The organism is Martinezella lusitana (assembly GCF_014207095.1).
Classification (GTDB): Bacteria; Pseudomonadota; Alphaproteobacteria; order Rhizobiales; family Rhizobiaceae; genus Rhizobium; species Rhizobium lusitanum_B.
Genome location: NZ_JACHBG010000001.1, coordinates 226035 through 280439, shown reverse-complemented (window position 1 = coordinate 280439; position 54405 = coordinate 226035). Strand labels below are relative to the sequence as shown.

Genomic DNA, 54405 nt, shown 5'->3' with positions numbered 1-54405 from the left:
CTGGAACTTTCCCTTGAGGGTTTTTCCGGTGGAGAGCCCTCCTTCTGCGAAGCTGTGAGGCGTGCCGCCGCGGCCGTGCATGGCGACTTTTTGTTCGATCTCCCAGCCACAGGATTGATCGCCGATTGCCGCCGGCTGGCGGTCATCAGAATTCCGGAAGGGAACACCACGATGCGCACCCTTTTTGCAGCGCTCGACGAAGACGGTGCAGAAATTCGCCTCCTGGAACCGGACGAGGAAACCGAGCATCTGCTGCGGTTCGCCGACGCCTTCGTCAACCTGGTGCAGCGGCTGCCCGAAAAGCCGAAGGAAGCTGCTCAATAGTCGTTTCGGCCTGCGGCGACGATAAGCCTTTCGCGCCATGCGGCGTAGCGCTATAATTCCAGTCTGCAAAGTTGCATTCAGGATACTAAGTCATGCGTCTCGTCGCTTCCATTTTCGCGCTCCTCGCAGTCGCTTTCGTGCTCTCCTCTTGCCAAACTGCCGAGGAAATACGAGCGGCCGATGAAGCGAGATGCGGTGGCTACGGCTTCAAACGCGGCTCGGAGAATTTCGCCAATTGCCTGATGAATCAGGATCTCAGTCGGCGAGCCGATCAGCGTGCGTTCATGGAAAGCAACGATGATTTCTTCTGGGGGCCGACGGTCGTGGTCGGCGGCCCGGGCTACTACCATCATCGCGGTTATTGGCGCCGCTGAACGAAGCGCGGCCCGATAGAACGCCTCCCGGAATCGCAAAGCGCGTCAGACTCTTGCCTTGATCGCCGCCTGCGCTGCAGCCAGCCGTGCGATCGGCACGCGGAAGGGCGAGCAGGACACGTAGTCCAGCCCGATGTCTTCGCAGAAGTGGATCGAGGCGGGATCGCCGCCATGCTCGCCGCAAATGCCGAGCTTCATGTCGTTGCGCGTGCGGCGGCCGCGCTCGGCCGCGATGCGGATCAACTCCCCTACCCCATCGAAATCGAGGGATATGAACGGGTCGTGCTCGATGATGCCTTTGCGCTGATAGGTCGGTATGAAAGCGGCCGCATCGTCACGCGATATGCCGAAGGTGGTTTGCGTCAGGTCGTTGGTGCCAAAGGAGAAGAATTCGGCGGCCTCGGCGATGATATGGGCGCGCAATGCAGCGCGAGGCAGCTCGATCATCGTGCCGACGAGATAGTCGATCTTCATCTTCGCTTCGGTCATGACGGCACGCGCCACCTCATCGATCCGGGCCTTGACGTAATCCAGCTCTGAACGCAGACCGACGAGCGGCACCATGATCTCAGGCACGACAGCGGCGCCCGTCTCGCGCGCCGCCAGAACCGCCGCCTCGAAGATCGCGCGTGCCTGCATCTCGACGATCTCCGGATAGGAAATCGCCAGCCGGCAGCCGCGATGGCCAAGCATCGGGTTGAACTCGTGCAGGGCGTCGACGCGCTGGCGCAGTATGGCCGGCTCCATGCCCATGCTGCCGGCAACCTCGGCGATCTCCTCGTCCGTCTTCGGCAGGAACTCGTGCAAGGGCGGATCGAGCAGGCGGATGGTGACCGGCAGGCCATGCATGATCGTGAACAGCGCGGTGAAGTCGAGCCGCTGCATCGGCATGAGTTTGGCAAGAGCCGTGCGACGACCCGCCTCGTCTTCGGCAAGGATCATCTCGCGCATCACGTGGATGCGGTCGCCCTCGAAAAACATGTGTTCGGTGCGGCAAAGCCCGATGCCCTCGGCGCCGAAGGAGCGCGCTGCTCGCGCATCGGCCGGCGTATCCGCGTTGGTGCGCACCGTCATGCGGCGGGAGCGGTCGGCCCAGACCATGATACGTCCGAAATCGCCTGACAGTTCAGGCTGAATCATCGGCACCTCGCCTTTCAGCACCTGGCCGGTCGAGCCATCGATGGTGATGATATCGCCCCTGGTCAGGATGACGCCGATGCCGATCAGCTTTTCGTTGCGCATGTCGATGCGCATCGTGCCGGCGCCGACGACACAGGGGATGCCCATGCCGCGCGCGACGACGGCGGCGTGGCTGGTCATGCCGCCACGCGTGGTCAGGATCGCCTCGGCCGCATGCATGCCGTGAATGTCTTCCGGGCTGGTTTCGATGCGCACAAGGATGGCCTTGCGGCCTTCCTCTTCAGCGACAATGGCCTCCTCGGCGGTGAAGACGATTTCGCCTGTGGCGGCACCCGGCGAAGCAGGAAGGCCAGAGCCGATGACCTCGCGGCGAACGCGCGGGTCGATGGTGGGGTGCAGCAGCTGATCGAGCGTCATCGGGTCGATGCGGGCTACTGCTTCGTCTTCCGTGATCAGCCCTTCGTCCACCATATCGACAGCAATCTTCATCGCCGCCTTGGTGGTGCGCTTGCCGGAGCGCGTCTGCAGCATCCAGAGCCTGCCACGCTCGATCGTGAATTCCAGATCCTGAACGTCGCGATAATGCGCTTCCAATTGCGAGCAGATGCTGCGGAACTCCGCGAACGCCTCAGGCATCAGCTTTTCCATCGACGGCCGTTCGTAGCCGGAGGCGATGCGGGCGACTTCAGTGATGCTCTGCGGCGTACGAATGCCCGCGACGACGTCCTCACCCTGCGCATTGACGAGGAATTCGCCGTAAAGTTCCTTCTCTCCCGTCGACGGGTTGCGCGTGAAGGCGACACCCGTCGCGGACGAATTGCCGAGATTGCCGAAGACCATCGCCTGGATATTGACGGCGGTGCCCCAGGCCTCTGGAATATTGTGCAGGTGACGATAAGTGACGGCGCGCGCGTTCATCCAGCTCGAAAATACGGCGGAGACGGCGCCCCAGAGCTGCACTTCCGGATCCTGCGGAAAGGCTTGGCCCAGCTCTTCCTCGATCACGGTCTTGTAGATCGAGACGACATGCTGCCATTCGACGGCGGTGAGATCGGTATCGAACTCATGGCCGAACCTGGCCTTCTCGTCTTCCAGAATGCCTTCGAAGACCTCGTTATCGAGACCCATGACCACATCGGCGTACATCTGGATAAAGCGGCGGTAGCTATCCCAGGCGAAGCGCGCGTCGCCGGCATCGTGGCCGAGCGCCTGCACCGTTGTGTCATTGAGGCCGAGGTTGAGAACCGTGTCCATCATGCCGGGCATCGAAGCACGGCCGCCTGAGCGGACGGAAACCAGCAGCGGTCGCTCGATGTCGCCGAACTTGCGCCCGGTAACGGCCTCCATCTGCTTCAGGCCTTGCATAACCTGCGGCTTCAGCTCGTCGGGAACTTTGCGACCATTTTTGTAATAGGAGGTGCAGGCGTCACAGACAATCGTCAGCCCCGGGGGAACCGGCAGGCCAAGGTTGCACATCTCGGCAAGATTCGCGCCCTTGCCGCCGAGCCTCTCAAAGTCTCCAGCACCACCCTCGGCCTTGCCGTCGCCGAATGTATAGACCCACTTCGTCATTGTCTCGTCCAACTCCCGAGGCTGAACTTAATTCATTGAGCGACAAATGAAAATCGGCAAATACGGCAAAATGTTGCGCCGCACAAAAAATACAGACAAATCGGCAGATTTCTCTTCATCGCCGATCGATTCGGAGTTAGCTATCGCTGATGCAATTTTTAAGGGCACTATTCAAAAAGCCAACAAATGCGCCTGCAACCGATTCGATCCCGTCCTATCGGATCTATACGCGCGAGTTCGATAAAATCCTCAAGGCCAGCCAGCTAGACGAGGTCCTGGGACCAATCTCAATTGAGCACGCCACAACGTTAGACGCGGCATGGCAACGATATCAAGGCGCGCTCCTTGATTGGCGTATGGAATGCAGTCTCGCCGCCCTAGAGGCTTCGCGGCTCGTGCGGATTCAAACCACGGAGCAGATGCGCGCCGACACTGTGGTTTCAATCCTAGTCGACCACTCCGGCTCGATGAGAGGGCAATCGATATTGCTGGCGGCAGCGACAATAGATGTCGCTACTGATTTTCTGGTGCACCTCGGCTGCAAGGTGGAAGTTCTCGGTTTTACAACAACTTCTTGGAAGGGCGGACAATCGCGAAAACACTGGCTTTCCGAACGCCCGCGACGAGCTAAGCCCGGACGACTCTGCGACCTTCTCCATATCATTTACCGGGCAGCAGATAGCAATTTTCCCCATGCTGGATACCTTAAGCCGATGCTGAGACCAGATTTGCTGAAGGAGAATGTTGATGGCGAAGCGCTACAATGGGCCGCAAAGCGATTATATGCGCGGCCTGAAACACGTAAGCTACTGTTGGTTATTTCCGACGGTGCCCCTGTAGATGATTCCACACTTAACGAAAATGACCCTCTTTTCTTATCAAGACATCTAACCGAAGTCATTGGAACCATTGAAACAGAGTCCGTTATCCAACTGGCTGCCATAGGCATAAACTATAGCGTGAATCGCTATTATCGTACCGCCGAAGAAATCGAACTTCCTCAAGATCTAGGTGTGTCTACGCTTCATTTTCTGCAGCGCTTGCTGCTGAACAACGAACCTCAGAAATCAGACTAAGCCAGCGTTTCCCGCCGCGCTAGGATCTTGTCGATCCTCATGCCATCGAGATCGATGATCTCGAAATGCCAGCCGTCAAAAGTGAAACTCTCGCCCACTTCGGGCAGATGACCGAGCTGGTAGAGCGCGAAGCCCGCGAGCGTGTGGAAATTCATGTCTTCCTCGCCCTCGCGCAGGCCGAGCCTCGCAAACGCGTCATAGACCGGCATCATGCCTTCCATCAGCAGCGAGCCGTCGGCGCGCTCGACGACATCGGGCGCTTCGTTCTCCATATCGGGGAGATCACCGGCAATCGCCTCCAATAGGTCTGTCTGCGTGACGATGCCTTCCAGACTGCCATATTCGTCGATGACCATGGCGAGGCGAACGGGCGCGCGCTTGAAATTTTCAAGCACCTTGAAGACGGCTGTGGACTCGTGGACAACCAAGGGCTGGCGGATGACGGCCATCGGGTTCAGCGGTTCGCCGTTCAAAAGCTGGTCGAGAAGATCCTTCTTCAGGATCATGCCGATCGGCTCGTCGATCGAGCCGCGCGCGACCAGAAGCTGCTCGAAGCGGCTTTCGCGAATGGTCTTGTGCATTTCCTCCACCGTATCATCGGCATCGATCCAATCGACCTCCAGCCGCGGCGTCATGATGTTGGAGACATCGCGGTTGCCGATATTGAAGACGCGTTCGACCAGATCCTGTTGTGCCTGTTCGAGCAGGCCGGCTTCCTGGCTTTCGGCGATCAAGAGTTTGATCTCGGCAGGCGAATGCAGCGAGCCTTCACCGGCGCCAGGCCGCAGCCCGAAAAGCCGCAGCACGAGATTGCCAAGGCCGTTGAGCACGGTGATGGCCGGGCGCAGCAGGAAGAGAAACAGGCCGAGCGGCCGCACCACGCCCAGGGCCGTACCTTCGCTGCGCTGCAAGGCGAGGCTCTTCGGCGCGAGTTCGCCGAGCACGATATGGAGAGCGGTGATGATGATGAAGGAAATAGCGACGGCGATCGCATGAGAGCTGGCCGCGGCCCATGCTCCGGGTAAGAAATCGAGAAGCGGCTCGAGAAGATGGGCAAGAGCGGGCTCGCCGACCCAGCCGAGAGCGAGCGAGGAGATCGTGATGCCAAGCTGTGTGGCCGCCAGATTGGCGTCGAGATTGTCGACCGCCTTCTGCAACGACTTGGCGTTCATCCGCCCTTCGGCAACAAGCTCCGCCACGCGGCTGCGGCGAACGGACACCAGAGAAAACTCAGCCGCAACGAAAAAGCCGTTGGCGGCAACGAGCAGCAGTACGGCAAGTATTCCGAGGAAATCGAAAATACCGCCACCAGATCCAGACATACTTCCCTTCCGGGCGGATTAGCGCCACATGTTGTTGATCGAGAACGAAACTATCACGCTTTCCGGCTGTGCGGCAGCCGAAGCGGCAATTTCTTGTTTATATCAGAACAGTTTTCTTTCCTGCCGGAAAGCTCTCAGGCGATTTCGCGCAACCGCTCGGCCGTCTGCAGGTCGACGGAGACAAGCTGCGACACGCCCTGTTCGGCCATGGTCACACCGAAGAGGCGATCCATGCGGGCCATGGTGATAGGATTGTGGGTGATGACGACGAACCGCGTCTCGGTCGAAGCGGCCATTTCATCCATCAGGTTGCAATAGCGTTCGACATTGTGGTCGTCCAGCGGCGCGTCCACTTCGTCGAGAACGCAGATCGGTGCGGGATTGGTGAGAAACACCGCAAAGATCAGCGCCATGGCCGTCAACGCCTGCTCGCCGCCGGAAAGCAGCGTCATGGTCTGCGGCTTCTTGCCTGGCGGGCGGGCGAGGATTTCGAGACCGGCCTCAAGTGGGTCGTCCGACTCGATGAGCTGCAGCTCGGCCGTGCCGCCGCCGAATAGGTGCGTGAACAGCCGTTGGAACTGCGCGTTGACGATGTCGAAGGCAACGATCAGGCGTTCGCGGCCCTCGCGATTGAGGCTCTGGATCGCGCCGCGCAGCTTGCGGATGGCATCGATGACGTCGTCGCGCTCCTTGATCAGCGCCTGCAGCCGCTCCGTCAGCTCCTTGCTTTCTTCTTCGGCACGCAGGTTAACGGCGCCAAGGCGCTCGCGCTCCATCTTCAGCCGCTCCAACTCGCGCTCGACCTCGCGCAGGTCCGGTATATTCTGCGATGCCGAAAGGCCGGTCAGGCGCATCGCCTCATGCGGCTCGACGTTCAGCGCCTGCCGGATGCGCAGCTCGCTTTCCTGCCGCCGTTCCCGTGCAGAGACCAGACGTTCCTCGACACGGCCGCGTTTTTCGCGGCTTTCGGCAAGTTCGGAAAGCGCCGTCGCCGCATGACGATCGGCTTCGCGCTGAACGACCTCGGCTTCGGCAAGACGGTCAGCCGCCAAGCGGCGGGCGTCATCGGCCTTCTGCAGCTCGTTCATCAACGAGCGCCGCTTATCGTCGAATTCATCCGGCGCCAGGTCAAGCTCGGAAGCTTCGTCGCGCGCTTCCTCTTCGCGGTCGCGCAGGGTCTGGATGTGCTCTTCGGCGCTGGCCGCGCGCTGGCGCCAGGTGTCGCGCTCCTGGCGGATGGCCAGAACGCGACGCTGCCGCGCCTCGTTTTCCCGGTTCAGGCCCTCGTGGCGGGCGCGAGCTTCAGCGAGAGAGCCACGATCCGTCGCGACCTCCGCCTGCTGATCGCGCAGCTTCAGATCGACGGCGGAAAGATCCGGAGCGTCCTCCAGCTCGATGCGGGCATTTTCGTCCTGCACCGCCACATCTTCCAGCTGTTCCCGCAGCCCGCTGACCGCCTCGGCGATCACATCACGGCGGCGGATAAGATCGCCGGAAGCCCGTTCGGCAGCGGCCAAAGCATCCCGCGCTTCGGAAAGACGACGAGCCGCAAGACGGCTTGCATCGCGGGCGGTTGCCAAACGGCTCTCCTCGCCCCGAATGGCATCCGCGGCCGCCGAAAGCCGCTCCTCGGCTTCAACGAGCACATCGCGCGCGAGTTCGGCCTCGGCTTCCAGCTCGGAGAGGCGATTCTTCTGGGCGAGCCGCAGGGCAGCCGCGCTCGGGGCATCGGCACCGGTCACATGGCCATCCCAGCGGAACACGGCGCCATCCTTGGTCACCAGCCGCTGCCCCGGCTTCAACTCCGACATCAAGCGCAGAGCGTCTTCAGCCGAAACAATGCCAATCTGGCGGAGGCGGCGTGTCAGTGCCGCGGGCGCCCCGACATGGGTGATCAGAGGCGCAACGCCTGCCGGGAGCGCCGGATCGCCGGCGCCGCTTCCATTGTCTGCCCAATAGACCGGGGCCTGCGGGTCGAGCGAAGACTCCAGATCGTCGCCGAGAGCCGCGCCAAGTGCCGTCTCAAAGCCGCGGTCGACACGCAGCTCCTCAGCAACAGGTGAAAAAGCGCCTGATGTATCGACAGCCGCCAGCATCTTGGAAATGGTGCGTGCTTCTGTTTCCAGCGCGTTCAAGCGTGCCCTTGCCTGCTCGACCGGTCCGCGCGATAGTGCCTCGGTTTCGCGAGCCTTGGCAAGGATCGCCTCGATGCGCTGGATCTCGCCCTCGCTATCGGCAACGACATTTTCCGCCGCCTCGACCATATCGCGCTTTTCACCGGGGTCCGGCAGATCAGCCATCTTCTCGTCGATGGCGGCAAGTTCGCGGTTTGCTTCGTCGGCCTGGCGCTCAAGCCGCATCTTGCGGTCGGCGAGATCGCGAATGGCGCGCTCCAGCTGATTTCGGGCGGCAGCGGCCTCGGCGCGTTCCGCGGTCAGAGCGGTAAAGATTCGTTCGCTGTCGGCAAGCTTGGCGGCAGCCTCCTCGAAGGCCAACCGCGTCTCCTCGGCAAGCCTGCCGGAATCGGCGACAATATCGGTAAGGTCGGCTTCTTCTGCGTCCAGCTTGGCAAGAATGGACGCGTTGTCGGCAACCAGGTTCTCTTCGCGACGGATATCTTCGCCCAACTGCGCCAGTCGGCGGGTCAGCTCGTCGCGACGGCGCAGGATGCGGTTGGCATCCTCTTCCAGTTGATTGCGGGCGAACTGAAGGCGCTGCAGCGCGGCTGCGGCCTTCGCCTCTTCGTCGCGCAGCTCCGGTAGCTTGAAGCTGGCGATACCCTGCGCCTTTGCCGCCTCCATCTGAATCTGCGCCTTTTCGGCGACCAGAACGGTTGCCTGGTTGAGCGCGCTATCCGCCTCAGCCTCGGCTTCCTTCGCCTGCACCCAGCGGATATGCAGCAGCATCGCTTCGCGTGCGCGAATGTCGGCCGAGAGCATCTTGAAACGATTGGCCTGCCGTGCCTGACGCTTCAGGCTCTCGATCTGGCTTTCGAGCTGCGAGGTCACATCGTCCAGCCGCTCGAGATTGCTTTCAGCGGCGCGCAGGCGCAACTCGGCCTCATGGCGGCGCGAATGCAGGCCGGAAATGCCTGCCGCCTCTTCCAGGAGCTGGCGGCGTGCCTGCGGCTTTGCCTGGATCAGCTCGCCGATACGCCCCTGCCCGACCATGGACGGCGAGCGCGCACCGGTGGAAGCATCGGCGAAAAGCAGCTGCACATCCTTGGCGCGCGCTTCCTTGCCGTTGATACGATAGACTGAGCCCTGCTCGCGCTCGATACGGCGCGTCACCTGGATTTCGTCGCTGTCGTTGAAGGCTGCCGGCGCGGTTCGGTCACTGTTGTCGAGATAAAGGCCGACTTCTGCGGTGTTGCGCGCCGGACGATTGCCCGATCCTGAGAAGATGACGTCGTCCATGCCCGACGCGCGCATGTTCTTGTAGGAATTCTCTCCCATCACCCAGCGCAAGGCTTCGACAAGATTGGACTTGCCGCAACCGTTCGGACCGACGACGCCGGTCAGTCCACGCTCGATGACGAATTCCGACGGCTCGACAAAGGATTTGAAACCGACGAGCCGAAGCCTGTTGAACTTCATGAGCTGATCTCCACCCTCACCTTGAGGGGGAGGTAATAGAAAGCAGGCGCGCGGCCTTGGCCGCCCGCCTGTGGTTCAAAAAGGCGCGGATCAGAGCAGGCTGTCGATAAGCTTCGACATGGCACCAACAGACATGTCCCCTGCATAGCGCTTGCCATTGATGAGGAAGGTCGGCGTTGCGTTGACGCCGAAATCCTTGGCTGCGCGTTCACGTACAGAGTTGACATCATCCAGAAGCTTCTGGTTCGTCAAGCATTTCGTGAAGCTATCCTCAGTAAAACCAGCGAGTTTCGACATCTGCAGCAGTGCGGCGCGGCCATCGACATCAGGCGAGGCCCAGGCGATCTGCTGCTTGAACAGCATCTCGACCATCGGCATGTACTGCTCCTGCGGGGCGCAACGAGCAAGCATGAAGGCTGCGGCAGCACGCGGATCGAACGGGAATTCGCGGATGATGAAGCGCACCTTGCCGGTGTCGACATATTTCTGCTTGATCGTGTCGAAGGTCGTGACGGCGAAATGCGCGCAGTGCGGGCAGGTCAGCGACATATATTCGACGATCTTGACCGGCGCGTCTTCCTTGCCGAAGGCGATTTCCGGCAGCGGGCCGGGCTTCAGCACTTCATTCATGTCTACGTTGCCATCCGACGGGGGAATGGCGTCGTCGCCGGACGCGGCGGATGCGGTGTCGGCAAAGGCAGAGAACGCCACGGAAAGAGCTGCAACGGCAGAGCCGCCCAGCAGGTGGCGCTTGGTCAAGAGCATGTCGGACATCGGCATAGAGTCACCCGTCGTTAAAAGAGGTCTTCGAATGTTTCATGCGATATAACGGCTGATTGCCGCTAACAAGGCACGGTTGACCAACTTTCTTCAAAGAATTGTGACCTGGCGAAGACGAACAACTTAAATTTCATCCACAATTCTTCGAATTGGTCGCTTAGCCAGCCTCTCAGCGCCGTTTCCAAACCATGGCAGTGCCCAGCCTCTGGATTGCCGCGCGAATTTTCTCGTCCTCGATGCCGTCCATCATGCTCTCGAGCTTTCTTGCGGCTTCGCCCTTCAGCGGCGGCGGCGTGCGGGATCGCTTCGAAGCCACGGAGACCGGCTTCTGCACGATGCGGATCTGATGAACGGCATGAAAGCCGAAAAAGCCGTTGATGCGCTGAATGAGTTCACCCTGCGCATGGGTAAGGAAGAGGGCGCGGGCACCTTCGCAGGCGATCGTCAGCACGCCCGGTTGATATCGGTCGTCCATGCCGGGGCCGCCGCGCTTTGCCCAGGCGATCTTTTCCGGCCGCGTGCAATCGGCGAAATCCTCGCCGGCAATCTCGTCCCAGCAGCCCAGCAATGTCGTATTGATGCCGGCGCGCTTCGCCAACACGGGATCGACGATGCCGTTGGTCAGCTCGGAAATCTGTTTTTCGCCTTTTCGGGGATAACTCATCGCAATCGGGTTCCGGCACATGCTTTGTGCGCTCGGGACCTTGATCGCTCGGCGCAGCTTGGCCAAGTATAGAGCACTTCCCATCGATGCGGCAAATCATGACCACGACTTTAGAATCACCTTCGGCCGCTTCCCTGCTTGCCTGGTACGACCGCCATCACCGCGACCTACCCTGGCGCGTCTCGCCGCCCATGGCGTCGCGTGGCGTCAAGCCGGATCCCTATCGCATCTGGCTATCGGAGGTGATGCTGCAGCAGACGACGGTGCCGGCAGTCAAATCCTATTTCGCTAAATTCCTGGAGCGCTGGCCGACCGTCAACGATCTCGCTGCGGCGCCCAACGACGATGTCATGGCCGCATGGGCTGGGCTCGGCTACTACGCACGCGCCCGGAACCTGAAGAAATGCGCGGAAGCCGTCGCAGCCGAACATGGCGGATGCTTTCCCGATACGGAAGATGGCTTGCGAACGCTGCCCGGCATCGGTGACTATACCGCTGCCGCTGTTGCCGCTATCGCCTTCAATCGCCAGGCAGCCGTGATGGACGGCAATGTAGAGCGTGTCATTTCGCGCCTCTATGCGATCTCGACGCCCCTCCCCGCCGCCAAGCCGCTGATGAGGCAGAAGGTCGCGCTTCTGACACCTGCAGATCGGCCGGGTGACTTCGCCCAGGCGATGATGGATCTCGGTGCGACGATCTGCACGCCGAAGCGCCCCGTCTGTTCGCTCTGTCCCTTCAACGGCGCCTGTCAGGCGCTGGCCGCGCATGATCCCGAACGTTTTCCGGTCAAAGCCGCCAAGAAGGACAAGCCTATACGGCAGGGGGCGGCCTTCGTTGCCGTCAATGACGAGGGTGAGATCTTTCTGCGCCGCCGCGTCGAAAGCGGGCTACTTGGTGGGATGACCGAAGTACCGACGACGGGCTGGACGGCCCGTATCGACGGCGAGACCGGTATGGAGGCTGCCCCCTTCCCCGCGGAGTGGCAGCAGGCGGGAACAGTGACGCACGTCTTCACGCATTTCGAGCTGAGGCTGTCGATCTGGCGCGCCAAGTCGGTCTCGCAGAATGACAACCATGACGGATGGTGGGAGCCGGTTACAAATCTTGAAGAGCAGGCGCTGCCGACAGTCATGAAAAAAGCGATCGCTCAGGCTATTCCCAATGCGTTCGCAAAAGCACGCATCCCAGAAAAATCAGGCAAGAGAGAATCAGGAACTAACTTATGACCACGGAAATACGGCATATCGTTTTCGATATCGGCAAGGTCCTCATCCACTACGATCCGAACCTCCCCTACAGCCGCGTCATTCCGGACGCTGCCGAACGCGAATGGTTCTTCGCCAATGTGTGCACGCACGACTGGAACATCGAGCAGGATCGCGGCCGAACCTGGGAAGAGGCCGAGGCGCTACTGATTGCCGAACATCCGGAGCGCGAAGAGCAGATCCGCGCTTTCCGCAAGCATTGGCACGAGATGGTCCCGCATGCCTATGAGGACAGCGTCTCCATCATGGAGCAGCTGATTGAAGAGGGTCGCGACGTCACCATGCTCACCAATTTCGCCTCCGACACCTTCCGCGAGGCGCAGGTGCGCTATCCCTTCCTCAACAAGCCGCGCGGCGTCACGGTATCCGGCGATATCGGGCTGATCAAGCCGGACGTTGCGATCTACGAAACCCATGCTAGGAGTTTCGACCTCGATCCGGCCGCGACGATCTTCATCGACGATTCGCTTCCGAACGTCGAAGGTGCTCGCGCTGCCGGCTGGCACGCGGTCCATTTCACCGGCGCCGAGAAGCTGCGCAGCGATCTCGCCGCCCACGGCATAAAGGTTTGATCCAATGACTTTCGATCCCGCAGAACGCATCGAGCTGTTTCACGACGCGATCAATCGCATCAATTACGAAGAGATCGAGAATTTCTTCGCCGAGAACGCCACCTATGTCTCCAACGGTGTCGGCAGCCTTGCCGGGCGCGATGCGATCATGGAGGCCTTCCGCGGCTACTTCGACAAGTATCCCGATCAGACCGCGTCGAACTCACTGGTCGAGACGCTGACGCCACTTTCCGGCCGCGCCGTCTGGTCGGTTCGCGCCACCAACAGCAAGACGGGCCAGCCGCTGATCCGCGAGGGCGAAGAGACGATCACCTTCGATGAGGATGGCCGCGTCGTGCGTGTCGACGTCACCGACTATCAGGAATTCTAAGAGCAATTCCAGGAAAAGTGCGGGGCCGCTTTCCGTCAGGAATTGCTGGAAATCAAAGAGACAGAGCTTAGACTCTTAAAACCAAAGACGCCCAGGGCCTTACCGCGTGTTTCGTCGGCAAGGCCCTGGGCGTCTCGTCTTCTTCCCTAACTGGAGGTACACGACGGAAGAAGACGGATATGTCGATCTGGTCGAAGACCTCCCGGAAACCGTGGGGCGGTTTGCGACGGGAAACCTGCGAGCCAACGGCGGAGACTACTCCACCTTCGCCAGATCGCTGCGGATGATGGCTCTGAGTTCGTCGATCGGACGCAGGGAACGCCCATCGTCGAAATGCCAGAACATCCATCCGTTGCATGCATCAAGGCCCTGGACCTTCGCGCCAAGGCGATGAATGGAACCAGCCTCGCCGCCGGAGGCGACGGTGCCGTCGGCACGGACGATAGCGCTGTAGCGGCGCTTCGCATCGGTCAGCACCTGGCCGGGCTTGATGAGGCCGCTCTCGATGAGCACGTTGAAAGCCACGCGAACTTCGGCCTTCTTGCCGGTCATGACGGTCAACTCCGCCTTGCCGAGCGGCTCGACGGCGGCGATGCGGGCGCTTGCCGCATCGATATAATCCTGCTCGCGCTCGATGCCGACGAAGTGGCGGCCGAGACGCTTGGCAACAGCGCCGGTCGTACCCGATCCGAAGAAGGGATCGAGAATGATATCGCCAGGCTTGGACGAGGCCATGATGACGCGGGCAAGCAGCGCTTCCGGCTTCTGTGTCGGATGCACCTTCTTGCCGTCGTCGCCCTTCAGCCGCTCATTGCCGCTGCAGATCGGGAATAGCCAGTCGGAACGCATCTGCACATCGTCGTTGGCGGCCTTCATCGCATCGTAGTTGAAGGTATAGCCCTTGGCCTTGGCGTTCGGACTCGCCCAGATCATCGTCTCATGCGCGTTCTGGAAGCGGCGGCCCTTGAAGTTCGGCATCGGGTTGGTCTTGCGCCAGACGATGTCGTTGAGGATCCAGAAGTTCAGATCCTGCAGGGTCGCACCGACGCGGAAGATGTTGTGATAGGAACCGATGACCCAAATCGTGCCCGTCGGCTTCAGCACGCGGCGGCAGGCGAGCAGCCAGGCGCGGGTGAAGGCATCATAGGCTTCGAAGGAGGCAAACTGGTCCCACTCGTCATCGACAGCGTCGACGAGCGACTGGTCTGGACGATGCAAAGTGCCGCCAAGCTGGAGATTGTAGGGTGGGTCGGCGAAGATGACGTCGACGGATTGATTGGGCAGTGCCTCAAGAGCGGCTACGCAATCGCCCTTGATGATCGTGTCGATCCAGGAGCCCGGAACTGGGGATTTCCTGAGGTCGGCAAGCGGGAAAACTGACGCCATTTGATACTCGCTGTTACACTGACTCGATGCTCTTAACTGAGTGTTATGGTTACCTAACTTGGTTACCAAAGGCTAAAGCGGCGTCATAATTTTCAAATTCCCGGTTGCCGCCGGGAATTCGTCGCGTGGCGATTGAGGCTACCTCACCGTGCCGTCCGTCCTGTCATGCATGGCGCGGCTGTCGGTCGGCGCTTCGTCCCGCTCCATCATGCCGTAGTCGCGCAGGACCTGCGCCACGCGCAGCTGATAATCGGCAAAAACCGTTGCACGGCCGGCCCTCTGGGCGGCGCGGTGTGCCTCGCGATTTCGCCATTCGAGAACGGCGGCCTCATCGCGCCAGAAGGAAAGCGACAGAAACTTGCCTGGTTGGCTCAGGCTTTCGAAGCGCTCGATCGAGATAAAGCCATCGATCGTTTTGAGTTCGGAAAGCAGCCTTGCGGCAATGTCGAGATAGTGCTGACGTTCATCGGCATGCGGGACGACTTCGAAAATAACTGCGATCACGGCGATACCCTCGGAGCATGTGGCAGGGATACATTTTTCAGGAAAATACGATCCTCCTGCAAGATGAAACGCTCGCGGCGAGCAAAATCGAGATTGGCTCTCGCGAGCGGGTCGGCGGCGAGGCTCACTCGATAGGCCTCGTAGGCGGCCAGATTCTCGATGTTGTAGATGCCGTAAGCCGTTGTCAGAGAGCCCTCGTGCGGCGCAAAGTAACCGGTAAGATCGGCACCGTTGCGCGGGATGATCTGGCCCCAAGCCTTGCCGTATTCGGCAAATTCCTGCTGCTTGAACGGATCGATCTGATAGCGGATGAAACAGGTGATCATTGGTTTTCTCCTTTGCTGATGGCCATTTCTCCCACATTGCGCTGCGGAGATGCTTCGGTTAGGGTCGAAGTATGAAGGAAGGTCCTGACATTGCACAAATCGGCTCGCTGATCGGCGATCCGGGGCGGGCGAACATTCTGACGGCGCTGATGGGCGGCCGTGCACTGACCGCGACGGAGCTGGCCGCGGCGGCGGGTGTGACGCTGCAGACCGCAAGCGCGCACCTCTCCAAGCTGGAGGCAGGTGGCCTGCTGGCGCAGCGCAAGCAGGGCCGGCATCGCTATTTCACGCTCGCCGATGACGGCGTCGGCAAGCTGCTGGAAGGAATCATGGGCTTTGCCGCAAGCCGCGGCCATCTGCGCCATCGTCCAGGCCCGAAAGACCCGGCGCTGCGCAAGGCGCGCATCTGCTACGATCACCTCGCCGGCGACTATGGTGTACGGATGCTCGACAGTCTTGTGGCAACCGGCGCTATATCGGCCATGGGCGAAGGTCTGAACCTGACCCCGCATGGCGAGGCGCATCTCGGTTCCATCGGCATTGACGTCTCCGAATTGCGCTTGAACCGTCGTCCGCTCTGCCGGTCCTGTCTCGACTGGAGCGAGAGGCGCGCGCATCTGGCCGGCAGCCTCGGCAAGGCGCTGCTGTCGAATTTCCTCGACAAGGGTTGGGCGCGACGGACCGAAAACAGCCGCTCGATCTTCTTTACGCCGGAAGGCGATCGCCGCTTCCTGGCGCTCTTTCCGCTCGAAACCACCGGCCAATCCTAAGGCGCGTCCCTACAGCAAGGCACTGTCCGCTACTGCGCCGCCTGCTCGTTTAGGCTTGCCCAACCAGCACGCCTGCGAACTTACCCTCAGCGATCCGGTTGCACAGATCTCCCCATTCGCAGCGGCTGCAGGCACGGCGAATCTGACCGCCAGCGAAGTTACGTCGTAACTCCGCCAGAAGAGGAGCATCGGGCATTATCACCGCGCCCGGCTCAAGCTTTTTGCCCAAAAGCGTCGCCACATCAGCAAGGGCGAGGGCATCTCGCTCAAGGACGGATGCGTTGAAACAATGCGGATCCTGCTCATCGAGCAAGGGCGCACAGATATCGTCGGGGCCGGAGACCAATTCGATCTCCTCCCCTGCGGTCAGCCATTCGGCGATGCGGCGATAATTGTCGGTGAAGGCGGGCGTGTAGCCTTCACCGACGAAAGTCAGCATGCAAAGCAGATGGTGGGCGCGAAGCCGAACCGTCAATTCAGCTTTGCCTTGCCGCCATAGGTCTTGACCGCCTTCAGCACAGCAGCCGCCAGAGCCGATTTCAGCACCGCGCCGAGGATGAAGGGGGCAACGCCAAGCAGCCAGCCTTTTTCGGCACCGATCAATGCGGCAAGCCATGCGCCACCGATCGCAAGGCAGAGGATGTTGGCCGAGAGATGAGCGAGAAAACTGCTGACGACCCGGTCACCGCTCCAGCCACGTTCGGCAAGCAAACCGACGAGGGCACCGATGATCGGGAACGAAGCGAGATAACCGGCCGTCGGACCCATGAAAGGCGCAATCCCCCCTGCTCCGCCCGCAAGAACGGGAAAGCCGACTAAAGCTTCGCCCAGCCAGGCCAGAATGGTCACGGCGCCAAGACGCCAGCCATAGAGCGCACCGATCATCGTGACGGCAAAGGTCTGCATGGTGACCGGCACCGGCACTATCGGCACGGAAATCTGCGATGCCAGTGCCAATACCAATGTTCCTGCGAGGACGAAAACCGATTTAACCACCAGTGATCGCTGGCCGAGGCGGAGCGGATCGAAGGCGGCTTCGTCATGATGATGGGACAGGGACATGGTCTCTCCTTCCAAATTATAGATAATTTTTAATTCCCATCTATTGTATGTCTGAGTTTGCAAAACCAGGCAAGTGACGGGTGTGGAAAATTGATTCACTGGCGCGCAAGCACCGAGATCGCTACTGATTTCCGTAAGGGAGGAGGAGCCAGACGCCATTTTCGGGCGCGACGCCATCAATGCGCGATCGCTAGCAATCCCAGGTGGAGAGCCATCACCGCCGCATCCGAAGACGACATGCAAGCGCAATAATGTAGAATTATCTATAATTTCCCGATCTTAGCCAACGATCGCGAAGGCTTCGCGAGTGGAGCCGGAGGCTGTGCGAACAGGCGCACGACCGATCCATTGCACATGCTTTTGCAGGATGGCCGCAGCCTCATCCGCCCGACCCTGACGCAAGGCGGCAAGGATAGCGCGATGATCGTGATCCGTGCGCTTTTCCCAGCCGGATTGCCATGCCGAGAACAGAAAGCGGGCGCTGGCGGCGTGGAGATCGTCGATGGCGGCCAATAGGCGCGCCATATCGGAAGGCGCCAGGATAAGACGATGGAAGCGGCGGTTGGCCTCCTCCCACGCATAGACGTCGGAGGCGGCATCCCCTTCCCGGGTCGCCTCTTCGGCCGCATCCAGGATGGCCGGGGTCAGATGCTGCGCCGCGTGCCTCAAGGCGAGACCTTCCAGTGCGGCGCGCATTTCGGCGACTTCCCGCACCTCTTTCAGATCGAAGGAAGCCACGCGAACACCGCGACGCGGCAGATTGACGGCCAGACCCTGCGCTTCCAGGCGGCGAAACGCCTCGCGCACCGGAACATGGCTTGTGCCGAATTCCTCGGCGATATGATCCTGCCGCAAGCGCGCATCGGGCGCGAGCTCGCCGCGGATGATGCGGTCGGCAAGCACCCGGCTGATACGGCTGGCAATGGTGTCGTCGTGCTCTTTGGCCATGACCGATCCTTAATGACGGCCTTGCCCGATGTCGAGCGGCAAGCTGGCGTCATCAAGCCTTTTGAATCGGTCTCGACCCTTTCGATCCTTGCAGTACAGCCATGTCCGCCAATTGGTTGAGCTTTGTCGACACATCGTGTAAAGCGCGACGGTCGTTTTTCAGGGCATGTTCCAAGATGCGAGAATTTTCGCCGGAACTTACCAAACCCAGCCCATACCAAAGGCAGCAATTTTCATGAGCAATGGTTTCGACCTCATCATCTTCGACTGCGACGGCGTTCTGGTCGATTCGGAAATCATCGCGGCGGAAGTCGAATCGAAACTGCTGACCGATGCAGGCTATCCGATCAGCGTCGAGGAAATGGGCGAGCGCTTCGCCGGCATGACCTGGCAGAACATTCTCTTCGAAGTCGAGCGCGAAGCCAGCATTCCGCTTTCGGCGTCCCTGCTCGACAAATCGGAAAAGCTGCTGGACCTGCGGCTCGCCAATGATGTCCAGGCTATTCAGGGCGTACCGCTTGCGCTGTCGCGCCTGCCGATGCCGCGTTGCATCTGCTCGAATTCCAGCGCTGCTCGCCTTGAGATGATGCTTACCAAGGTCGGCTACATTAAGCTGTTTGCGCCAAACATCTATTCCGCCAAGGACCTCGGCGCCGACCGGGTGAAGCCCAAGCCGGATATTTTCCTGCATGGCGCCAAGCAGATGAATGTCAGCCCCGCCAGCACGATCGTCGTTGAAGATTCGATCCACGGCGTCCAGGCGGCGCGCGCCGCCGGGATGCGCGTCATCGGCTTCACCGGCGCATCGCATACCTACCCCTCGCACGCCGACCGCCTGACGGACGCAGGCGCCGAAACCGTCATCAGCCGCATGGCCGACCTGCCGAGCGTGGTCATGGCACTCGCTGAATGGGAAGGCGTACTCTAAAGCGCGTCGCGATCTTCCAGATTCGCTTCACGGGCTTTAGCTCTTTGATTTTACGCATGTCGTTATGGCAAAACCGCTGCACGCTTTGGCGCGACATGCTTTAAGACAGCCGAGATTACCGATGAAAGAAAAGGCCCGCCGATCGATCGGCGGGCCTTTTCTTTTCAAATCGCAGTGGTCTCGCAGCGCCAGGCCGGCGCCGCGATCGAATGCCTTAGTGGCGCTTTTTACGCACCGGCCTGTCACCCTTTACGGGCTTCTGCGGACCTTGATCGAAACCGATCTGAACGATCGTGAAGCCGCCGGAACCGCCGGCGACCTGGATATCGTTGTTCGTGAACAGGAACTGCGCCGTACTTTCGCCCGGCGGGATCTCCGCGACGAAGTTAATGGTCTTTTTATAAAGCGCCTTATCATTGTCCATGACGGCGACGTTGATCGGCAGTGTCACCTTGCCGGAGCTACCCATTGGACCGGCGACCAGACGCCCCTGTGCGACAACCTGAATGCCGAGGCTGGTGCCGTCGGAGCTGCATTGGCGCGTGGCCTGTGCGAGCGAGGCCTGATAGGCCAGCTTGCTTGCATCGTCCTTGGCGCCCTTGGCGTATACCTTGTAAACGGAGTCCTCATCGCGAATGACGGCCTGAGGGCACTTGCCGACGACATAGCCGCCAGCGCTTGTGGGGGCAGCACTCGCAGCGCCCGCCTGCGGCGCGACGGTAACATCGGTTGCAGGCTGTTTATCACTGCTGCCGCCGATGCCGAGGGTACTGCAACCGGTCAGCAATGCCAGAAGCGAAGCGGAGAAAAGACGACGCGAAACCTTGCCAAACACTATAATTCCACCCTCTCCATATATTTCATAATTATCGGCCTGCAGCCCGCCAAACGGGACTTTTATGACACTTGGCGATGGTCTATACCAGCGGCGCAGTGAAAAATCGATTGGGTAGACACCGTTTTGGCTCACTTTTCGAGATCGACAGATCGGCATAAACCGCCGCCAACGGGCGCCAATCCCACACGTCTTGTGCAAACGCGAAAACCACGGGGCTGATCCGGCGCAAAAAGACAGGCCGGCACCGTTTCGTTCCTCTACTCTCTCAACCGATCACTCAGGCAATTTTGCGACCAAAGGAATCCTAGACCGTGGACTATATTTCAACGCGGGGAGAAGCCCCTGCCCTTGGCTTCTGCGACGCTCTCCTGGCTGGCCTTGCCCGTGACGGCGGGCTCTATGTTCCCCGTGAATGGCCGACCCTGACGAAAAAAGAAATCCGGGCTTTCCGCGGCAAGAGCTATCAGGACATCGCTTTTGCAGTGCTTTCGCCCTTCACCAATGGCGAGATCCCCGCCGACGTATTCCGCGGCATGATCGACGACGCCTACGCCACCTTCCGGCATCCGGCCGTGACGCCGCTTGTCCAGACTGGCCCGAACAGCTTCGTCATGGAGCTCTTCCACGGCACGACGCTCGCCTTCAAGGATGTCGCCATGCAGTTGCTGGCACGCCTGATGGACTATGCGCTTGAGAAGCGCAGCCAGCGGGCGACCATCGTCGGCGCGACATCGGGAGACACCGGCGGCGCCGCAATCGATGCATTTGCCGGGCGCGAACGGACCGATGTCTTCATTCTCTTCCCGCACGGCAAGGTTTCGCCGGTACAGCAGCGGCAGATGACCACCTCGACCGAGGCCAACGTCCATGCGCTTGCAGTGAAGGGCAACTTCGACGATTGCCAGAACCTCGTCAAAGCCATGTTCAACGATGAGGCCTTCCGCAACAAGGTCAGGCTCTCCGGTGTCAACTCGATCAACTGGGCGCGAATTATGGCGCAGGTGGTCTATTATTTCACGACGGCGGTTGCCCTCGGCGGCCCGGATCGGAAAATTTCCTTCACGGTGCCGACGGGCAATTTCGGAGATATCTTTGCCGGCTACGTTGCCAAGCGCATGGGCCTGCCGATCGAGCGGCTGATCATCGCTACCAACGAAAACGATATCCTTGCGCGCATGCTGAAGACCGGCCGCTATGAAATGCGCGAAGTCAAGGCAACGACATCGCCCTCGATGGATATCCAGATTTCCTCCAACTTCGAGCGGTTGCTGTTCGAAGCCAACGGACGCGATGCCTCCAAGGTGCGGGCCGCCATGGAAAGCCTGAAACAGTCCAACGGCTTTTCGATCAGCGAAGAGGCCCTGAAGTTCATCAAGAAAGATTTCCGGGCCGGCCGCGCCAGCGAGAAGCAGGTGGCCGAAACCATCCGCAAGACCCTCGCCGATACCGGCTATCTGCTCGATCCCCATACGGCAATCGGCGTCTTCGTCGCGGAAAAGAACGAGCGTCCGACGAGCCCGATGGTGACGCTTGCCACTGCCCATCCAGCGAAATTCCCCGCAGCAGTAAAATCCGCATCCGGTATTGACCCAGCGCTTCCGACGTGGCTTGCTGGTCTGATGACCAGGGAGGAGCGTTTCGAGGTTCTCGATCCGGAGCTTAAGGCCGTTGAGAGCTTTATCGGCAAGCACACCCGGGCCGGCGAATAACAGACGCGGAAAGACAAGCGATGACAGTGGAGTGCACCCGGCTCGCGTCCGGGCTGACAGTAGCGACCCAATCGATGCCACACCTCGAAAGCGTGGCGCTCGGCGTTTGGATCAAATCGGGCTCGCGTAATGAGACCGAGGCAGAACACGGGATCGCCCATCTGCTCGAGCATATGGCGTTCAAGGGCACGGCGCGGCGCAGCGCCCGCCAGATCGCCGAGGAAATCGAAAATGTCGGCGGCGAAGTCAATGCCGCCACATCCACCGAAACCACCTCCTACTATGCACGAGTTCTCAAGGATCATGTGCCGCTCGCGGTCGACATCCTTGCCGACATCCTGACAGAATCCGCCTTCGACGAAGAAGAGCTGGCGCGCGAAAAACAGGTCATCCTGCAGGAAATCAATGCGGCGAACGACACGCCCGACGACGTGGTCTTCGACAAGTTTTCCGAGGTCGCCTATCGCGGCCAGACGCTGGGGCGGGCCATTCTCGGCACGCCCGAAACCGTCGTTTCCTTCTCGCCGGCACAGATTCGTCATTACCTGGATCGCAACTATACGACCGACCGCATGTTCGTCGTCGCAGCCGGCGCGGTCGATCATGAAAGCTTCGTGCGACAGGTCGAGGAGCGCTTCTCCAGCCTGCCGACCAAACCGTCCGCTCCGCCCGTTATCGAGCCTGCCCGCTATATCGGCGGCAATATTCGCGAAACGCGCGATCTGATGGACGCGCAGATCCTGCTCGGCTTCGAAGGACGCGCCTATCATACGCGCGACTTCTACTGTTCGCAGATCCTCGCCAATATTCTCGGCGGCGGCATGTCCTCGCGCCTCTTCCAGGAAGTGCGCGAATTCCGCGGCCTTTGCTATTCGGTCTATGCCTTCCATTGGGGTTTCTCAGATACCGGCATCTTCGGCATCCATGCCGCGACCGGCGGCGAGAACCTGCCGGAACTTCTGCCCGTCATCGTCAACGAGCTGCGCAAGTCGTCACACGACATTCAGCAGCAGGAAATCGAGCGCGCCCGCGCCCAGATTCGCGCCCAGCTTCTGATGGGTCAGGAAAGCCCTGCCGCCCGCGCCGGACAGGTTGCCCGACAGATGATGCTCTACGGCCGCCCGATCCCCAATCAGGAAATGCTTGAGCGTCTGCAGGGCATTACCATTGATCGCCTCACGGATCTTGCAGGCCGGCTGTTCTTCGATACAGTACCGACGCTTTCGGCGATCGGGCCGCTGGAGCAGCTTGCGCCGATGGAAGACATCGTGACGTCGCTGTCTTCGCCGGCGCCTGCCTCGAAAAGCGCTAGCGGCTAAGGGCACGCCGCAAGCCGATGGGTTCAATTCTCGGGGGAGTGCTTGGCGGCATGCAAAAATCTGTCTTTCGGTTTCTCTCACGTCATCCGGACGCGGTTGAACTCGAAGACGATACTTATTTGCTGCGCCTGCCGCGCTACTCCGACTTCAATCAATGGCATAGGCTCAGGGCCGAAAGCAGGCGTTTTCTGGAGCCCTGGGAGCCGACATGGCGGCATGACGAACTGACGGAGGGCGCCTACAGGGCGCGCATCATCAGGGGCAAGCAGGAGTATAATTCCGGTCAGGCCATCCCGCTGTTCATCTTTCTCAAGGAAAACATGACGCTGGTTGGAGGCATCACGATCGGCTATATTCGCCGCGGTGCTGCGCAGAGCTGCATGATCGGATATTGGATGGGCGAGCGCTATTCCGGTCAGGGCCACATGTTCGCCGCACTTCGGTTGGTTATACCCTATATCTTTTCCGGTCTTGAGTTGCACCGTATTGAAGCAGCCTGTATTCCGGACAACGAGCGTAGCATGCGGCTTTTGGAAAAAGCCGGTTTCCAACGGGAAGGTCATTTGCGCGGTTATCTCAAAATCAACGGTCAGTGGCGCGACCATGTGATGTTCTCAAGGCTGGCAGCCGATGCCAACCCGAATCGAAGCTACGACCAGCGATGATCGCCGGAATGATGCAGACGAGGCCGATGGCCGGGCGGCTATGCGCTGTTATCGCAGCGCTTGCAGTCACCATGTTGCTGCTGGTCGCCGGAGTGGCGCACGCGGCCGAGCCCGTGAAAATCTCGCGCGACGACACCGCGCTCGACCTGACGGCAACCACCGAGATCTACACCAACCAGGGCGAGGCCTTTCAGGTTTCGACGGCCGCCGGCACGGACGGCATCAGGCGGCGCATCGAGGTTCGTTCCTCCTCGCCAAACCATCAGGGCGACTGGGCGGTTTTCGCGCTCGCCAACGTCTCGGAAGAACAGCTTGAGCGCGTCATCGTCGCTCCGCATTTCCGTCTGGTGAATTCGAAGGTCTTCTGGCCCGATCTGGGCTCGCAACGCATCGTGGCGATCACGCCCAGCGAAGGCTTTGCACTCGACCGGCAGCCAAGCGACGAAGCGGACGTTTTCCGCATTACGCTGAACCCCGGCGCGGTCGTTACCTTCGTTGCCGAACTTTCATCTCCCAATTTGCCGCAGCTCTATCTGTGGGAACCCAACGCCTACAAGGATACGGTCAACGCCTTTACGCTCTATCGCGGCATCGTGCTTGGCATTGCCGGTCTGCTGGCAGTGTTCCTGACCATTCTTTTCGTGGTCAAGGGCACATCGATGCTGCCGGCGACGGCGGCACTCGCCTGGGCGGTGCTCGGCTATATCTGCGTGGACTTCGGCTTCCTCGGCAAGCTCATCAGCATCACCTCCAGCGACCAGCGAATATGGCGTGCCTGTGCCGAGGTGGCGCTCGCGTCGAGTTTGGTGATCTTCCTCTTCACCTATCTCAATCTCAATCGCTGGCACGCACATCTCGGCTATGTGACGCTCGCCTGGGTGCTTGGCCTTGCCCTGCTCTTCGGTGTCGCGATCTACGATCCGTCTATTGCGGCCGGCATTGCGCGGCTGTCGCTGGCGCTGACGGCAACGGCCGGCCTGCTGCTGATCATTTATCTCGGCTTCAGCCGTTATGACCGCGCCATCCTGCTCGTACCAGCCTGGGCGCTGATCCTCGTCTGGCTGTTCGGGGCCTGGATGACTGTCATGGGCAAGCTCGACAACGACATCATCCAGCCGGCACTCGGCGGCGGCCTCGTGCTCATCGTCCTGCTGATCGGCTTCACCGTCATGCAGCATGCCTTTGCCGGCGGTGCCTTCCAGCAGGGTCTGTTCTCGGATCTGGAGCGGCAGTCCCTTGCGCTCACCGGTTCCGGCGATACCGTCTGGGACTGGGACGTGGCGCGCGACCGCGTGGTCACGACACCAGACATCTCGATGAAGCTCGGCCTTTCGCCCGGCAGCATGCACGGCGCGGCCCGCAACTGGCTGCCGCGACTGCATCCCGACGATCGCGACCGCTTTCGTGCGACGCTCGACGTGCTGCTGGAACATCGGCGCGGCCGGCTGAACCACGAGTTCCGCATTCGCGCGGAGGATGGACACTTCCATTGGCTATCGATCCGCGCCCGGCCGGTGCTCGGCTCTAATGGCGAAATCATTCGCTGCGTCGGCACCATCGTCGATATCACCGAGCAGAAGAATTCGATCGAGCGGCTGCTGCATGACGCAGTGCATGACAATCTCACCGGATTGCCGAACCGTCAGGTCTTCCTCGACCGCCTGCAGTCCGTCCTGACGCTCGCCTCGGATGGCAATCAGCTGCGTCCGACAGTCATGGTGATCGACATCGACCGCTATAAGCTCGTCAACGACACGCTTGGCTTTGCTGCGGGCGATAATATTCTGATCGCGCTGACCCGGCGTCTCCGCCGCCTGATGAAGCCGCAGGATACGCTGGCGCGCCTTTCCGGCGACCAGTTCGGCCTCATCCTCGTTTCCGAACGCGATCCCGCCAAGGTCGCAGACTTTGCCGATGCGATCAGCAAGGCGATCATGGTGCCGATCAATTTCGCCAACCGCGAGATCATTCTGACGGCATCGGTCGGCCTGACGTCCTGGGTCGACCAGCAGGAAAATGCAGCCGGCATGCTCAGCGACGCCGAACTTGCCATGTATCGCGCCAAGCGCGCCGGCGGCAATCGCGTAGAGCCTTTCCAGCCTGCGTTCCGCAGCTTTGGAACCGATCGGCTGCAGCTCGAAACCGACCTGCGCCGGGCGGTAGAGCGCAAGGAGCTTTCGCTCGTCTATCAGCCCATCGTTCGGCTGGAAGATGCGGAAGTCGCAGGTTTCGAAGCGCTGATGCGCTGGGAGCATCCGAAGCGCGGCAATATCCCGCCGTCGGAGTTCATCCCGATTGCCGAAGCTTCCGACATCATCGGCCCGCTCGGCATGTTTGCGCTCGAGCAGGCAACGAACGACCTGAAGGCATGGCAACGACAGACCGGCGACCTGCCGCTGTTCGTCTCCATCAACCTTTCCAGCGTGCAGCTGCTCAACAACGAGCTTTACGACGATATCCGCGCCCTGCTCGCCAAGACCCACTGCGATCCGCACCGGATCAAGCTGGAGCTGACGGAATCGCAGGTGATGGAAAATCCGGAGCAGGCCCGCCTCGTCCTCGACAAGCTGCGCGATGCCGGCATCGGTCTGGCACTCGACGACTTCGGTACGGGCTATTCCTCGCTAGCCTATCTCACCCGCTTCCCCTTCGACACGATCAAGCTCGACAAGGCGATGGTGCGCGACGAGAGCGACAAGAAGGCCGTTCTGCTCCGCTCGGTCATCTCGATGGCGCGCGAGCTCAACATGCGCGTCGTCGCGGAGGGTATCGAATCGGAAGAGGATGCGCTGGAACTCGCCAAGATCGGCTGCACCTACGGCCAGAGCTTCATCTTCGGGCCGCCAATGGGTTCGGATTCGGTCGTCCGCCTGTTGAAGGAACGCTTTCCGCTGACGAAGCGCGCTTAGTAACGGCAGCGCCGGTCAGGCGCCATCGATCAGCTCCCTTATATAGTCCAGCTTTGCGACCACCTGTTGTGAGAGGACGAAGGGATAGGAATCGGGCTGCCCCATGCTGCGCTGGATGGAATTGATCGCTACGCTTAGAGGGATCCAGGCGCTGACGAGCTGTTCAGCGCTCTCAGCCTTGTAGGAATTGAAATCCACCTCAGCGGCCATGTCGTGATAGCGAAGCGGGTCGATCGCCAGGCCGAAGGAGCGCGCCGTTTCCAGCGTATCGACGATATGCAGATAATGCGCGAAGCACTCGGCAAAATCCTCCCACGGGTGAGAGCTCGCATAGGCGCTGATAAAACACTCCTGCCAGTTTGCCGGCGGGCCGTTGTCGTAGTGGGATTGAAGTGCGGCTCCGTAATCGGCACGCTCGTCGCCGAAGACGGCGCGGAAGGCCTCGAAACCGTCGCGGTCGCGAACAAGCTTGTTCCAGATAAAATGACCGGTCTCGTGGCGGAAATGGCCGAGCAAGGTACGATAGGGCTCGTTCATCAAGCTGCGCGCCTGTTCGCGTGTTGCGTCATCGGCCTCGGCGGCGCGAATGGCGATCAGCCCTTCCTCGTGGCCTGTCATGGCCGGAACGACCGCGCCACCCTGCACCTCATCCTCAAGAAAATCGAACACCAGGCCGCCCTGTGGATCCTCTGTCCGGTCGGGATGCGGCAGCGCCAAGCGCAGTAGCGAATAGAAGAGATGCCTTTGCGCCTGCCCGATACGCCGCCAGCGATCGACGCCCTGTTGCGTATGCGTGTTCGGCACGAGACGATTGTGACGGCAGGCGACGCAATAGGCTTGCGGATCATTCATATCGACAAGCCAGTTGCAGATATCGAGCTCCGCGTTCGCGCAGAAGCGGACTTGGCGCGTGGGCTCCGAGACCAGATGCCAGTTCGGAGCTTCGTCGGCCTCCAGCGCATAGATCGCGAGACGATCCGGCACAAAGCCGAGCTGATGGCCGCAGCGGATGCATTGCCTGTTATCGAAATGGACCGGCTGGCCACAATGATCGCAGGTAAAAAGCCGCATGCTCCCCTCAACAACGATAGGTGGGCCCAAATTGAAGAGCCTGCCACGCTTCCGTAACAGGCCCTTCCTCCCAACATCGCTGCTACAACGCCGATTTAACGGAGCAGCGAGCCCGGATTGGTTGATACAACCCGCCGACTACATCCGGTCGACTACACCCTTGACCTTATCCTTGGCCTTGCCAACGGCGGTCTGCATCTTGCCCTTGGCTTCCTGGGCGGCGCCCTTGGCGCGCATTTCCTTGTCGTTGGTCGCCTTGCCGGCCATCTGTTTGGCCTTGCCGGCGATTTCATTCACCTTGCCGGATACCTTGTCGGTCGTTCTGCTCATATCTGACGCCTCCTTGGCTGGCACGGCGGCATTGCCGTTGCTCTGTCAAGATAACGTCAAGGGCGTCATTTCGTTCCGAAATAACGCAGATCGGCTCAGCTATGGCCAGCATGCGGCGAGAGCATTGCGGCATTGATGCCCATCAGGGCCAGGGCACGCTCATACTTATCGTCGAGGCTGCGGTCGAAGATGAGCTCTTCGTTCGCCGGACAATTCAGCCAGCCATTGTTGCCGATCTCTGCCTCCAGCTGGCCTGCGCCCCAGCCGGCATAGCCCAGCAGCATCGTGGCGCGTTTCGGGCCGCTTCCCTTGGAGATGGCCCGCACGATGTCGAGCGTCGCCGTCAGGCTGATATCGTCGCTGACCGGAATGCTGCTGTCGCTGAGATAGTCGTCGGAATGCAGGACGAAGCCGCGGCCACTTTCGACCGGCCCTCCGGTCTGGATCGGGAAATTCCGCGCATCCGCCGGCAGCACGATGGCATCGTCGTCCTTGATCATATCCAAATGCAGAAGGACATCCGTAAATGTCAGCTTCTGAGGCCGATTGATGACGAAGCCCATGGCCCCGGCATCGGAATGAGCGCAAATGTAAATGACCGTCCGGTGGAAGTTCCTGTCCTCCATGCCTGGCATGGCGATCAGGAACTGACCGTCGAGCAAACCTCTTTCGCGTTTGTTCTTCAGCGTCGATAGGGACATCGTGCCTCCTGACCGCAGTCCATAGCTGCACCGCTAAAAAGCAAGATGGGGCAATGTGATAAATCAATCAACTGAAAATGATCATTTCTTTTTAAGCGACGCTGGCTCCATGCCGCCCGATCCGCTAAATCCTCTGTCCATGACCGGATTAGCCACCCTCACCCGCCTGCCGGCAATATTTGCCGGCGCATTTGCTGCTCTCGCTTGCATCGGATCGGCCGGATATGCGGCAACAAGCGACTGGGTCGACAATGACGGCGGCCGCATGCGCCTCGTGGCGCTGCCTCCCGATGCCGAAGGACATATCCGCGCCGCCCTGCAGATCGAACCGCAGCCTGGCTGGATCACCTATTGGCGCGAACCGGGCCAGAGCGGAATTCCGCCACAGGTTACCGCCAAGCCAGAAAGCGGCGTGACACTGGAGAAAACCAGCTATCCAGTACCGAAGCAGATCGTCGTCGGGAACATACATGAGATCGGTTATGACGCGCCGGTGACACTGCCGCTCGATTTCCGCGTTACTGGAAAGCCGCCAACGAAGCTGGAGCTGACCGCCTTCATCGGTCTCTGCAAGGAAATCTGTATTCCCTTCCAGGCGGATTATTCGCTGCCGCTTTCGGCAGGGGAGAAGCCGACGGCGCATGAGCTCGCTCTGCTGGATGCTGCAAAGGCGCTACTGCCACAGGGCCCCTCCTCCGATTTCGCCGTTCAGAGCCACAGCTTTTCGGCGGATGCAAAAAACCTCTCGCTACGCCTCGCTCTGCCGGAGACGGCCGGCAATGCGCCTGATATCTACGTTACCGGTCCTGCCGGCTACGTGTTCTTCCAGCAGGCGAATGCGAAAAGAGAAGGCGGCGTCTATTCAACCGATATAGCGATCGGCAAGCTGCCGAAGAACTACGATATCAAGGGCAAGAGCTGGGGCATTCTGGTCGTCGATGGTGACCGCGCCATCGAAACCACCCTTGCGTTCGAATAGGCCGGATCTATAGTTTCGCACGACAATCCGTTCCGATCGGGTGCAGCACACGCCCCCGAAACCATGCCCCCAAGGAGAGAGACGATGACCATCGCAATCGGCGACAAACTGCCCGCCGCCACCTTCAAGGAAAAGACCGCGGAAGGCCCGGTCGAAATCAGCACCGGACAGCTCTTTGCCGGCAAGCGCGTTGTGCTCTTCGCCGTTCCCGGCGCCTTCACGCCCACCTGTTCGCTCAACCATCTGCCGGGTTATCTGGAAAATCGCGACGCCATTCTCGCCAAGGGTGTCGATGATATCGCCGTCGTCTCGGTCAATGACTGGCATGTGATGGGCGCCTGGGCGCAATCGTCCGGCGGCATGGGCAAAATCCACTTCCTCGCCGACTGGGACGGCTCCTTCGCCAAGGCGCTCGGCCTCGATATCGACCTCTCCGCCGGCGGTCTCGGCGTCCGCTCCAAGCGCTACTCCATGCTGGTGGAAGATGGTGTGGTGAAGTCGCTGAACGTCGAGGAAAGCCCGGGCCAGGCAACGGTTTCAGGTGCGGCTGCGATGATCGAGCAGCTATAATTCCGACCATTGAGAGAGGCTGGGCGTTCTGCGGCCAGCCTCTCTCAACTGCAATGGGTCCCACGCCCTAAGGGATCGCTATTCCTCATGCCTGCTCGTCACCCTGATGTAATATCCATCCGGGTCTACTATGCGAAAATCGCGCAGGCCCCATGGCTGCAAGGTAAGCTCGGATACCGAATGGCCACCAGTTTTAGCGGCGCCATAGGCAGCTTCCAAATCCTCAACGCTCAGCACGATTTCGACGCCGAGGCCTGGTCGTTCGCCATTCGCAGCTCGAAGTGGATGATCAGGTCCGAGGGCCTCTCGCTTGTTGACGGAGATGATAGCCTCGCCATTCGAGAGCATGGTGTATTGCTTGCTTGTCTCGCCAACCACCTGGAAGCTCAGCGCCTGTTGATAGAATTCAATCGACGCCGTCACATCGGCAACAAACAATTCAAGCCTTAGCTTCATAACATTCTCCCCTACCCGTCGCGTAACTTTATCGCTCGATATTGCGCGAAGATAGGACTGTCGTGAGCACCATGGTGAGAAGGTGCCGGCGATGTCAGCGGTAAATATTCCAGCCTTGTTCACCGCAATTTCACGGCAACGCACCGCCTGCCTCTTTTTTGCCGTATTTCATCGGCTACAACATGTAATGTTATTACATAAAAGAAAGCCCCCGAATGCCTTTCGATCGTGATCCATTCGCGCCCTCGCTGATTGGACGCTCCGCCGTGATGCGTCTTGCCTATGTGGCTGTCGGCATTGCGGTTCTCTGGGCAGCCATTGGCTGGGCAGTGGCGCTGGCATGAGTGATCTGATCCGCCTCGAAAACCTGACCGTCACCTACGAGCGTCATCCGGCCGTGCATCATGTCTCTGGCGGATTCGCCCCAGGCAGCCTGACGGCGATTGCGGGGCCGAACGGCGCGGGCAAATCGACATTATTGAAGGCGATCATTGGCGAATTGCGCCCGGCAGAGGGACGGATCGACCGCGGAGCCTTGATGCGAAACGATTTCGGCTATCTGCCGCAGGCGGCGGATATCAACCGCCGCTTTCCGATTTCGGTCGCCGATACCGTCATGCTTGGTGCCTGGAAGAATGCCGGCGCATTCGGCCATTTTTCGCGTGAGGATGCGGCGCGGGCACGCGAGGCGCTCGGCATCGTTGGGCTTTGCGGCTTCGAGAACAGGCATATCGGTTCGCTCTCGGCGGGGCAGTTCCAGCGCGTGCTCTTCGCCCGGCTGTTGTTGCAGGATGCGCGCGTCATCCTGCTCGATGAACCCTTCACCGCCATCGACCAGCGCACGACGCGCGATCTGCTCGAACTCGTTCTGCGCTGGAACAAGGAAGGACGCACGGTCATCGCCGTTCTGCATGATTTCGAGCAGGTGCGCGCTCATTTTCCCGAGACGTTGCTGATCGCCCGCGAGCTTGTCGGCTGGGGGCGCACGCAGGACATCATGAGTTCCGCCAACCTCGTCAAGGCGCGCGCCATGGCTGAGCGCTGGGACGACGAGTCCGAAGCTTGCCTCCCGGAGGGGGACGAGCACGAACCGGCGGCGGGTGACCACGCAAGGCGGGAGCCGGTTCAATGACGATCTACGACATCTTCCTCGCGCCATTCGCGGATTATGGCTTCATGCGGCGTGCGCTGATCGCTTGCCTGTGCCTCGGTCTCGGTTCCGGCCCGATCGGCGTGTTCCTGATGCTCCGGCGCATGAGCCTGATGGGCGATGCCATGAGCCATGCCGTGCTGCCCGGCGCTGCGATCGGCTATCTCATCGCCGGCTCGCTGTCGCTGACCGCCATGGGGCTTGGCGGGCTGGTGGCGGGTCTCTCGGTGGCGCTCCTTTCCGGCCTCGTCAGCCGCATGACCGTGCTGCAGGAAGATGCGAGCTTTGCCAGCTTCTACCTGACCTCGCTAGCGCTCGGCGTCCTCATCGTCTCCTTGCGCGGCTCCAACATCGACCTGCTGCATGTGCTCTTCGGCACCATTCTGGCGATCGACGCCCCTGCCCTCTATCAGATCGGTGCGATCACCTCAGTCACACTGCTGGCGCTTGCGATCATCTATCGGCCGCTTGTCATGGAATGCTTCGATCCCGGCTTCCTGCGTGCAGTCGGCGGCCGCGGGCCTGTCTATCATTTCCTTTTCCTGCTGCTCGTTGTGCTCAACCTTGTCGCCAGCTTCCAGGCGCTGGGCACGCTGATGGCCGTCGGGCTGATGATGCTGCCGGCTGCCGTCGCGCAGCTCTGGTCGCGCAGCCTGCCTGCGATGATGGCGATCGCGACGGCAACGGCGGCGGTGTCGGGCTATATCGGCCTCATCGCCTCCTACCACCTCGAATTCGCGTCGGGGCCGACCATCATCATCACCGCAAGCCTGATCTACGGCTTCTCCATCCTCTTCGCACCGTCGGGCCTTGCCCGGCGGTTCTTCCCCCGTCCCCATCTCCGGGGCTAATCCGAACAAGGAGACTCACATGAATAAACAGAGACTGCTTCTCTCAGCGGCTGCGGCTGCCTTCGTCGCCTTCGGCGTCGCGGCGCCCGCTTCCGCGGAAACGTTGAACGTCGTCGCGTCCTTCACCGTCCTGGCCGATGTCGTCAAGCATGTCGGCGGCGACCATGTGAAGGTGTCGAGCCTGGTCGGCCCGAATGGCGATCCCCATGAATTCGAGCCCTCGCCTGCCGATGCCAAGACGCTGAATGCGGCAAAGGTCGTCTTCGTCAGCGGCGAAGGACTTGAAGGCTGGATGGATCGGCTGATCACTGCGTCGGGCTATAAGGGGGCTCCTATCGTCGCGTCGGAAGGCATCAATACCCGCACGATGGTCGATGACGGCAAGACGGTCACCGATCCGCATGTGTGGAACAGCCCGGTCAACGTGAAGGTCTGGGTCGCCAATATCGAGAAGGCGCTTTCCGCGGCAGATCCGGCCGATGCGGCCGACTTCAAGGCCAATGCCGAGCGCTATACCAAGGTGCTGACCGAGCTTGATGCCTATGCCCACAGCAAGTTCGACAAGATAGCCGACGACCGCCGCAAGGTGCTGACGAGCCATGACGCCTTCGGCTATTTCGGTGGCGAATATAAGGTGAACTTCCTCGCTCCACTCGGCTTTTCAACGGAAACAGAGGCGTCAGCGGCCAAGGTCGCCCAGTTGATCGAGCAGATCAAGACGGAGCATGTGAAGGCCTATTTCTTCGAAAACTCCAACGATCCGCGCCTGGTCAAGCAGGTCGCCAAGGCAACCGGCGCAGAGCCTGGCGGCGAGCTTTATGTCGAGTCCCTCTCCAAGGCCAATGGCCCGGCTCCGACTTACGAAAAAATGTTCCGTTATAACGTTGACCAACTCGCCGCCGCTATGGCCAAGTCGAGCTAAGCAGCCAGCTGGGCAAATCAACGAAACCAGACCGCAGGTATGTTTCGCCTGCGGCCTGCTCTGTTTAGATATTGAGATCGAAGACCATCAGGCCGGCGAGCCCGCCATCGATCGAGGAAACGATCCGCTCGCCGACGGCAACGTGATCGGGATGCACGAGATAGGCATCCCGCGCTTCCGGGCTCTCGAAGGTCACGGTAAAACCATCGACGAAGCCGCCATGCAGACCTTCCGGCGAGACGTTCGGCCCGTATTTGACCTCGACGATACCGGGAATGACCTTCTGCAAGGCTGCAACCGATTCGAAGAGCGCCCTCTTCTCATCCTGTGTCATGGCGGATTTGAGCCGAAGAAAAACGCAATGCAGGATCATGCCTACCTCCCCTGAGTGTCGCGGCCAGCATAGATGGAAAGACTAGCGGAGCAAGACGCGGCACCGCGACCATCGCAATTTTAGCCGCAACGAATATTGCCGAGAGACGTCTCCCCTTCCCGCAAGACCGGCGGCGTTTCCCTTGATTCGAAAATTCCGGCTTGACGTATTCATAGCCGGGCAGCTATACGTCAATTCATAGCTGACGAGGTATGAATTGAGATGTCGAACACGCATGACTTGCTGTTCCGAACGCTTGCCGATCCGACGCGCCGGGCGATTTTCGAGAGGCTGTGTCGTGAAGGGGAAAAGACTGTTGCGGTGCTGACGGCCCGGGCCGGCGTCTCCCAGCCCGTCGTCTCGAAGCATCTTGCCGCGCTGAAGCGCGCGGGCCTTGTGCTTGACCGCCCCGAAGGCCGGCAAACGCATTACAGCGCGCAGCTTGCAGCACTGGCACCACTGACCGACTGGACGAAAGAGATGACCAGATTCTGGGAGAGCCGGTTCGACGACCTTGAAGATCTACTGAAAAGGATGGACCAATGAACGATACATCAACCGAGATCCGCTCCGTCGTTGTCGAGCGGGACGTCGCCTTTCCGCCGGAAAAGATCTGGCGCGCGCTGACGCAGCCGCATCTGATCGAGGAATGGCTCATGAAGAACGACTTCAAGCCAAGCGTGGATCACCGTTTCAAGCTCAGTGCCGAATGGGGCTCGATCGACTGCCGCGTGCTGGAAGTGGAGCCCAACAAGAGCCTCTCCTACACATGGGATGCTTATGGCCTGGAGAGTATCGTCGTCTGGACGCTGACGCCGACACGCACCGGAACGCGCCTGCGCATGGAGCAATCCGGCTTCCGGCCCGATCAGCAGCAGGCCTATGTCGGCGCTCAATATGGCTGGCAGAAATTCTTCGACAATCTGGATCAGGTTCTGGCACGCCCGGACTGACATTCGATCGACCTATTGAAACGACAGGAAGCAAGAGCGGATCGGCTCGCCTTTGGAGGAGGCAAGATGAACTGGAGCACCTATATTCGGCAGGCCCACCGTTGGCTTTCCATCATCTTCACGATGACAGTTGTCGCCAACTTCGTTGCGATGGCGATCGGGACGCCGCCGCCCTGGGTGGTTTACTCACCCCTGCCGCCGCTCTTCCTGTTGCTTTTCAGCGGCCTCTACATGTTTGCCCTGCCCCACACCGCCGCAAGGCGAGGTGCGCACAGCGTCGCTGACTAGGGGTGTTGGCCAAAGGCTGCGAACAGACGGCCGTGCCTTCAATTAGCAGGCACGGCGTCGCACATTCCTGCAATTGCGGGGGCGGTGACTGACTATTCGCCGCCCCTCTTGAGCGGATGCCAACCCAATATCGACTTTGCCTTGGCATTGGAGACCAGGCCGCCGTCATCGACTATGTTGAAAACGCCGATCGCCGAGGTCTGCACCGCAAGCAAGACCGCTCGCGCGGCATCATCCACGTGCAGGGTTATCGCGCCATTCGGCGCATCGCAGCCGGTGCCCGGTCCATAGAGCAGACCGTTGCGCAATACCGTGCCGGCGATGCCTGAAGTCACGAGGCTGAGAGACTCGAGCGTCCGCACCGCGGTTGCGCTTTCCTGCAGCGGCGTTTCCTCTGTGATCGGGCCCATGCCGGTCTGGTAGGCCCAGGCGATACTCTGCGAGATCATCCGCTTAGCCCCTGCGGCCACGGCGGCATCGACAAGATTTCTGGTTCCCACCTCGCGAATGCGAGCATTGCGAACACGCCCCTCCTCCATCAGCGCAGGATCGAGACCGAAGGGCAGATCGGTCAACTGATGAAGAACGATGTCAGGCTTTGCCCGCTGCAGCGCTACCCCGAGCGCTTTGGCGTCGAAGACATCCACAACCACGGGCGTCGCGCCGGCGGCTCGCAGGCTGTCCGCCCGTTCCGGCTTGCGGGTGGTACCGTGGACGGTAAAGCCTGCCTCGATCAGCATCGGAACAAGCTTGCGTCCGATCGCGCCGGTCGCGCCGGCAAGGAAAATGGTCGCGGACATTCGACGCTCCTTGGGAGTTTGCATCATTCTCGGTCCAGGCTTTTTCTCATGGCCTTGGCCCGCAAAACAGATGCAAGAATTGCCGATTTGACTAGGCCAAGATCGAACTCAGTCCTCACGATCCGCTGCGACGCAGATGTCTCTCAATCGTGCAGCGAGCGTCGCGGCCATTGCTTTGGTTGTGATGTTGGTGAAGCCGAGCAGCAGGCCATCGATCGATTGTGGCCCCATATACCAGAGCGAGAGCGGTTGCAGACCGAAGCCCTCGGCCCTTGCCAACGCCGCTATCCGACTTGCGGGCGCGCGATAGCCCTGGAATTGCACGACCAGATGCAGGCCGGCGGCCGGTGAAATTGCCGCAACCCGATCGCCGAAGACATCGTGCATGATGTCAACCAGAAGCTGTCGGCGTTCGGCATAGAGGGACCGCATCTTCTTGAGATGACGGATGAAATAACCCTGTTCGATGAAATCGGCGACGACAGACTGATGAAATTCGGGGCAGCCGGCGCTCACCAGTCGGCAGGCACGCTCGAAGACATCGATCTGCCCGGGAGGCACGACCAGATAGGCCAGCCGAAGCCCCGGAAAGAGAACCTTGCTGAACGATCCGGTAAACAACACCCGCTCGCCGCGATCCATGGCCTTGAGAGACAACGGAGGCCGGCGATTGTATCGATATTCGCTATCGTAATCGTCCTCGACGATCCAGTGTTGTCCCTCCTCGGCCCATTTCAGCAGCTCGCTGCGCCTTTCCTTGGACATCATCACGCAGAGCGGACTTTGGTTGGCAGGCGTGACGATGGCGAAGCGGGCGTCCGGCGCAAGCCGCCTGCCCTCCTCCACGACAAGCCCGTCTGCATCGACCGGCACGGGATGAAGTTTTGCGTGTATCGACAGCAGGAATTCCCGAGCGACCGGATAGCCTGGATCCTCGAACCAAATGCCATCGCCCGGATGATAGAGAGACCGCATGATCAGCTCGAGGCTGGCGCGATGGCCCGCCGTTACGAACACCTGCTCAGGCCGGCATGCGATGCCGCGCGAGAACGCAAGATAGCCAGCGATGCGCTCTCGAAGCGCCATGAGGCCTGCCGGCTCGGGATAGCCGAGCTGCGCCGCACCAAGTTGCCGCGAACAGCGGCTGACCAACCTGCTCCAGGTCTTGCGAGGAAAGGCATCGAGAGCGGGAAGTCCGAGCTGGAATGGCCGCGCATTCGGCGGTTGCTCGATCAGGCCATGCCTTGTGGCAGAGGGCGATGGTGCGGCTGTCTCCGGCGTTCGCAGTCGCATGTCGACGAATGTGCCGGCGGCGCCTCGGAACTCGACATAGCCCTCTTCCGCAAGGATCTGATAGGCCAGATTGATCGTTCCGCGTGACAGGCCGAGTTCGCTTGCGAGCGCCCGCACGGATGGCATCCGATCTCCCGGCACCAGGCGTCCTTCGGCGATTGCGGTCTTGAAACGGGCGCAGATCTGCAGGTAGATCGGGTGACTGTCATCACGCGAAAGCGCGATGTCTTTCGCGTGATCCGTAGGTGCCTGTTTGGCCATGACGGCTCTATTCCTGCATATCGGGGTGCCGCCCCTCTTACGATCCCGCGACGGCCGAGACTAGCCCGAAGACGGGATTGGCGGCAAGCTGCCGGTCGGCGCTGACAAGAGACTGTTCGGCCGCATCCTGCCTCGCCATACCCTGCAGATAGATGAACGCCACGCTGCTGATGCCGATCGTTGTCAGCACATGGGTGAGATAGGGTGAGAGATAGTCGGGTTGCCGGGCATGCGGGCCATTATGCATGCCGCCGGAACCGACAATGACGAGCGCCGGGCGATCCGCTAGCAGGCCGACCTTGTAGCCATCCCGGCGCGTGAAAGTCCGCTCGTCACGCAAGACATAATCGATCCAGAGCTTCAGCGAGGCCGGGACGGTAAAATTGTGCATCGGTGTCGCGATGATCAGATAATCACAGCCGATGACGTCCTGAATGAAAGTTTCCGACTCTACGAAAGCCGGCGTTTCCCTCCTTGCCCGTTGAACGATCGCATCCGCATACGCTCCTGAGATCGGGGATGGACTATTGGCTGAGAGATGGCGCTCGACCAGGCGAATATCCGGCTCGGTTGAGAGCAGATTGTCCGTCGCTTTCCTTGCCATGCCATAGGCGCGCGACGCCGGCCCTTGCGGGCTTGCATTGACAAGCAGGACGGACTTCATGCGCCCGCTCCCTCCAGAAGCTGGCCGAAATGCAGGCCGCGCGCGAGCAAGCCGTTGCGGAAATAGAAGCGCTGCGCCAACGAATTGGCGAGCCCGGTGTCGAGCACGAGCATGGTCCGGCCGTCGGCCTTTGCCAACGTGCGAACCTGCTCTATCAGGCCTTCGCCCAGCCTGGAGCGCTGGGAAGATTTGCGCACCACGAGGTCGTCAATATAGGTGAAGCGACCGTAGATCAGGTTTTCAACATGGCGGTAGCCGGCAAGCCCCGCCAATTCACCATCCTGCCAAACGCCGAGTAGGCGATATCCATCCTGCTGCTGGCGCCGGACACGGTCACGATAAAAGTTGGCGTCTTCGATATGTGGCCGCAACTCGCGCATCACAGGGAAGCTGGCCCCGATATCGTCCGCGCTCTCAATATGTCTGTAGATCATGCTGGCTCTCGCTGACTAGGAACAGCCAAGAGCTACGCCTTCCATGGCTCGGTCAACAGAACCAAAATACGAAAAATGGAGTGGGCCAAGGCCAGTTTACTCGATGCCGCGCCGCCTTGTCGCTGCCATAGGATCTCACCGACGCCTGTCATAGCTCGTCGTTCCTCAAAGGCTTATCTCCGCAGTCCTATTTGGACTGACCTGCCGCTTCACGACACCAGCTCAGATTGCAGCCAGTCGACATGTATTGCATCAGACCGCCTTCCGGACGCCATCTTTCAGCGGAAAGAAGTGCTGCGAAAGATCCATTGATGAAGGCTTTCAATCGGTTCCGGGGATGACATGAAGAAGCTTTTAGCCATTGCACTCTTATGTGCCTGCATTGTCACGGGAACGCTCTATGCCTCGGCTGGCGGTGACTATCCGCCACTCAAAGATGGTGACCTGATTTTCCAAACATCAACCAGTAACCAATCAGGCGCGATCATATTTGCGACCGGCTCGACCTATTCACACATGGGCATCGTCAAGAACGATCACGGCGCAATCACCGTCATCGAGGCGGCAGCGAAGGTCACGGAAACGCCGCTAAAAGCCTGGGTCAATCGCGGTTTGCTGGAGCGGGTGGCCATCTATCGCGATCAACGCCTCACACCGGATATAGCAGAGCGGCTCCTGTCCTATGCCCGTACGCTCTACGGTAAACCCTACGACCTGTTCTTCTCCTTCAACAACGACGCGATTTACTGCAGCGAACTGCCCTATCTCGCCTACAAGGCCGTGGGTATCGAGATCGGCAAAGTGCAGAAGATATCGGAACTGAATATCGACAACATGCTCGTGCGAAAGCTGGTTCAATCACGGTGGCAACGCGACAGCGAATGCACGGAGCGCGGTTTTGATTTCGACCAGTGCTACCGATATATCCTCAACCAGAACCTCGTCACTCCGGTCAGCATCGCCAATGATCCGAATCTCAAAATGATCTATTCGAACTATCCGCTTTAATGGCTATGAGCATGGGAATGTCGCCCTGCCCGCTCCAGTCCTAGCCAGATCAAGTCGCGTTGAAGCCCGCATGATAATCGACATGCCCAGAGGGCACCGCAGACCCATTAAGGACCAATCTCATGAAATACTCGGCTGGCACTCCATCGAGCACTAGGCTGCGATCATTGTCGAAACCGAGACGCTTGTAGTAACCCGGATCACCGAGAACGACGCAGCCTTTGGCATTCATCTTCGCCAGACGCGAAAGACCTTCGCGAACAAGCGCTCCGCCAATGCCCTGTTTCTGGCGATCCGGCGTCACCGAGAGCGGGCCAAGCCCATACCAGCCAATATCTTTTCCATCGATGGTGACCGGCGAGAAAGCGATATGTCCAACGACATCTCTCTTCTCGATTGCCACGAGAGAAATCGCCAGCACCCCGGCACTACGAAGAGCATCGACAATTTCCGCCTCGGTTTGACTGCTGTGCTCGACCGCGGCGAAGGCCATCTTCGTTATATGGCGGATCGCCTCGATGTCTCCCGGCTGCTCGGGGCGGATTTCCATTCTGCATCCCCTATTATCTGGCGATCCAGGCTCGTCTGCCTATCCCGCCAACGGGAAGGACGATACAAGACCTACTTCTTCTTGAAAGGCTCCATGCCCTTGCGCGCCAGCTCGTCCGCCCGCTCATTTTCCGGGTGGCCGGCATGGCCCTTGACCCAGTGCAGCGTCACCTTGTGGCGGTTGTAGGCTTCATCGAGCGCCTGCCACAGCTCGGCATTCTTCACCGGCTTCTTGTCCGCGGTCTTCCAGCCGTTTTTCTTCCAGCCGAAGATCCATTTGGTGATGCCGTCCTTGACGTAGACGCTATCGGTATAGAGATCGACCTCGCAAGGGCTCTTCAAGGCGCCCAGGGCCGAAATCGCCGCCATCAGCTCCATGCGGTTGTTGGTGGTGTCGGCTTCACCGCCCGACAATTCCTTCTCTACCTCGCCATAGCGAAGAACGGCGCCCCATCCGCCAGGACCGGGATTGCCCGAGCAGGCGCCGTCGGTGAAAATATCAATGTGCTTCATGCCTCTAGCCCGTATTCAACGGCAGAAGCGATCTGGCGATGGAAGCGCAGCTTGCGCAGATATTCGATCGGGTCCTTCTTGGTGACCAGAGCCCCGGCCGGCGTCGTCAGCCAGTCGTAGAGCCGGGTCAGGAAGAAGCGCAGCGCCGAGCCGCGGGCGAGCGTCGGCAAGGCGGCAATCTCGGCCGCACTCATCGGCCGCACGCTCTGATAGCCCTCCAGCAGCGCCTTGCCCTTGGTGATGTTGTAGGCGTGATCCTTCTCGAAGCACCAGGCGTTCAGGCAGATCGAGACATCATAGGCGAGCAGATCGTTGCAGGCGAAATAGAAATCGATCAGGCCGGAGAGCTTGTCGCCTAGGAAGAAAACATTGTCCGGGAAAAGATCGGCATGGATGATGCCTTCGGGCAGGCCCTTCGGCCAATGCTGCCCGAGAAAATCGAGTTCGCCGCGAATTTCATCCTGCAGGCCGGCTTCGACTTCATCTGCGCGCGCCTCGGACTTTTCCCAAAGCGGCCGCCAACCGTCGACGGACAGCGCGTTCGGGCGGCGAATTTCAAAACCCTCGCCGGCGATATGCATGGCGGCGAGCGCCTTGCCGACTTCGCGGCAATGATGCGCCTCAGGCTTGCGCAGCCACATGCCTTCGAGGAAGGAGATCAGCGCGGCAGGACGGTCCGAGAGATGGCCGAGCAACGCGCCGTCGCGGCGCGGCAAAGGCAGTGGGCAGGACAGGCCACGACTTGCCAGATGCTGCATCAGCCCCAGGAAAAACGGCAGGTCGCCCTTGTCGACGCGCTTCTCATACAGCGTCAGGATCAGCGGATCGCGGCTCGTATGCAGCAGGAAGTTCGAATTCTCGACGCCCTCGGCAATGCCCTTGTAGGAGAGCAACTCGCCGACCTCGTACTCCGTCAGGAACCACTTCAAATCGTCTTCGGTAATATCGGTATAAACGGCCACGAAACAGTCCTGAACTTGAGCGCCTTTCGACGGCTATTCGCCGTTGACAAAGGCCATATCTGAGGTCGTCAGCTCTATACTGCGCAGCTCGCGATTGACGAGGAAATTTTCGGTTTCCTTCACAGTTTCCGCGAGTTCCACCACAGCATTATAGCGGGCGCGGAAAGCTTCGATGATCTCGTTGACGATGACTTCTGGCGCAGATGCACCAGCCGAGAGGCCAACGGTTTTGATATCGCCGATATTGTCCCAGTCGATTTCCGAAGCGCGCTGGACAAGCACCGATTTCGTCGCCCCTGCCCGCAGCGCCACTTCGACGAGACGCTTGGAATTCGAGGAATTCGGCGCGCCGACGACGATGAAGAGATCGCAGCCCGGAGCCGCCTCCTTCACCACTTCCTGTCGGTTGGTGGTGGCATAGCAGATCGAATCGGCTGAAGGCGCTGTGAGGTTGGGAAAGCGCTGCTGCAGGCGGGCGATGACACCGGCGGTATCGTCGACCGAAAGCGTCGTCTGCGTGACGAAGCCGAGATTGTCGGGATCAGCTGGCTCATAGGCATCTGCATCCTCAACGGTCTCGATCAGCGATACCGCACCTTCGGGAAGCTGGCCCATCGTGCCGATCACCTCCGGGTGCCCGGCATGGCCGATCAGGACGACATGGCGGCCAAGACGGTTGTGGCGCATCGCCTGCTTGTGCACCTTGGAGACCAGCGGACACGTCGCATCGAGATAGAAGAGATTGCGGGCATCGGCATCGGCCGGCACGGATTTCGGCACGCCATGAGCGGAAAAGACGACGGGTTGGGCGCGATGCTCGGCCGGGATCTCGTCCAGCTCCTCGACGAAGATGGCGCCCTTGGCTTCCAGACCCTCGACGACATAGCGATTGTGCACGATCTCGTGGCGGACATAGACCGGCGCGCCATAGGCCTTCAGCGCCAGCACGACGATCTGGATGGCGCGATCGACACCGGCGCAGAAGCCGCGCGGCCCGCAGAGCCGGATAGTCAGGTCAGGTTTGGAAACGGCTATATTCATATCTCTTCCGAAATGCGGGACGATGGCTTGCGCTTAGATAGGTACGCCCTGCCGCCTGCTCCAGAATATCGCAGCCCTTCTTCGAAGCGCCGTGATGTTCCATCTATTCAGTTCCGCATGATTTATCCAAAAACCGCTGCGCACTTTTCGGATCATGCTCTAGCCGAATATTCCATCGAAATGAAGCTATTCTATTGCATGGCCCTATTGTGAGGGCGCATCCGGATGGCGCTTGCGCCACCAGGAAATGGTGACGATGGCAACCAGCGTCACCGCCAACCCATACCAGGTCACCGCATATTGCAGGTGGTTGTTGGGCAGATCGATGATGGTGACGCCGCCCACCGGCAAGCCTGCGGGGTTAGGTGTCTTGTCGGCATCGATGAAGAAGGGCAGCACCTTATCCTTAGGCAACCCGACGCTGGAGGCCATGGCATCCAGATCTTTCCAGAAAAAGAAATTTTTGGCGAGATCATTGTCCGGCATGCCATCGGGCCGGCTTGCGAGCTTGCCGCGGGCGAGACCGGTAACGGTCTGATCACCCGTCAGCAGTCCCTGCTTGCGCATCTCCGGCTCTTTGGCCGCGGAGGGCACGAAGCCTCTGTTGACGAAGAGATAGCGGCCATCCTCAAGCTGCAGCGGCGTATAGATGTCAAAGCCGGGCTCGTCGCCATAGGTGGCAAGGAAGTGCCGTTCCTTGTTGTTGAGATAGTGGCCATTGGCTGTGACCACGCGATATTCGATATCACCGCCCGAAGCTGCCATCGCCTCGATTGCCGATAACGGCACGGCCGGCGCATCCTTGCGGGCAGCAATATCCGCAAGCAGGCCTTCCTTCCATTGCAGCCGCTCGACCTGCCAGGTGCCGAGCCCCAGCAGAATGACGAGCACGATAAGCAGGAACACCGCCTTGCCGATCTGCCACAAAAGATTGGGGCGGCGAGCCGGCACGGCCGCCTCACTCGCCACTGATGCGTCCCTCGCTGGCATTATTGCGATACTGCAGCGCGATCAGAATGCCCTTGCACCAGCGCAGCGAAAGCAGCGATAGGATAATGGTCAACGGCGCGAACAGCACTATGTAGACCCAGATCGGCGGCGCGTAATTGACCTGCATCCAAAGGACCAGGCCGATGACGATGAAGCCGACGATCAGGATGACGAATACGGCCGGACCATCGCCCGCATCGGCGAAGGCATAATCGAGATCGCAGGCGGAGCAGCGCGGCTTGATCGACAGCAGCCCATTGAAGAGCTTGCCGTGGCCGCAGCGCGGACAGCATCCCTGGATACCGACCTTGAACGGGTCGACGGGTGCGAAGAGAGCACCATCGTCATGTGGTGCACCAGTGGGGTTTTTGTCTTGCTCTGAGCTCAAAGTTCCGTCTCGATCAGCCTGCCATTACGGGCGAGTATTCTGATCTCACCCCCGTCATAATCAATAGCCGCGATGCGCCCATTCGTCCAATCGAAAAGCTCTTATGTTGCTGCATCCGGGCCGAGACACCATAGAAGGATCCATCCCTTGGAACACAACAACGGCATCGCCGCGGGTCGCATCATCATCCTCAACGGTGCGCCGAGATCCGGAAAATCGAGTATTGTCGAAGCCATACAAGCCGGATTTGACGGCGTGTGGGTCAATCTTGGCGTTGACGTTTATGTGCGACACGTGACGCCCGAGCGCTATCGCCCGGGCATCGGCTTGCGCCCCGGCGGTGAACGACCCGACCTCGAGCCGCTCGTTCCGCGCTTTTATGCCGCACTCTATGAATCGATCGCCGCCCATAGTCGCGCCGGCTTCAATGTCGTCGCCGAGTTCGGGCATCACGACGCCCATTCACGTCCGCTCGGCATCCTTGGCGATTGTGCACAGCAACTGGCTGGGTTGCCCGTTTTGTTCGTCGGGGTGCGCTGTTCGCTCGACGTGGTGATGCAGCGTCGCATGGCGGAGGGGTCTGAAAGACAAGGCACCTACGTTGCGGTTCAGGCCGGCGCGCCTATCCCGACGCCAGTCATCGCCTGGCAAGAGCATGTGCACAAGCCCGGCATCTACGACCTGGAAGTCGACACCACAGCAAGGAGCCCGCAGGAATGCGCCAAGCAGATCCAGCAGATGCTTGCATTGGGCGCTCCGCACCCATCGGCGTTTGAGCGACTTGCCACCGCCGGCTGACAAGGGGCTTTGGCGACCGGTGGCTAGGATTCGAGCAAGCGGATATAGCGCTCGGCCGAACGGGCGACGCTTTCCTTCGCGCCCATCGGTATGAACTTTTCCTTCCAGGGGCCGTAGATGCGATCGAAACGGAGAGCCGCAGCGCGATCTGCGATGCGGCTGACTTCGCGCGCCGGCAAAGGGATCGCGTTCGGAAACGAATGCATGAAGGAGACCCAGCGTCTGTCAGCCACCACATGGATGGTATCGCCGACGAGAAGGACACCCCTTCCGTCTGCGCCGGCCCGCCACTCCAGAACGCTGCTCCCGTCGAAATGTCCGCCGAGCCGGTGGAGGGCAATGCCGGGCAGCACTTCGCGGCGATCGCCCTGCCATGGCTCGATCAATGGGCTTGGCCGCTGGATATAGGCAAGATCGGCCTCGTGCAACAGGATCGGTACGCCGCCCAACGCCTCGCTCCATTCCACCATGCCCGTATAGAAATGTGGATGAGACAGGCAGATGGCCTTGAGGCCACCAAGTTCCTGAATACGAGCTCGTGTTTTCTCATCGAGCATGGCCGTGCAGTCCCAAAGAACATTCCCATGCGGAGATTGCAGGAGAAGCGCCCTCTGCCCGATGCCGATTGCTGGAGCAACGCTGATGCCGGTCAGGTTCGGCTCCAGCTCATCCCACTCATTCAGGTGGATCGTGGTAAGCGCTTCGCGTGCGAGCCACTGCTGGCCGCTTTCGGGAACATACTGCCGCTCATCCTCGCAAATGACGCAGTGGGAGGGGTAGTCGTCACTCGGTGCGAAATGAGCGCCGCATGCCTTGCAGATCCAAATGGACAAGGGAGCAAACCTCCATGAACAAGGGGAATCCGATAACCGGGGGAAGCAGTGAAGATCTCATGGCTTCCCGTCGAAACAATGCCGCCGCAAAAGCCTCGGATCGAGATGGCTTTTGCGGCGACAGGATTTCACAGTCTTGGCTGAAATTCAGCCGGCTTTAACCAGCCGCCAAAGGCGCGCCCCAGCTGCCCCAGATATAGATACAGAAGAACAGGAACAACCAGACGACGTCAACGAAGTGCCAATACCAGGCGGCCGCTTCGAAGCCGAAGTGCTGCTTCGGGGTGAAATCACCCCTGATGGCGCGCACGAGGCAGACCAGCAGGAAGATCGTACCGATCAAGACGTGGAAGCCGTGGAAGCCGGTCGCCATGAAGAAGGTCGCGCCGTAGATCGAGTTCTTGAACGCGAAGGGAGCGTGCGCATACTCATAGGCCTGCACACAGGAGAACAGCGCACCGAGCAATACGGTAAGCGCCAGACCCTGGATCAGTCCCTTGCGGTCGCCATGCAGCAGCGCATGGTGTGCCCAGGTCACCGTGGTGCCCGACAGCAGCAGGATGACGGTGTTGTAGATCGGCAGGTGCCAGGGGTCGAGCACCTCGACGCCCTTCGGCGGGAACTGGCCACCAAGGAAGGCCGTACGCGACGCCTGGATCGCCTCGTTCGGGAAGAGGCTGACATCGAAATAGGCCCAGAACCAGGCAACGAAGAACATCACCTCGGAGGCGATGAACATGATCATGCCGTAGCGCAGATGCAGGGACACGACGCGGGTATGCGCGCCCTCATGCGCCTCCTTGATCGTATCGGCCCACCAGCCGTACATGACATAGAGGATCAGCGCCAGGCCGATGAAGAACAGCCAGGGCTGCGCGAAGTTCAGCCCGAACAGATGCAGCGCGCCGCCATTGAGGTAGCGCATAAAGCCGACACCACCGAAGGTGATCACGAAGGCACCAAGGGCCGCAACGATCGGCCACGGGCTGGGATCGATAATGTGATAGTCGTGTTTTTTCTGATGCGCTTCGGCCATATCAGCAATCCCCGAATAACTTTTTCCCATATTGCTTCCGGTCGAACCGAAAAGCACTCTCCATCAAAGCTTTTTTTCCACCGGCCGCACTGCGGCGTCGTTGGATGCCACGGGCTTTGCGCCTTCCCGTGGATAATAGGTGTAGGACAATGTCAGCGCATTGATCGTCTTGGTTTCCACCGCCGTGGCGATCTCAGGGTCAACGTAGAAGACGACAGGCATTTCGCGCTTTTCCCCGGGCGCCAGATCCGTCTCGTTGAAGCAGAAGCACTGGACCTTGTTGAAATAGACGCCTGCTTCCAGCGGCGAAACATTGAAGATCGCCTGACCGCGTTCCGGCTTGTCGGACTTGTTCTCGATCACGAACTTGACTTCGATCGTCTCGCCGATCTTCGGGTTCACCGATTTCTGCACCGGCTTGAAATCCCACGGCAAACCGGGCGCGACATTGGCGTCGAACGAGACCTGAATCCGCCTGTCGAGAATGACGTTTGATACCTGTTCCGTGCGCTGGGTGGTGCCGTTATAGCCCGTCACCTGGCAGAACATACGATAGAGCGGCACGGCTGCAGCGCACATGGCGCTCATGCCGATGACGAAGCTCAGGCACATGGCAACGACCAGCCCGTTGTTACGGCCGCCCGCTTCAGTGCTTTTCTTTGCCCCCTCCTCCATCACGCCTCCTCAAACGTGTCCGGAACCGACCTTGATGATAGTGATCGCGTAGAACAGGATCACCAGGCCAGCCAATACCAGGCCGAGTGCTATATTGCGCCCGCGCCGCGACTTCTTCTGCGCTTCCGTCAGCTTGACAAGCTCGATCATAGCCAGCCTCCGGACATCAGCACGGCAACAAGCCGGTCGATCAGCAGTGCGGAAAAGATCGCGAAAAGATAGAAAATGGAAAAGCCGAACAGCTTCTTCGCCGGCACCATCTTTTCATCGCCATCGGCCATGCGCCAGACGGCGATGGAACAGTGAATGAAGATCACGCCGAGAATTGCTGCGACGATGCCATAGCCGAGACTTGCAAAGCCCATGAAGGCGGGAACGACGCCGATGATGGCGGTCAGCACGGCATAGACGACGATCTGGTTCTTCGTCGCGGGGATGCCGGCGACGTTCGGCAGCATCGGCACGCCGACGACCTCGTAGTCACGCATCTTGAACAGGGCCAGCGCCCAGAAATGCGCCGGGGTCCAGAGGAAGATGATGAGGAAGAGCACGATGCTCTCCATCGGCACGCTACCCGTCACGCAAGCCCAGCCGATGACGGGCGGGAAAGCGCCTGCCGCGCCGCCGATGACGATATTCTGCGACGTCGAGCGCTTCAGCCACATCGTGTAGATAACGGCATAGAAGAAAATGGTGAAGGCAAGGATACCGGCGGACAGCCAGTTCACAGCCAGCCCGAGGATCGTCACCGAGAAGCCCGACAGCACCAGACCGAATGCCAGAGCTTCGGACGGGCTGACGCGACCCGAAGGGATCGGCCGGCGTGCCGTGCGGCTCATGACGGCATCGATATCGGCGTCATACCACATGTTCAGTGCGCCGGATGCGCCGGCGCCAACGGCGATGCAGAGGATGGCGATGAAACCGAGAACCGGGTTGATGTGGCCGGGAGCCACCACCAGGCCGGTGAAAGCGGTGAAGACGACCAGCGACATCACGCGCGGCTTCAGAAGCTCGAAATAATCGCGCGCACTTGCCTCCGACAGGCCGCTTTCGGCTTGCTTTGCAAGTGCTTCGTGATTGTCGATGACCGTCATTCTTTTTCCAATTATTCAGTTGAACCGGACGCCGTTTATCACGGCGTCCGGAAATAGACTACTTGATGCGCGGCAGCTCTTCCCACTGGTGGTGCGGCGGCGGCGACGAAAGCTGCCATTCGAGCGTGGTAGCGCCCTCACCCCAGGGATTGTTACCGGCAACGCGCTTCTTTGCGAAGGCATCTATAACGCCCCAGAAGAAGAAGCAAAGGCCTACGGCTGCGACATAGGAGCCGATGGAGGACACGAAGTTCCAGCCAGCATAGGCATCCGGATAGTCGATATAGCGGCGCGGCATGCCCGAACGACCCAGGAAATGCTGCGGGAAGAACACCATGTTCACGCCGATGAACGTGATCCAGAAGTGCCAGTTGCCAATGCGCTCATTGTACATGTAGCCGGTCATCTTCGGGAACCAGTAGTACCAGGCGGCGAAAATCGCGAAGACGGCGCCGAGCGACAGGACGTAGTGGAAGTGCGCCACGACGAAGTAGGTCGCATGCAATTCACGGTCGAGGCCGGCATTCGCGAGCTGAACGCCCGTGACGCCGCCGAGCGTGAACAGGAAGATGAAGCCGAGTGCCCAGATCATCGGCGTGCGAAACTCGATGGAGCCGCCCCACATCGTCGCGATCCACGAGAAGATCTTCACGCCCGTTGGGACGGCGATGACCATTGTCGCGAAAACGAAGTAGCGCTGCGTGTCGAGCGAGAGGCCCGTCACGTACATGTGGTGAGCCCAGACGACGAAGCCGACAGCACCGATCGCGACCATGGCGTAGGCCATGCCAAGGTAGCCGAAGATCGGCTTGCGCGAGAAGGTGGAGATGATGTGGCTGATCATGCCGAAGCCGGGCAGGATCAGAATGTAGACTTCCGGATGGCCGAAGAACCAGAACAGGTGCTGGTAGAGCAGCGGGTCGCCGCCGCCTTCAGGCGCGAAGAAGGTCGTGCCGAAGTTGCGGTCGGTCAGAATCATCGTGATGGCGCCTGCCAGAACCGGCAGCGACAGCAGCAGCAGGAATGCGGTGATCAAAACCGACCAGGCAAACAGCGGCATCTTGTGCAGCGTCATGCCCGGAGCGCGCATGTTCAGGATCGTGGTGATGAAGTTGATCGCACCGAGGATCGAGGATGCACCGGCGATATGCAGCGCGAAGATGACCAGATCGATCGCCGGGCCAGGATGGCCGACGGTTCCCGACAAGGGCACATACATCGTCCAGCCGCCGCCTGCACCGTACGCACCTGCCGGGCCTTCGACAAACATCGAGAGGATAAGCAGCAGGAAGGCCGGAACGAGCAGCCAGAAGGAGATGTTGTTGAGGCGCGGGAAAGCCATGTCCGGCGCGCCGATCATGATCGGCACCATCCAGTTGGCAAAGCCGCCAATCATCGCCGGCATGACCATGAAGAAGATCATGATCAGGGCGTGAGCGGTGACGAAGACGTTGTACATCTGCTTGCCGCCATCGATGGCGGCATCGCCGGAATAACCGTAAACCATCGACGCCAGACCGCTGAAGATCTGAATGCCGGGCTCCTGCAATTCCATGCGGATGGCAACGGAGAGGAGGAAGCCGATCACGCCCGCGAAGATCGCGAAGATCAGATAGAGCGTGCCGATGTCCTTGTGATTCGTCGAAAACAGCCAACGCTCTGCGAAGGTCTGCTTGTGGGCGTGATGATCATCATGCGCATGTGCGTCTTGCAGACCGTGCGAATGATCGTCGTGTGCCTTTGATCCAGCCATTGTTCCTACCCCTCTTACTTGGCCGTGTTTTCGGCGACCTTGACGGTCGTCGGTTGGTCGACAGCGGCCATCAGAGCCTTATTCGCCTTACCCAGATCGGTTGCAGCGGCAGCAAGCCATTGCTTGTACTGATCGTCGGAGACGACACGAATTGCGATCGGCATGAAGGAGTGATCCTTGCCGCAAAGCTCGGAACACTGACCGTAAAACAGACCTTCACGATCGGCCTTGAACCAGGTCTCGTTCAGACGACCCGGGATAGCGTCGATTCTGACGCCGAAGGACGGAACGGCGAAGGAGTGGATGACGTCAGCCGGAGCAGCGGTGACGAGAACGCGGACGTTCTTGCCGACAGGCACCACCATTTCATTATCCACAGCCAGCAGCCGGGGATATTTCGACTTGTCTTCCTTGCCGGCCGCCGTGCGATCCGGCTCTTTCAGCATGAAGGAATCGAAAGCGACCGGCGTCGCGCCGGCGTTTTCATATTCGTAATTCCACTGCCACTGCGTCGCCGTCGCCTTGACGGTCACGTCGGTCTGCTGCGGAAAAGTCAGCTGGTCGGTGAGAAGATTGAAGGAGGGAATTGCCAGAAACAGCAGGACGAGGACGGGACCGATGGTCCAGATCACTTCAATCAGCGTGTTGTGGCTCGTCTTGGACGGAACCGGGTTCCTGGAAGCCCGGAACTTTACCATGACCACCACCAGGAGGACGAGAACCAGCAGCGTGATCGGAATGATAAACCAAAGCGTGTATGCCTCAAACCAGCGGATTTGATGCATGATGCCGGTTGCCGCTTCCTGCATACCGGTTTCCCAAGGTTTCGGCTGATCGGCGTAGCTACCTGTCGCAAAAAGCAGACAGATCATAGCCGCCAGAGCCGCGTAAGCTCTCTTAATCACGATGTCTCTCCCTCCAGCGTTTGATCCCAGATCTTCCTCAAACGCAGTATCCCTACAATCCATTGCGCTTCAAACCACAGTTTGGGGTGCTCCGCAACAACTCACGACATTTGTTAGTGCGGCATTTTTGCGCGAATCCGATCCCCTCGCCGGCCGAACAAGGCAAGCATTTCATCATCATACGAAAAATTGCATCGCGGTCCATGGCGCCACCCCGACAAAATGGAGTAGACGTCGTATTTCCGCCGCAGTCGATTGGAATCCAGCACACGGGGCTTTTCATTTGCTGGCATGGGCTTCAACAATAGCGGCACTGATTCGAATCTAGAGGTTTCCATGGGTTTTCGTTCCCTCGCCCGGCTTTGGCTTGTTACCGGCAGCGTCGTCGCTGCGGTCGCAGCACCTGCATGGGCGCAACAAGCGCAACAGACTCAGCCCGCGCAGCAGACCCAGCAGCTACAACCTCAACCGCAGGGCCAGCCGCAGCCTCATACACAGCAGGTTCCCACCAGCCAGGTTCCGCAACCGCCGGGTACGGTGCGCTCCAGCCACGGCGCCTGGTCCGTCGTCTGCGACAAGCCCGCGGGTGCTTCGACAGAGCAATGCGCCCTGATGCAGAACGTGATCGCCGAGGACCGTCCGGAAATCGGCCTTTCCGTCGTCGTCCTGAAGACCGCCGACCGAAAGTCGAAGATCCTGCGCGTTCTCGCCCCGCTCGGCGTACTCCTCCCGAACGGCCTCGGCCTCAATATTGACGGCAAGGATATTGGCCGCGCCTATTTCGTGCGCTGCTTTGCTGACGGCTGCTATGCCGAAGTCGTGCTCGAAGACGAATTGCTGAAGACGCTGCGCAGCGGCGCCAACGCAACCTTTATCGTCTTCCAGTCGCCCGAGGAAGGCATCGGCATCCCCGTCGATCTGAAGGGTTTCGCGGACGGTTACGACAGCCTTCCCTGACGGCATGGGCTTGCTCTTGCGCGGCGCGAAGCCTACATCGGCGTTGAACGGAGCACAGCACCCATGAATACCGATCTCCTTACTCTTTTCGATGCCGACGAAGCCAAGCTGCGGAACATCGTAGCGGAGGCACTTTCGGGCGCCGACGACGGCGAGCTCTTTATCGAACACGCCCAGGCCGAATCGCTGACCTTCGACAACGGCCGGATGAAGGGTGGAAGCTTCAATACCGAACAGGGCTTCGGCCTCCGTGCGGTGGCCGGCGAAGCCGTGGGCTATGCGCATGCTGGTGATCTTTCGGAAGCTGCGTTGAAGCGTGCCGCCGACGCCGTGCGCGCCGTCACCTCAGGCTATGCCGGCTCCTATGCCGCCGCACCTCAGCGCACCAACAAGGTGCTCTACGGCGACGAAAATCCGATCGGCACGCCGACCTTCGAGGAAAAGGCAAAGCTTCTCCAGGAGATCGACAGCTATCTGCGCGACAAGGACGACAAGGTGCGGCAGGTGACGGCTTCGATCGCAGCCAGCTGGCAGGTGGTCGATATCCTTCGCGCCGACGGCCACCGTGTGCGGGATATCCGTCCGATGACGCGAATCAACATCTCCGTCATCGCCGGCGACGGCGACCGCCAGGAAGCCGGCTCCTTCGGCACCGGCGGCCGCGTTGGCTTCGGCGATTTCGTCACCCAGGACAACTGGCGCCGTGGTGCGGACGAGGCTCTGCGCCAGGCGCTCGTCAACCTCGAGGCGATCGAAGCGCCTGCCGGCACGATGGACGTCGTGCTTGGCTCCGGTTGGCCGGGCGTCATGCTGCACGAGGCTGTCGGGCACGGGCTGGAAGGCGATTTCAACCGCAAGAAAACCTCGGCCTTCGCCGGTCTGTTGGGCCAGATGGTAGCCGCACCCGGCGTTACCGTCGTCGATGACGGCACGATCGAGAACCGCCGCGGCTCCATCACCATCGACGACGAGGGCACGCCTTCGGCCTACAATGTACTGATCGAGAACGGCAAGCTGGTCGGCTATATGCAGGACCGGCAGAATGCCCGGCTGATGGGCATGAAGGCAACCGGCAACGGCCGGCGCCAGGGCTACGCCCATACCCCGATGCCGCGCATGACCAACACCTACATGCTCGGCGGCGACAAGACGCCGGAAGAAATCATCGCGTCTGTGAAGAAGGGCATTTATGCCGTCTCCTTCGGCGGCGGCCAGGTGGATATCACCTCCGGCAAGTTCGTCTTCGGCTGCACCGAGGCCTATCTCATCGAGAACGGCAAGATCGGCGCGCCGATCAAGGGCGCCATGCTGATCGGCAACGGCCCGGATGCGATGAAGCGCGTCACCATGATCGGCAATGACATGAAGCTCGATACCGGCATCGGCAATTGCGGCAAGGCCGGTCAATGGGTTCCCGTCGGCGTCGGCCAGCCGCATCTGCGGATGGACCAGATCACGGTTGGCGGCACCAAGGCCTAAAAAAGCCCCTGCTCTCTTATTCCTGCGGGCGAAAGAGCCATTTGCGCTCGACGGCAGCGGCCAGATCCAGGCCGTTGCGATGCGCGAACAGAAGGACATGGCCGAGCACGTCGGCCGTCTCGTCAGCCAGAGCTGTCGCCATTTCCGTGTCGGTCATGCCTTTGCGCCGGCCCCGGCCCGTGACCCTGTTCCAGATCTGGATCAATTCACCCATCTCCTCCTGGAGCTTCAGGACGAACCAATCGTCGTCGCGCTCCAGGCTGTGATCGGCAGCATAGGTCGCTGACGCCGTCTCGAATTGCATCATCAGATCTTTCAGCATCGATATTGTTCCTCTTATGTTCTCAAGCAGAAATGAACGATTCCGACAAAAAAGTCGAGCCGGCGGAGTTTTGCCCCGCCGGCTCGCATATTTCCAGTTCGTAGAGCCTTTCCGCTTTTCTTCGAATCGCGAGAATGCTCTGTCCCTTTGTTGTTACGCAATTCCGGACGGAAAACCGCTGCGCACTTTTCCCGGAATTGCTCTGTGATGCTCAGCCCTTGTTGGGCAGCAGCATGCAATCGAAATCCTTGCGCTTCAAAGCCGAGCAGGCCGAGTTTGCGTCGTCGCGGCTGGCGAATCCAACGAAGCGGGCGCGATAGACCGTGTTGCCGCCCTTGCCGACTGCTTCGGTGTAGGGCGATGCATTGGCAAGGGCGCTACCGGCGCGGGATTTCGCTTCGGACAGCAGGTCCTTGGCGGCCTGCGCGCTCGGTGTTGCCGCGATCTGCACCTGCCAGCCGCCGCTTGCTGCGGGCTTGTTGCTGGCTACGAGGATCTGATCCATCGCAGCCGGGCGGTCCATCGGCACGGTCACGTTCGAGCCTGCTGCATAGGCGAGCGGAGCAACTTCCGCGCGCTTGCGC

At 60.2% G+C, this 54405-nt stretch carries 61 protein-coding genes (2 of these 61 running past the window's edge); 25 read left to right on the top strand and 36 right to left on the bottom strand.

Annotated elements, in window-relative coordinates:
• Positions 1 to 324: the 3' portion of a hypothetical protein gene (locus GGD46_RS01360; protein WP_184701066.1), read on the top strand. The gene continues 96 nt to the left of window position 1, outside the view; only the last 324 of its 420 coding nucleotides appear in the window; its start codon lies beyond the left edge, outside the window; its stop codon occupies positions 322 to 324.
• Between the two features lie 92 nt (positions 325 to 416).
• Entirely contained in the window at positions 417 to 698 is a 282-nt protein-coding gene (locus tag GGD46_RS01355; RefSeq protein ID WP_184701063.1) for a hypothetical protein, read from the top strand.
• A gap of 45 nt (positions 699 to 743) precedes the next feature.
• On the opposite strand, the gene ppdK is transcribed toward GGD46_RS01355, so the two are convergent.
• Entirely contained in the window at positions 744 to 3410 is a 2667-nt protein-coding gene (gene ppdK, locus GGD46_RS01350) for a pyruvate, phosphate dikinase (protein ID WP_184701061.1), read from the bottom strand.
• A 149-nt stretch (positions 3411 to 3559) separates the two neighbouring features.
• Here ppdK and GGD46_RS01345 point away from each other — a divergent pair, with 149 nt between their 5' ends.
• Positions 3560 to 4486 carry a cobaltochelatase CobT-related protein gene (locus GGD46_RS01345; RefSeq protein WP_184701059.1) on the top strand — a complete coding sequence of 309 codons (927 nt, stop codon included), beginning with the start codon at positions 3560 to 3562 and terminating at the stop codon, positions 4484 to 4486.
• On the opposite strand, the gene GGD46_RS01340 is transcribed toward GGD46_RS01345, so the two are convergent.
• From GGD46_RS01340 to GGD46_RS01325, 4 genes are all read right to left on the bottom strand, one after another.
• Entirely contained in the window at positions 4483 to 5808 is a 1326-nt protein-coding gene (locus tag GGD46_RS01340) for a hemolysin family protein (RefSeq protein WP_184701057.1), read from the bottom strand. The two genes, GGD46_RS01345 and GGD46_RS01340, sit on opposite strands and share 4 nt — an antisense overlap.
• Positions 5809 to 5942: 134 nt before the next feature.
• Positions 5943 to 9404: a chromosome segregation SMC family protein gene (locus GGD46_RS01335; RefSeq protein ID WP_184701055.1), complete on the bottom strand. Its 3462-nt coding sequence runs from the start codon at positions 9402 to 9404 to the stop codon at positions 5943 to 5945.
• 90 nt (positions 9405 to 9494) lie between these two features.
• Positions 9495 to 10184: a DsbA family protein gene (locus GGD46_RS01330; protein ID WP_184701053.1), complete on the bottom strand. Its 690-nt coding sequence runs from the start codon at positions 10182 to 10184 to the stop codon at positions 9495 to 9497.
• A 169-nt stretch (positions 10185 to 10353) separates the two neighbouring features.
• The gene (locus GGD46_RS01325; RefSeq protein ID WP_184701051.1) at positions 10354 to 10848 is read right to left on the bottom strand and encodes a DUF721 domain-containing protein; all 495 of its coding nucleotides are present in this window, start codon (positions 10846 to 10848) and stop codon (positions 10354 to 10356) included.
• Between the two features lie 98 nt (positions 10849 to 10946).
• Here GGD46_RS01325 and mutY point away from each other — a divergent pair, with 98 nt between their 5' ends.
• The 3 genes from mutY to GGD46_RS01310 are packed head-to-tail and all read left to right on the top strand — an operon-like array spanning position 10947 to position 13055.
• Positions 10947 to 12074, top strand: a complete 1128-nt coding sequence (mutY, locus tag GGD46_RS01320) for an A/G-specific adenine glycosylase (protein ID WP_210325422.1) — start codon at positions 10947 to 10949, stop codon at positions 12072 to 12074.
• Positions 12071 to 12685, top strand: a complete 615-nt coding sequence (locus tag GGD46_RS01315; protein ID WP_184701049.1) for an HAD family hydrolase — start codon at positions 12071 to 12073, stop codon at positions 12683 to 12685. Before mutY ends, GGD46_RS01315 begins: the two co-directional genes overlap by 4 nt.
• Positions 12686 to 12689: 4 nt before the next feature.
• Positions 12690 to 13055, top strand: a complete 366-nt coding sequence (locus GGD46_RS01310; protein WP_184701047.1) for a nuclear transport factor 2 family protein — start codon at positions 12690 to 12692, stop codon at positions 13053 to 13055.
• Between the two features lie 255 nt (positions 13056 to 13310).
• Here GGD46_RS01310 and GGD46_RS01305 read toward each other — a convergent pair whose 3' ends face one another.
• The 3 genes from GGD46_RS01305 to GGD46_RS01295 form a co-directional block, all read right to left on the bottom strand.
• The gene (locus tag GGD46_RS01305; RefSeq protein WP_184701045.1) at positions 13311 to 14441 is read right to left on the bottom strand and encodes a site-specific DNA-methyltransferase; all 1131 of its coding nucleotides are present in this window, start codon (positions 14439 to 14441) and stop codon (positions 13311 to 13313) included.
• A 138-nt stretch (positions 14442 to 14579) separates the two neighbouring features.
• Positions 14580 to 14945, bottom strand: coding sequence for an antibiotic biosynthesis monooxygenase (locus GGD46_RS01300; protein WP_184701043.1), 366 nt, complete (start codon positions 14943 to 14945; stop codon positions 14580 to 14582).
• Entirely contained in the window at positions 14942 to 15271 is a 330-nt protein-coding gene (locus tag GGD46_RS01295) for an NIPSNAP family protein (protein ID WP_184701041.1), read from the bottom strand. Before GGD46_RS01295 ends, GGD46_RS01300 begins: the two co-directional genes overlap by 4 nt.
• Before the next feature lie 71 nt (positions 15272 to 15342).
• Here GGD46_RS01295 and GGD46_RS01290 point away from each other — a divergent pair, with 71 nt between their 5' ends.
• The gene (locus tag GGD46_RS01290) at positions 15343 to 16041 is read left to right on the top strand and encodes a helix-turn-helix transcriptional regulator (RefSeq protein WP_184701039.1); all 699 of its coding nucleotides are present in this window, start codon (positions 15343 to 15345) and stop codon (positions 16039 to 16041) included.
• Between the two features lie 49 nt (positions 16042 to 16090).
• Here GGD46_RS01290 and GGD46_RS01285 read toward each other — a convergent pair whose 3' ends face one another.
• The 3 genes from GGD46_RS01285 to GGD46_RS01275 form a co-directional block, all read right to left on the bottom strand.
• Positions 16091 to 16516 (bottom strand): DUF1284 domain-containing protein, encoded by a 426-nt coding sequence (locus GGD46_RS01285; protein WP_184701037.1) that lies wholly within the window; start codon positions 16514 to 16516, stop codon positions 16091 to 16093.
• Positions 16513 to 17103 (bottom strand): biotin transporter BioY, encoded by a 591-nt coding sequence (locus GGD46_RS01280; protein WP_184701035.1) that lies wholly within the window; start codon positions 17101 to 17103, stop codon positions 16513 to 16515. The genes GGD46_RS01285 and GGD46_RS01280 overlap by 4 nt, the downstream gene beginning before the upstream one ends.
• Before the next feature lie 279 nt (positions 17104 to 17382).
• A complete protein-coding gene (locus GGD46_RS01275; protein WP_184701033.1) occupies positions 17383 to 18051 on the bottom strand; it encodes a GntR family transcriptional regulator in 669 nt (222 codons plus the stop codon).
• 235 nt (positions 18052 to 18286) lie between these two features.
• Between GGD46_RS01275 and GGD46_RS01270 the strand changes: the two genes are divergently transcribed.
• The gene (locus tag GGD46_RS01270; protein WP_184701031.1) at positions 18287 to 18979 is read left to right on the top strand and encodes an HAD family hydrolase; all 693 of its coding nucleotides are present in this window, start codon (positions 18287 to 18289) and stop codon (positions 18977 to 18979) included.
• A 214-nt stretch (positions 18980 to 19193) separates the two neighbouring features.
• Here the strand turns inward: GGD46_RS01270 and GGD46_RS01265 are convergent, their stop codons facing one another.
• The gene (locus GGD46_RS01265) at positions 19194 to 19814 is read right to left on the bottom strand and encodes a hypothetical protein (RefSeq protein WP_184701029.1); all 621 of its coding nucleotides are present in this window, start codon (positions 19812 to 19814) and stop codon (positions 19194 to 19196) included.
• A gap of 314 nt (positions 19815 to 20128) precedes the next feature.
• Between GGD46_RS01265 and thrC the strand changes: the two genes are divergently transcribed.
• The 4 genes from thrC to GGD46_RS01245 are packed head-to-tail and all read left to right on the top strand — an operon-like array spanning position 20129 to position 26419.
• Positions 20129 to 21526: a threonine synthase gene (gene thrC, locus GGD46_RS01260; protein WP_184701027.1), complete on the top strand. Its 1398-nt coding sequence runs from the start codon at positions 20129 to 20131 to the stop codon at positions 21524 to 21526.
• Positions 21527 to 21546: 20 nt separating this feature from the next.
• Positions 21547 to 22845, top strand: a complete 1299-nt coding sequence (locus GGD46_RS01255) for a M16 family metallopeptidase (RefSeq protein WP_184701025.1) — start codon at positions 21547 to 21549, stop codon at positions 22843 to 22845.
• 50 nt (positions 22846 to 22895) lie between these two features.
• Positions 22896 to 23510, top strand: coding sequence for a GNAT family N-acetyltransferase (locus GGD46_RS01250; RefSeq protein ID WP_184701023.1), 615 nt, complete (start codon positions 22896 to 22898; stop codon positions 23508 to 23510).
• Positions 23507 to 26419, top strand: coding sequence for an EAL domain-containing protein (locus GGD46_RS01245; RefSeq protein WP_184701021.1), 2913 nt, complete (start codon positions 23507 to 23509; stop codon positions 26417 to 26419). Before GGD46_RS01250 ends, GGD46_RS01245 begins: the two co-directional genes overlap by 4 nt.
• Before the next feature lie 15 nt (positions 26420 to 26434).
• Here GGD46_RS01245 and GGD46_RS01240 read toward each other — a convergent pair whose 3' ends face one another.
• From GGD46_RS01240 to GGD46_RS01230, 3 genes are all read right to left on the bottom strand, one after another.
• A complete protein-coding gene (locus GGD46_RS01240) occupies positions 26435 to 27490 on the bottom strand; it encodes a putative zinc-binding metallopeptidase (RefSeq protein WP_184701019.1) in 1056 nt (351 codons plus the stop codon).
• 138 nt (positions 27491 to 27628) lie between these two features.
• On the bottom strand, positions 27629 to 27820 hold the full coding sequence (locus GGD46_RS01235) for a CsbD family protein (protein ID WP_184701017.1): 192 nt from the start codon (positions 27818 to 27820) through the stop codon (positions 27629 to 27631).
• A 95-nt stretch (positions 27821 to 27915) separates the two neighbouring features.
• On the bottom strand, positions 27916 to 28521 hold the full coding sequence (locus GGD46_RS01230) for a YqgE/AlgH family protein (RefSeq protein WP_184701015.1): 606 nt from the start codon (positions 28519 to 28521) through the stop codon (positions 27916 to 27918).
• Between the two features lie 139 nt (positions 28522 to 28660).
• Here GGD46_RS01230 and GGD46_RS01225 point away from each other — a divergent pair, with 139 nt between their 5' ends.
• Both GGD46_RS01225 and GGD46_RS01220 read left to right on the top strand, forming a co-directional pair.
• A complete protein-coding gene (locus GGD46_RS01225; RefSeq protein WP_184701013.1) occupies positions 28661 to 29500 on the top strand; it encodes a protein-disulfide reductase DsbD domain-containing protein in 840 nt (279 codons plus the stop codon).
• 84 nt (positions 29501 to 29584) lie between these two features.
• Positions 29585 to 30070, top strand: a complete 486-nt coding sequence (locus GGD46_RS01220) for a peroxiredoxin (protein WP_184701011.1) — start codon at positions 29585 to 29587, stop codon at positions 30068 to 30070.
• A gap of 78 nt (positions 30071 to 30148) precedes the next feature.
• Here the strand turns inward: GGD46_RS01220 and GGD46_RS01215 are convergent, their stop codons facing one another.
• The gene (locus GGD46_RS01215) at positions 30149 to 30526 is read right to left on the bottom strand and encodes a glyoxalase/bleomycin resistance/extradiol dioxygenase family protein (RefSeq protein WP_184701009.1); all 378 of its coding nucleotides are present in this window, start codon (positions 30524 to 30526) and stop codon (positions 30149 to 30151) included.
• A gap of 215 nt (positions 30527 to 30741) precedes the next feature.
• Between GGD46_RS01215 and GGD46_RS34235 the strand changes: the two genes are divergently transcribed.
• From GGD46_RS34235 to GGD46_RS01200, 4 genes are read left to right on the top strand one after another with little or no spacing between them, the layout of a single operon-like run.
• Positions 30742 to 30870 (top strand): hypothetical protein, encoded by a 129-nt coding sequence (locus tag GGD46_RS34235; protein WP_281414617.1) that lies wholly within the window; start codon positions 30742 to 30744, stop codon positions 30868 to 30870.
• Positions 30867 to 31658, top strand: a complete 792-nt coding sequence (locus GGD46_RS01210) for a metal ABC transporter ATP-binding protein (protein ID WP_184701007.1) — start codon at positions 30867 to 30869, stop codon at positions 31656 to 31658. The genes GGD46_RS34235 and GGD46_RS01210 overlap by 4 nt, the downstream gene beginning before the upstream one ends.
• Positions 31655 to 32527, top strand: a complete 873-nt coding sequence (locus tag GGD46_RS01205; RefSeq protein ID WP_184701005.1) for a metal ABC transporter permease — start codon at positions 31655 to 31657, stop codon at positions 32525 to 32527. Before GGD46_RS01210 ends, GGD46_RS01205 begins: the two co-directional genes overlap by 4 nt.
• 19 nt (positions 32528 to 32546) lie before the next feature.
• The gene (locus tag GGD46_RS01200; RefSeq protein ID WP_184701003.1) at positions 32547 to 33449 is read left to right on the top strand and encodes a metal ABC transporter solute-binding protein, Zn/Mn family; all 903 of its coding nucleotides are present in this window, start codon (positions 32547 to 32549) and stop codon (positions 33447 to 33449) included.
• A gap of 64 nt (positions 33450 to 33513) precedes the next feature.
• Here the strand turns inward: GGD46_RS01200 and GGD46_RS01195 are convergent, their stop codons facing one another.
• A complete protein-coding gene (locus tag GGD46_RS01195; protein ID WP_184701002.1) occupies positions 33514 to 33822 on the bottom strand; it encodes a Dabb family protein in 309 nt (102 codons plus the stop codon).
• 222 nt (positions 33823 to 34044) lie between these two features.
• On the opposite strand from GGD46_RS01195, the gene GGD46_RS01190 reads away from it, so the two are divergent.
• From GGD46_RS01190 to GGD46_RS01180, 3 genes are all read left to right on the top strand, one after another.
• On the top strand, positions 34045 to 34368 hold the full coding sequence (locus tag GGD46_RS01190; protein WP_184701000.1) for a helix-turn-helix transcriptional regulator: 324 nt from the start codon (positions 34045 to 34047) through the stop codon (positions 34366 to 34368).
• Positions 34365 to 34775 carry an SRPBCC domain-containing protein gene (locus GGD46_RS01185; protein WP_184700998.1) on the top strand — a complete coding sequence of 137 codons (411 nt, stop codon included), beginning with the start codon at positions 34365 to 34367 and terminating at the stop codon, positions 34773 to 34775. Before GGD46_RS01190 ends, GGD46_RS01185 begins: the two co-directional genes overlap by 4 nt.
• 66 nt (positions 34776 to 34841) lie before the next feature.
• On the top strand, positions 34842 to 35063 hold the full coding sequence (locus GGD46_RS01180; protein WP_184700996.1) for a hypothetical protein: 222 nt from the start codon (positions 34842 to 34844) through the stop codon (positions 35061 to 35063).
• 92 nt (positions 35064 to 35155) lie between these two features.
• Here GGD46_RS01180 and GGD46_RS01175 read toward each other — a convergent pair whose 3' ends face one another.
• From GGD46_RS01175 to GGD46_RS01160, 4 genes are all read right to left on the bottom strand, one after another.
• Positions 35156 to 35863 carry an NAD(P)-dependent oxidoreductase gene (locus GGD46_RS01175; RefSeq protein WP_184700994.1) on the bottom strand — a complete coding sequence of 236 codons (708 nt, stop codon included), beginning with the start codon at positions 35861 to 35863 and terminating at the stop codon, positions 35156 to 35158.
• A 108-nt stretch (positions 35864 to 35971) separates the two neighbouring features.
• Positions 35972 to 37417 (bottom strand): PLP-dependent aminotransferase family protein, encoded by a 1446-nt coding sequence (locus GGD46_RS01170; protein WP_184700992.1) that lies wholly within the window; start codon positions 37415 to 37417, stop codon positions 35972 to 35974.
• Positions 37418 to 37454: 37 nt separating this feature from the next.
• Positions 37455 to 38081, bottom strand: a complete 627-nt coding sequence (locus GGD46_RS01165; RefSeq protein ID WP_184700990.1) for an FMN-dependent NADH-azoreductase — start codon at positions 38079 to 38081, stop codon at positions 37455 to 37457.
• Positions 38078 to 38515 (bottom strand): GNAT family N-acetyltransferase, encoded by a 438-nt coding sequence (locus GGD46_RS01160; protein WP_184700988.1) that lies wholly within the window; start codon positions 38513 to 38515, stop codon positions 38078 to 38080. The genes GGD46_RS01165 and GGD46_RS01160 overlap by 4 nt, the downstream gene beginning before the upstream one ends.
• A 342-nt stretch (positions 38516 to 38857) precedes the next feature.
• Between GGD46_RS01160 and GGD46_RS01155 the strand changes: the two genes are divergently transcribed.
• Positions 38858 to 39523 carry a YiiX/YebB-like N1pC/P60 family cysteine hydrolase gene (locus tag GGD46_RS01155; RefSeq protein ID WP_184700986.1) on the top strand — a complete coding sequence of 222 codons (666 nt, stop codon included), beginning with the start codon at positions 38858 to 38860 and terminating at the stop codon, positions 39521 to 39523.
• A 49-nt stretch (positions 39524 to 39572) separates the two neighbouring features.
• On the opposite strand, the gene GGD46_RS01150 is transcribed toward GGD46_RS01155, so the two are convergent.
• The 6 genes from GGD46_RS01150 to GGD46_RS01125 form a co-directional block, all read right to left on the bottom strand.
• Positions 39573 to 40073 (bottom strand): GNAT family N-acetyltransferase, encoded by a 501-nt coding sequence (locus GGD46_RS01150; RefSeq protein ID WP_184700984.1) that lies wholly within the window; start codon positions 40071 to 40073, stop codon positions 39573 to 39575.
• A 71-nt stretch (positions 40074 to 40144) separates the two neighbouring features.
• Complete coding sequence (rnhA, locus tag GGD46_RS01145) at positions 40145 to 40585, bottom strand: ribonuclease HI (RefSeq protein WP_184700982.1); 441 nt, start codon at positions 40583 to 40585, stop codon at positions 40145 to 40147.
• Entirely contained in the window at positions 40582 to 41547 is a 966-nt protein-coding gene (locus tag GGD46_RS01140) for a homoserine kinase (RefSeq protein ID WP_184700980.1), read from the bottom strand. The genes rnhA and GGD46_RS01140 overlap by 4 nt, the downstream gene beginning before the upstream one ends.
• Positions 41548 to 41580: 33 nt before the next feature.
• On the bottom strand, positions 41581 to 42588 hold the full coding sequence (gene ispH / locus GGD46_RS01135; protein ID WP_184700978.1) for a 4-hydroxy-3-methylbut-2-enyl diphosphate reductase: 1008 nt from the start codon (positions 42586 to 42588) through the stop codon (positions 41581 to 41583).
• Between the two features lie 204 nt (positions 42589 to 42792).
• The gene (locus GGD46_RS01130) at positions 42793 to 43578 is read right to left on the bottom strand and encodes an SURF1 family protein (protein WP_184700976.1); all 786 of its coding nucleotides are present in this window, start codon (positions 43576 to 43578) and stop codon (positions 42793 to 42795) included.
• Positions 43547 to 43966, bottom strand: coding sequence for a DUF983 domain-containing protein (locus GGD46_RS01125; RefSeq protein WP_184700974.1), 420 nt, complete (start codon positions 43964 to 43966; stop codon positions 43547 to 43549). The genes GGD46_RS01130 and GGD46_RS01125 overlap by 32 nt, the downstream gene beginning before the upstream one ends.
• A gap of 147 nt (positions 43967 to 44113) precedes the next feature.
• On the opposite strand from GGD46_RS01125, the gene GGD46_RS01120 reads away from it, so the two are divergent.
• Entirely contained in the window at positions 44114 to 44764 is a 651-nt protein-coding gene (locus tag GGD46_RS01120) for a chloramphenicol phosphotransferase CPT family protein (protein WP_246806177.1), read from the top strand.
• A 23-nt stretch (positions 44765 to 44787) separates the two neighbouring features.
• Here the strand turns inward: GGD46_RS01120 and GGD46_RS01115 are convergent, their stop codons facing one another.
• From GGD46_RS01115 to coxB, 7 genes are all read right to left on the bottom strand, one after another.
• Positions 44788 to 45597: an MBL fold metallo-hydrolase gene (locus tag GGD46_RS01115; RefSeq protein ID WP_184700970.1), complete on the bottom strand. Its 810-nt coding sequence runs from the start codon at positions 45595 to 45597 to the stop codon at positions 44788 to 44790.
• A 157-nt stretch (positions 45598 to 45754) separates the two neighbouring features.
• Positions 45755 to 46633, bottom strand: coding sequence for a cytochrome c oxidase subunit 3 (locus GGD46_RS01110; RefSeq protein ID WP_184700968.1), 879 nt, complete (start codon positions 46631 to 46633; stop codon positions 45755 to 45757).
• Positions 46634 to 46696: 63 nt separating this feature from the next.
• On the bottom strand, positions 46697 to 47308 hold the full coding sequence (locus GGD46_RS01105) for a cytochrome c oxidase assembly protein (RefSeq protein ID WP_184700966.1): 612 nt from the start codon (positions 47306 to 47308) through the stop codon (positions 46697 to 46699).
• Positions 47309 to 47317: 9 nt separating this feature from the next.
• Positions 47318 to 47458, bottom strand: coding sequence for a hypothetical protein (locus tag GGD46_RS01100; RefSeq protein WP_037149692.1), 141 nt, complete (start codon positions 47456 to 47458; stop codon positions 47318 to 47320).
• Complete coding sequence (locus tag GGD46_RS01095; protein ID WP_184700964.1) at positions 47455 to 48405, bottom strand: heme o synthase; 951 nt, start codon at positions 48403 to 48405, stop codon at positions 47455 to 47457. The genes GGD46_RS01100 and GGD46_RS01095 overlap by 4 nt, the downstream gene beginning before the upstream one ends.
• A gap of 58 nt (positions 48406 to 48463) precedes the next feature.
• The gene (gene ctaD, locus GGD46_RS01090) at positions 48464 to 50158 is read right to left on the bottom strand and encodes a cytochrome c oxidase subunit I (RefSeq protein WP_184700963.1); all 1695 of its coding nucleotides are present in this window, start codon (positions 50156 to 50158) and stop codon (positions 48464 to 48466) included.
• A gap of 14 nt (positions 50159 to 50172) precedes the next feature.
• A complete protein-coding gene (gene coxB, locus GGD46_RS01085) occupies positions 50173 to 51063 on the bottom strand; it encodes a cytochrome c oxidase subunit II (protein ID WP_184700962.1) in 891 nt (296 codons plus the stop codon).
• Positions 51064 to 51399: 336 nt separating this feature from the next.
• Here coxB and GGD46_RS01080 point away from each other — a divergent pair, with 336 nt between their 5' ends.
• Both GGD46_RS01080 and tldD read left to right on the top strand, forming a co-directional pair.
• Entirely contained in the window at positions 51400 to 52020 is a 621-nt protein-coding gene (locus GGD46_RS01080; RefSeq protein ID WP_184700960.1) for an invasion associated locus B family protein, read from the top strand.
• A gap of 63 nt (positions 52021 to 52083) precedes the next feature.
• Complete coding sequence (tldD, locus tag GGD46_RS01075; RefSeq protein ID WP_184700958.1) at positions 52084 to 53499, top strand: metalloprotease TldD; 1416 nt, start codon at positions 52084 to 52086, stop codon at positions 53497 to 53499.
• Between the two features lie 16 nt (positions 53500 to 53515).
• On the opposite strand, the gene GGD46_RS01070 is transcribed toward tldD, so the two are convergent.
• Together GGD46_RS01070 and GGD46_RS01065 are read right to left on the bottom strand one after the other, a co-directional pair.
• Positions 53516 to 53821 carry a pyrophosphatase gene (locus GGD46_RS01070; RefSeq protein WP_184700956.1) on the bottom strand — a complete coding sequence of 102 codons (306 nt, stop codon included), beginning with the start codon at positions 53819 to 53821 and terminating at the stop codon, positions 53516 to 53518.
• A 211-nt stretch (positions 53822 to 54032) separates the two neighbouring features.
• Positions 54033 to 54405 carry the end of a D-alanyl-D-alanine carboxypeptidase gene (locus GGD46_RS01065; RefSeq protein WP_184700954.1) on the bottom strand. The gene runs 932 nt beyond the window's last position, so the window shows 373 of its 1305 coding nt (coding positions 933–1305); its start codon lies off the right edge, out of view — the gene reads right to left on this strand; the stop codon is at positions 54033 to 54035.

Bases quoted from the DNA above. Each gene is read 5' to 3' on its own strand.
- GGD46_RS01185 (WP_184700998.1), top strand. From the start codon at position 34,365: ATGAACGATACATCAACCGAGATCCGCTCCGTCGTTGTCGAGCGGGAC.
- GGD46_RS01175 (WP_184700994.1), bottom strand. From the start codon at position 35,863: ATGTCCGCGACCATTTTCCTTGCCGGCGCGACCGGCGCGATCGGACGC.
- ispH (WP_184700978.1), bottom strand. From the start codon at position 42,588: ATGAATATAGCCGTTTCCAAACCTGACCTGACTATCCGGCTCTGCGGG.
- GGD46_RS01310 (WP_184701047.1), top strand. From the start codon at position 12,690: ATGACTTTCGATCCCGCAGAACGCATCGAGCTGTTTCACGACGCGATC.
- GGD46_RS01195 (WP_184701002.1), bottom strand. From the start codon at position 33,822: ATGATCCTGCATTGCGTTTTTCTTCGGCTCAAATCCGCCATGACACAG.
- GGD46_RS01110 (WP_184700968.1), bottom strand. From the start codon at position 46,633: ATGGCCGAAGCGCATCAGAAAAAACACGACTATCACATTATCGATCCC.
- GGD46_RS01105 (WP_184700966.1), bottom strand. From the start codon at position 47,308: ATGGAGGAGGGGGCAAAGAAAAGCACTGAAGCGGGCGGCCGTAACAAC.
- GGD46_RS34235 (WP_281414617.1), top strand. From the start codon at position 30,742: ATGCCTTTCGATCGTGATCCATTCGCGCCCTCGCTGATTGGACGCTCC.
- GGD46_RS01180 (WP_184700996.1), top strand. From the start codon at position 34,842: ATGAACTGGAGCACCTATATTCGGCAGGCCCACCGTTGGCTTTCCATC.
- GGD46_RS01280 (WP_184701035.1), bottom strand. From the start codon at position 17,103: ATGTCCCTGTCCCATCATCATGACGAAGCCGCCTTCGATCCGCTCCGC.
- GGD46_RS01245 (WP_184701021.1), top strand. From the start codon at position 23,507: ATGATCGCCGGAATGATGCAGACGAGGCCGATGGCCGGGCGGCTATGC.
- GGD46_RS01330 (WP_184701053.1), bottom strand. From the start codon at position 10,184: ATGCCGATGTCCGACATGCTCTTGACCAAGCGCCACCTGCTGGGCGGC.
- tldD (WP_184700958.1), top strand. From the start codon at position 52,084: ATGAATACCGATCTCCTTACTCTTTTCGATGCCGACGAAGCCAAGCTG.
- GGD46_RS01235 (WP_184701017.1), bottom strand. From the start codon at position 27,820: ATGAGCAGAACGACCGACAAGGTATCCGGCAAGGTGAATGAAATCGCC.
- GGD46_RS01345 (WP_184701059.1), top strand. From the start codon at position 3,560: ATGCAATTTTTAAGGGCACTATTCAAAAAGCCAACAAATGCGCCTGCA.
- GGD46_RS01095 (WP_184700964.1), bottom strand. From the start codon at position 48,405: ATGACGGTCATCGACAATCACGAAGCACTTGCAAAGCAAGCCGAAAGC.
- ctaD (WP_184700963.1), bottom strand. From the start codon at position 50,158: ATGGCTGGATCAAAGGCACACGACGATCATTCGCACGGTCTGCAAGAC.
- GGD46_RS01340 (WP_184701057.1), bottom strand. From the start codon at position 5,808: ATGTCTGGATCTGGTGGCGGTATTTTCGATTTCCTCGGAATACTTGCC.
- GGD46_RS01165 (WP_184700990.1), bottom strand. From the start codon at position 38,081: ATGAAGTCCGTCCTGCTTGTCAATGCAAGCCCGCAAGGGCCGGCGTCG.
- GGD46_RS01220 (WP_184701011.1), top strand. From the start codon at position 29,585: ATGACCATCGCAATCGGCGACAAACTGCCCGCCGCCACCTTCAAGGAA.
- GGD46_RS01315 (WP_184701049.1), top strand. From the start codon at position 12,071: ATGACCACGGAAATACGGCATATCGTTTTCGATATCGGCAAGGTCCTC.
- GGD46_RS01305 (WP_184701045.1), bottom strand. From the start codon at position 14,441: ATGGCGTCAGTTTTCCCGCTTGCCGACCTCAGGAAATCCCCAGTTCCG.
- rnhA (WP_184700982.1), bottom strand. From the start codon at position 40,585: ATGAAGCACATTGATATTTTCACCGACGGCGCCTGCTCGGGCAATCCC.
- GGD46_RS01335 (WP_184701055.1), bottom strand. From the start codon at position 9,404: ATGAAGTTCAACAGGCTTCGGCTCGTCGGTTTCAAATCCTTTGTCGAG.
- GGD46_RS01205 (WP_184701005.1), top strand. From the start codon at position 31,655: ATGACGATCTACGACATCTTCCTCGCGCCATTCGCGGATTATGGCTTC.
- GGD46_RS01295 (WP_184701041.1), bottom strand. From the start codon at position 15,271: ATGATCACCTGTTTCATCCGCTATCAGATCGATCCGTTCAAGCAGCAG.
- GGD46_RS01160 (WP_184700988.1), bottom strand. From the start codon at position 38,515: ATGATCTACAGACATATTGAGAGCGCGGACGATATCGGGGCCAGCTTC.
- GGD46_RS01155 (WP_184700986.1), top strand. From the start codon at position 38,858: ATGAAGAAGCTTTTAGCCATTGCACTCTTATGTGCCTGCATTGTCACG.
- GGD46_RS01355 (WP_184701063.1), top strand. From the start codon at position 417: ATGCGTCTCGTCGCTTCCATTTTCGCGCTCCTCGCAGTCGCTTTCGTG.
- GGD46_RS01190 (WP_184701000.1), top strand. From the start codon at position 34,045: ATGTCGAACACGCATGACTTGCTGTTCCGAACGCTTGCCGATCCGACG.
- GGD46_RS01130 (WP_184700976.1), bottom strand. From the start codon at position 43,578: ATGCCAGCGAGGGACGCATCAGTGGCGAGTGAGGCGGCCGTGCCGGCT.
- GGD46_RS01275 (WP_184701033.1), bottom strand. From the start codon at position 18,051: ATGGCCAAAGAGCACGACGACACCATTGCCAGCCGTATCAGCCGGGTG.
- GGD46_RS01100 (WP_037149692.1), bottom strand. From the start codon at position 47,458: ATGATCGAGCTTGTCAAGCTGACGGAAGCGCAGAAGAAGTCGCGGCGC.
- ppdK (WP_184701061.1), bottom strand. From the start codon at position 3,410: ATGACGAAGTGGGTCTATACATTCGGCGACGGCAAGGCCGAGGGTGGT.
- GGD46_RS01150 (WP_184700984.1), bottom strand. From the start codon at position 40,073: ATGGAAATCCGCCCCGAGCAGCCGGGAGACATCGAGGCGATCCGCCAT.
- GGD46_RS01215 (WP_184701009.1), bottom strand. From the start codon at position 30,526: ATGAAGCTAAGGCTTGAATTGTTTGTTGCCGATGTGACGGCGTCGATT.
- GGD46_RS01080 (WP_184700960.1), top strand. From the start codon at position 51,400: ATGGGTTTTCGTTCCCTCGCCCGGCTTTGGCTTGTTACCGGCAGCGTC.
- mutY (WP_210325422.1), top strand. From the start codon at position 10,947: ATGACCACGACTTTAGAATCACCTTCGGCCGCTTCCCTGCTTGCCTGG.
- GGD46_RS01240 (WP_184701019.1), bottom strand. From the start codon at position 27,490: ATGCGGCTTTTTACCTGCGATCATTGTGGCCAGCCGGTCCATTTCGAT.
- GGD46_RS01325 (WP_184701051.1), bottom strand. From the start codon at position 10,848: ATGAGTTATCCCCGAAAAGGCGAAAAACAGATTTCCGAGCTGACCAAC.
- GGD46_RS01230 (WP_184701015.1), bottom strand. From the start codon at position 28,521: ATGTCCCTATCGACGCTGAAGAACAAACGCGAAAGAGGTTTGCTCGAC.
- GGD46_RS01290 (WP_184701039.1), top strand. From the start codon at position 15,343: ATGAAGGAAGGTCCTGACATTGCACAAATCGGCTCGCTGATCGGCGAT.
- GGD46_RS01250 (WP_184701023.1), top strand. From the start codon at position 22,896: ATGCAAAAATCTGTCTTTCGGTTTCTCTCACGTCATCCGGACGCGGTT.
- GGD46_RS01210 (WP_184701007.1), top strand. From the start codon at position 30,867: ATGAGTGATCTGATCCGCCTCGAAAACCTGACCGTCACCTACGAGCGT.
- GGD46_RS01225 (WP_184701013.1), top strand. From the start codon at position 28,661: ATGACCGGATTAGCCACCCTCACCCGCCTGCCGGCAATATTTGCCGGC.
- GGD46_RS01270 (WP_184701031.1), top strand. From the start codon at position 18,287: ATGAGCAATGGTTTCGACCTCATCATCTTCGACTGCGACGGCGTTCTG.
- GGD46_RS01255 (WP_184701025.1), top strand. From the start codon at position 21,547: ATGACAGTGGAGTGCACCCGGCTCGCGTCCGGGCTGACAGTAGCGACC.
- GGD46_RS01070 (WP_184700956.1), bottom strand. From the start codon at position 53,821: ATGCTGAAAGATCTGATGATGCAATTCGAGACGGCGTCAGCGACCTAT.
- GGD46_RS01200 (WP_184701003.1), top strand. From the start codon at position 32,547: ATGAATAAACAGAGACTGCTTCTCTCAGCGGCTGCGGCTGCCTTCGTC.
- GGD46_RS01170 (WP_184700992.1), bottom strand. From the start codon at position 37,417: ATGGCCAAACAGGCACCTACGGATCACGCGAAAGACATCGCGCTTTCG.